General features: G+C 41.2%; 49 protein-coding genes (2 of these 49 cut by a window edge). 18 read left to right on the top strand and 31 right to left on the bottom strand.

What is annotated here, in order from left to right:
• The 4 genes from PJ15_RS14855 to catM form a co-directional block, all read right to left on the bottom strand.
• On the bottom strand, positions 1 to 323 hold the beginning of the coding sequence (locus PJ15_RS14855; RefSeq protein ID WP_047432094.1) for a LysR family transcriptional regulator. 565 nt of this gene lie to the left of the window's left edge; only the first 323 of its 888 coding nucleotides appear in the window; it begins with the start codon at positions 321 to 323; its stop codon lies off the left edge, out of view.
• Between the two features lie 567 nt (positions 324 to 890).
• Positions 891 to 2,156 (bottom strand): OprD family outer membrane porin, encoded by a 1,266-nt coding sequence (locus PJ15_RS14850; RefSeq protein WP_047432091.1) that lies wholly within the window; start codon positions 2,154 to 2,156, stop codon positions 891 to 893.
• A 321-nt stretch (positions 2,157 to 2,477) separates the two neighbouring features.
• Positions 2,478 to 3,773 carry a serine hydrolase domain-containing protein gene (locus tag PJ15_RS14845; RefSeq protein ID WP_047432088.1) on the bottom strand — a complete coding sequence of 432 codons (1,296 nt, stop codon included), beginning with the start codon at positions 3,771 to 3,773 and terminating at the stop codon, positions 2,478 to 2,480.
• A 541-nt stretch (positions 3,774 to 4,314) separates the two neighbouring features.
• The gene (gene catM / locus PJ15_RS14840; RefSeq protein ID WP_047432085.1) at positions 4,315 to 5,232 is read right to left on the bottom strand and encodes a cis,cis-muconate-binding transcription regulator CatM; all 918 of its coding nucleotides are present in this window, start codon (positions 5,230 to 5,232) and stop codon (positions 4,315 to 4,317) included.
• 104 nt (positions 5,233 to 5,336) lie between these two features.
• Between catM and PJ15_RS14835 the strand changes: the two genes are divergently transcribed.
• The 9 genes from PJ15_RS14835 to PJ15_RS14795 all read left to right on the top strand — a co-directional run bounded on the left by PJ15_RS14835 (position 5,337) and on the right by PJ15_RS14795 (position 15,989).
• Positions 5,337 to 6,446: a muconate/chloromuconate family cycloisomerase gene (locus PJ15_RS14835; protein ID WP_047432083.1), complete on the top strand. Its 1,110-nt coding sequence runs from the start codon at positions 5,337 to 5,339 to the stop codon at positions 6,444 to 6,446.
• A 14-nt stretch (positions 6,447 to 6,460) separates the two neighbouring features.
• Positions 6,461 to 6,751, top strand: a complete 291-nt coding sequence (gene catC, locus PJ15_RS14830) for a muconolactone Delta-isomerase (protein WP_047432080.1) — start codon at positions 6,461 to 6,463, stop codon at positions 6,749 to 6,751.
• A 120-nt stretch (positions 6,752 to 6,871) separates the two neighbouring features.
• Positions 6,872 to 7,792, top strand: a complete 921-nt coding sequence (catA, locus tag PJ15_RS14825) for a catechol 1,2-dioxygenase (RefSeq protein ID WP_004771120.1) — start codon at positions 6,872 to 6,874, stop codon at positions 7,790 to 7,792.
• 130 nt (positions 7,793 to 7,922) lie between these two features.
• Complete coding sequence (locus PJ15_RS14820; protein ID WP_047432077.1) at positions 7,923 to 8,606, top strand: 3-oxoacid CoA-transferase subunit A; 684 nt, start codon at positions 7,923 to 7,925, stop codon at positions 8,604 to 8,606.
• 2 nt (positions 8,607 to 8,608) lie between these two features.
• Positions 8,609 to 9,259, top strand: coding sequence for a 3-oxoacid CoA-transferase subunit B (locus tag PJ15_RS14815; RefSeq protein ID WP_047432073.1), 651 nt, complete (start codon positions 8,609 to 8,611; stop codon positions 9,257 to 9,259).
• A gap of 413 nt (positions 9,260 to 9,672) precedes the next feature.
• Entirely contained in the window at positions 9,673 to 10,881 is a 1,209-nt protein-coding gene (pcaF, locus tag PJ15_RS14810; RefSeq protein WP_047432069.1) for a 3-oxoadipyl-CoA thiolase, read from the top strand.
• Positions 10,882 to 10,896: 15 nt separating this feature from the next.
• Complete coding sequence (gene pcaD, locus PJ15_RS14805) at positions 10,897 to 11,679, top strand: 3-oxoadipate enol-lactonase (RefSeq protein WP_047432066.1); 783 nt, start codon at positions 10,897 to 10,899, stop codon at positions 11,677 to 11,679.
• Between the two features lie 156 nt (positions 11,680 to 11,835).
• On the top strand, positions 11,836 to 13,245 hold the full coding sequence (locus PJ15_RS14800; protein WP_047432063.1) for an MFS transporter: 1,410 nt from the start codon (positions 11,836 to 11,838) through the stop codon (positions 13,243 to 13,245).
• Between the two features lie 326 nt (positions 13,246 to 13,571).
• A complete protein-coding gene (locus PJ15_RS14795) occupies positions 13,572 to 15,989 on the top strand; it encodes a penicillin acylase family protein (protein WP_155766465.1) in 2,418 nt (805 codons plus the stop codon).
• A gap of 70 nt (positions 15,990 to 16,059) precedes the next feature.
• Here the strand turns inward: PJ15_RS14795 and PJ15_RS14790 are convergent, their stop codons facing one another.
• From PJ15_RS14790 to PJ15_RS14730, 13 genes are all read right to left on the bottom strand, one after another.
• Entirely contained in the window at positions 16,060 to 17,547 is a 1,488-nt protein-coding gene (locus PJ15_RS14790; protein WP_047432058.1) for an NAD-dependent phenylacetaldehyde dehydrogenase, read from the bottom strand.
• Between the two features lie 44 nt (positions 17,548 to 17,591).
• A complete protein-coding gene (locus tag PJ15_RS14785; protein ID WP_047432055.1) occupies positions 17,592 to 19,199 on the bottom strand; it encodes a GMC family oxidoreductase in 1,608 nt (535 codons plus the stop codon).
• Between the two features lie 66 nt (positions 19,200 to 19,265).
• The gene (locus PJ15_RS14780) at positions 19,266 to 20,483 is read right to left on the bottom strand and encodes a hypothetical protein (RefSeq protein WP_155766464.1); all 1,218 of its coding nucleotides are present in this window, start codon (positions 20,481 to 20,483) and stop codon (positions 19,266 to 19,268) included.
• A 143-nt stretch (positions 20,484 to 20,626) separates the two neighbouring features.
• The gene (gene tynA / locus PJ15_RS14775; protein ID WP_171248606.1) at positions 20,627 to 22,942 is read right to left on the bottom strand and encodes a primary-amine oxidase; all 2,316 of its coding nucleotides are present in this window, start codon (positions 22,940 to 22,942) and stop codon (positions 20,627 to 20,629) included.
• Between the two features lie 203 nt (positions 22,943 to 23,145).
• Positions 23,146 to 24,060, bottom strand: a complete 915-nt coding sequence (gene feaR / locus PJ15_RS14770; RefSeq protein WP_004771104.1) for a transcriptional regulator FeaR — start codon at positions 24,058 to 24,060, stop codon at positions 23,146 to 23,148.
• 143 nt (positions 24,061 to 24,203) lie between these two features.
• Positions 24,204 to 25,163, bottom strand: coding sequence for a p-hydroxyphenylacetate 3-hydroxylase reductase component (locus PJ15_RS14765; RefSeq protein WP_171067002.1), 960 nt, complete (start codon positions 25,161 to 25,163; stop codon positions 24,204 to 24,206).
• A gap of 66 nt (positions 25,164 to 25,229) precedes the next feature.
• Positions 25,230 to 26,183, bottom strand: coding sequence for a PDR/VanB family oxidoreductase (locus tag PJ15_RS14760; RefSeq protein WP_047432046.1), 954 nt, complete (start codon positions 26,181 to 26,183; stop codon positions 25,230 to 25,232).
• Positions 26,184 to 26,217: 34 nt separating this feature from the next.
• A complete protein-coding gene (locus tag PJ15_RS14755; protein WP_047432043.1) occupies positions 26,218 to 26,955 on the bottom strand; it encodes an SDR family NAD(P)-dependent oxidoreductase in 738 nt (245 codons plus the stop codon).
• A 9-nt stretch (positions 26,956 to 26,964) separates the two neighbouring features.
• Positions 26,965 to 27,450: an aromatic-ring-hydroxylating dioxygenase subunit beta gene (locus PJ15_RS14750; RefSeq protein ID WP_047432040.1), complete on the bottom strand. Its 486-nt coding sequence runs from the start codon at positions 27,448 to 27,450 to the stop codon at positions 26,965 to 26,967.
• A gap of 10 nt (positions 27,451 to 27,460) precedes the next feature.
• Positions 27,461 to 28,738 carry an aromatic ring-hydroxylating oxygenase subunit alpha gene (locus tag PJ15_RS14745; RefSeq protein ID WP_004771099.1) on the bottom strand — a complete coding sequence of 426 codons (1,278 nt, stop codon included), beginning with the start codon at positions 28,736 to 28,738 and terminating at the stop codon, positions 27,461 to 27,463.
• A gap of 31 nt (positions 28,739 to 28,769) precedes the next feature.
• Entirely contained in the window at positions 28,770 to 29,297 is a 528-nt protein-coding gene (locus PJ15_RS14740) for a nuclear transport factor 2 family protein (RefSeq protein WP_047432037.1), read from the bottom strand.
• A gap of 41 nt (positions 29,298 to 29,338) precedes the next feature.
• Entirely contained in the window at positions 29,339 to 30,505 is a 1,167-nt protein-coding gene (locus PJ15_RS14735; RefSeq protein WP_047432034.1) for an acyl-CoA dehydrogenase family protein, read from the bottom strand.
• An 18-nt stretch (positions 30,506 to 30,523) separates the two neighbouring features.
• A complete protein-coding gene (locus tag PJ15_RS14730) occupies positions 30,524 to 31,636 on the bottom strand; it encodes an amidase (protein WP_047432031.1) in 1,113 nt (370 codons plus the stop codon).
• A gap of 147 nt (positions 31,637 to 31,783) precedes the next feature.
• Here PJ15_RS14730 and PJ15_RS14725 point away from each other — a divergent pair, with 147 nt between their 5' ends.
• The gene (locus tag PJ15_RS14725; protein WP_004771095.1) at positions 31,784 to 32,251 is read left to right on the top strand and encodes a MarR family winged helix-turn-helix transcriptional regulator; all 468 of its coding nucleotides are present in this window, start codon (positions 31,784 to 31,786) and stop codon (positions 32,249 to 32,251) included.
• Positions 32,252 to 32,303: 52 nt separating this feature from the next.
• On the opposite strand, the gene PJ15_RS14720 is transcribed toward PJ15_RS14725, so the two are convergent.
• The 4 genes from PJ15_RS14720 to PJ15_RS14705 all read right to left on the bottom strand — a co-directional run bounded on the left by PJ15_RS14720 (position 32,304) and on the right by PJ15_RS14705 (position 36,931).
• Entirely contained in the window at positions 32,304 to 33,296 is a 993-nt protein-coding gene (locus PJ15_RS14720) for a 3-hydroxybutyryl-CoA dehydrogenase (protein ID WP_047432029.1), read from the bottom strand.
• Between the two features lies 1 nt (position 33,297).
• Positions 33,298 to 34,404: an NAD/NADP-dependent octopine/nopaline dehydrogenase family protein gene (locus tag PJ15_RS14715; protein WP_047432867.1), complete on the bottom strand. Its 1,107-nt coding sequence runs from the start codon at positions 34,402 to 34,404 to the stop codon at positions 33,298 to 33,300.
• A gap of 84 nt (positions 34,405 to 34,488) precedes the next feature.
• On the bottom strand, positions 34,489 to 35,499 hold the full coding sequence (locus PJ15_RS14710) for a helix-turn-helix domain-containing protein (protein WP_047432026.1): 1,011 nt from the start codon (positions 35,497 to 35,499) through the stop codon (positions 34,489 to 34,491).
• Between the two features lie 88 nt (positions 35,500 to 35,587).
• Complete coding sequence (locus PJ15_RS14705) at positions 35,588 to 36,931, bottom strand: spinster family MFS transporter (protein WP_004771091.1); 1,344 nt, start codon at positions 36,929 to 36,931, stop codon at positions 35,588 to 35,590.
• A gap of 399 nt (positions 36,932 to 37,330) precedes the next feature.
• On the opposite strand from PJ15_RS14705, the gene PJ15_RS14700 reads away from it, so the two are divergent.
• Complete coding sequence (locus tag PJ15_RS14700; RefSeq protein ID WP_005256493.1) at positions 37,331 to 37,723, top strand: hypothetical protein; 393 nt, start codon at positions 37,331 to 37,333, stop codon at positions 37,721 to 37,723.
• 69 nt (positions 37,724 to 37,792) lie between these two features.
• Here the strand turns inward: PJ15_RS14700 and PJ15_RS14695 are convergent, their stop codons facing one another.
• Positions 37,793 to 38,644: a LysR family transcriptional regulator gene (locus PJ15_RS14695; protein WP_047432023.1), complete on the bottom strand. Its 852-nt coding sequence runs from the start codon at positions 38,642 to 38,644 to the stop codon at positions 37,793 to 37,795.
• A gap of 122 nt (positions 38,645 to 38,766) precedes the next feature.
• On the opposite strand from PJ15_RS14695, the gene PJ15_RS14690 reads away from it, so the two are divergent.
• Both PJ15_RS14690 and PJ15_RS14685 read left to right on the top strand, forming a co-directional pair.
• A complete protein-coding gene (locus PJ15_RS14690; RefSeq protein ID WP_047432020.1) occupies positions 38,767 to 39,471 on the top strand; it encodes an FMN-dependent NADH-azoreductase in 705 nt (234 codons plus the stop codon).
• Between the two features lie 321 nt (positions 39,472 to 39,792).
• Positions 39,793 to 40,152: a hypothetical protein gene (locus PJ15_RS14685; protein ID WP_005256487.1), complete on the top strand. Its 360-nt coding sequence runs from the start codon at positions 39,793 to 39,795 to the stop codon at positions 40,150 to 40,152.
• Positions 40,153 to 40,682: 530 nt separating this feature from the next.
• Here the strand turns inward: PJ15_RS14685 and PJ15_RS14680 are convergent.
• Complete coding sequence (locus PJ15_RS14680) at positions 40,683 to 41,123, bottom strand: hypothetical protein (protein WP_004771085.1); 441 nt, start codon at positions 41,121 to 41,123, stop codon at positions 40,683 to 40,685.
• Between the two features lie 143 nt (positions 41,124 to 41,266).
• A complete protein-coding gene (locus PJ15_RS14675) occupies positions 41,267 to 42,628 on the bottom strand; it encodes a PQQ-dependent sugar dehydrogenase (protein ID WP_047432018.1) in 1,362 nt (453 codons plus the stop codon).
• A gap of 168 nt (positions 42,629 to 42,796) precedes the next feature.
• On the opposite strand from PJ15_RS14675, the gene PJ15_RS14670 reads away from it, so the two are divergent.
• Together PJ15_RS14670 and PJ15_RS14665 are read left to right on the top strand one after the other, a co-directional pair.
• Positions 42,797 to 43,324 (top strand): GNAT family N-acetyltransferase, encoded by a 528-nt coding sequence (locus tag PJ15_RS14670; RefSeq protein ID WP_081401123.1) that lies wholly within the window; start codon positions 42,797 to 42,799, stop codon positions 43,322 to 43,324.
• A gap of 288 nt (positions 43,325 to 43,612) precedes the next feature.
• Positions 43,613 to 44,539, top strand: a complete 927-nt coding sequence (locus PJ15_RS14665) for a LysR family transcriptional regulator (protein ID WP_047432864.1) — start codon at positions 43,613 to 43,615, stop codon at positions 44,537 to 44,539.
• 71 nt (positions 44,540 to 44,610) lie between these two features.
• On the opposite strand, the gene PJ15_RS14660 is transcribed toward PJ15_RS14665, so the two are convergent.
• From PJ15_RS14660 to PJ15_RS14650, 3 genes are all read right to left on the bottom strand, one after another.
• A complete protein-coding gene (locus PJ15_RS14660; protein ID WP_047432014.1) occupies positions 44,611 to 45,771 on the bottom strand; it encodes a M24 family metallopeptidase in 1,161 nt (386 codons plus the stop codon).
• A gap of 79 nt (positions 45,772 to 45,850) precedes the next feature.
• Complete coding sequence (locus PJ15_RS14655; protein WP_047432011.1) at positions 45,851 to 46,924, bottom strand: porin; 1,074 nt, start codon at positions 46,922 to 46,924, stop codon at positions 45,851 to 45,853.
• 271 nt (positions 46,925 to 47,195) lie between these two features.
• Positions 47,196 to 48,473: an MFS transporter gene (locus PJ15_RS14650; RefSeq protein WP_047432010.1), complete on the bottom strand. Its 1,278-nt coding sequence runs from the start codon at positions 48,471 to 48,473 to the stop codon at positions 47,196 to 47,198.
• A 523-nt stretch (positions 48,474 to 48,996) separates the two neighbouring features.
• Here PJ15_RS14650 and PJ15_RS14645 point away from each other — a divergent pair.
• The gene (locus tag PJ15_RS14645; RefSeq protein WP_047432007.1) at positions 48,997 to 50,508 is read left to right on the top strand and encodes a hypothetical protein; all 1,512 of its coding nucleotides are present in this window, start codon (positions 48,997 to 48,999) and stop codon (positions 50,506 to 50,508) included.
• Positions 50,509 to 50,604: 96 nt separating this feature from the next.
• Here PJ15_RS14645 and PJ15_RS14640 read toward each other — a convergent pair whose 3' ends face one another.
• The 4 genes from PJ15_RS14640 to gudD all read right to left on the bottom strand — a co-directional run bounded on the left by PJ15_RS14640 (position 50,605) and on the right by gudD (position 55,685).
• On the bottom strand, positions 50,605 to 51,318 hold the full coding sequence (locus PJ15_RS14640) for a FadR/GntR family transcriptional regulator (protein ID WP_047432004.1): 714 nt from the start codon (positions 51,316 to 51,318) through the stop codon (positions 50,605 to 50,607).
• Between the two features lie 241 nt (positions 51,319 to 51,559).
• A complete protein-coding gene (locus PJ15_RS14635; RefSeq protein WP_047432001.1) occupies positions 51,560 to 53,146 on the bottom strand; it encodes an aldehyde dehydrogenase (NADP(+)) in 1,587 nt (528 codons plus the stop codon).
• 30 nt (positions 53,147 to 53,176) lie between these two features.
• Positions 53,177 to 54,088, bottom strand: coding sequence for a 5-dehydro-4-deoxyglucarate dehydratase (kdgD, locus tag PJ15_RS14630; RefSeq protein ID WP_005256467.1), 912 nt, complete (start codon positions 54,086 to 54,088; stop codon positions 53,177 to 53,179).
• Between the two features lie 262 nt (positions 54,089 to 54,350).
• Entirely contained in the window at positions 54,351 to 55,685 is a 1,335-nt protein-coding gene (gene gudD, locus PJ15_RS14625; protein WP_047431996.1) for a glucarate dehydratase, read from the bottom strand.
• A 279-nt stretch (positions 55,686 to 55,964) separates the two neighbouring features.
• On the opposite strand from gudD, the gene PJ15_RS14620 reads away from it, so the two are divergent.
• Both PJ15_RS14620 and garD read left to right on the top strand, forming a co-directional pair.
• Positions 55,965 to 57,329, top strand: coding sequence for an MFS transporter (locus PJ15_RS14620; RefSeq protein ID WP_047431994.1), 1,365 nt, complete (start codon positions 55,965 to 55,967; stop codon positions 57,327 to 57,329).
• Between the two features lie 71 nt (positions 57,330 to 57,400).
• A protein-coding gene (gene garD / locus PJ15_RS14615) for a galactarate dehydratase (protein ID WP_047431991.1) crosses the window boundary here: on the top strand, positions 57,401 to 57,671 show its start. The gene runs 1,277 nt beyond the window's last position; 271 of the gene's 1,548 nt are visible here — the first part of the coding sequence; it begins with the start codon at positions 57,401 to 57,403; its stop codon lies beyond the right edge, outside the window.

The raw sequence follows: 57,671 nt of genomic DNA, 5'->3' as shown, positions 1-57,671 counted from the left end.
CTATTTAATGTATGAGGAATGCCCACTCTTAAGTCAAAATCTGTTTTTACTTCCTGTATATTTTCATTTAAAAACTGAAAATTACTGAGCTGTTTCAATTCAGCCAATACATGAAATGCTTTGAAATAAAATTTATGTCCTAATGGTGTCAGCTGTAAAGGTCTTGCTTTTCTATCAAATAGGATAAATCCAATTTTTTCCTCGAGTCTGCTAATATTTTTAGAAATGACCGACTGACTTACGCCAAGATTCTCAGCAACGATTTTAAGGTTTAAATTTTCAGCGGAATAAACAAAAATTTCCAACTCTCTAGCACTGATCATAAAAAAACCACAAATTAAATTTTTTGAATTATATTGAACAACAGTTAAAAAAATAGGGTTTTATTATTAACTCATGATTGGTTGAATTTTTTAATCAAAAATTTAAAGTGATGAAAAAACTAAACTTTAATGTTTAACAAGCTCATCCAGATAAATAGAAACCACCTTATGTTTACATTTACTCAACAAACAGTCTTAAAAACACTACAAAATAAGATAAATCCTCATTATTGATTCCATAAAGGAAACAATTAAGTGAATTTATTTCAAAAATACCCCTGTTTTTTTAATGTTATATTGAGCTTCGTTTTTTAACTAGAAATTAAAAAGGAGAGACCAATAACGCTTGAGAATTCCTTAGATAATATAGTGAAAAAATGATTCACTATTCAAATTTCTAGTTGAAGATTAATTGTTAAACTTTCTCAGATCAGCGCAAATGAAAAGAGATTCTTCAACTAGAAATTAATTTAACAGTTATACGACTAAAATATTAGCTCTCTATTTAACCATTAGAATAATAGTGAATAAAATGATATCCTCCAATAAAACAGAATATCATTTCAATTAAAACTTAAAGGTATAAGTCGACAAAATTCGATTTTCTACAAAATCAGTTCCCGGATTATTTCCTGCACCATATTTAATATCAGCACGAATATGTCGCCATTCAAAACCAAGACCCTTGAATTTTCCTTCAGGTACGGTGTAATTGATAATGACATTTTTCTCGGTTTCTTTATTGTCCTCAAAACCCTCCCGATAAATTTCACTACCATTCAGATAACGTAAGGTCAGTTTTAGCCCAGGTACGCCATGATCCTTAAAGTCATAACTATATAAGATATGCCACGTCAATTCTTTTGCTTTGTAAAAAGCAACAGCAGACCAACTCTGTAAATAGGCTTGAGGAACGTAACCATTTAACAGTGGAATATTATCCTCTCCCATATGCTTTTGCAGACCAGTCACAATGGTATGTGGCCCATTCTGGACACTGGCTTGCAAGCCAATTGATTGAGTATCAATATCACCAAAGTAAGCGTCCCCATCCTCTTTATAATGAAAATAGCGCGCATCAACTTTTAACTTGCTGTTTTTAACCTGCTCTGTATAGGCAGTATTGACATAATGTTGTTGGTAAATATCTTCAAGCTGGCCAAACCAGTACGCCCCAGATAAATTCGGCGTGAAATTATAATCTAGACCTAGAAAATTGAGTCCATCACTTCTTTTCGCTGGATCTGTCGAGTTACCTAATGTGAATTTTCTATACTCATCATCATCGCGTGCATTGACATGAGTAAAACGTCCCGCAGATATTTTTAGATTCTTCACATCTTTATTTTCTAACATTGCCCCCGCATAGGTCGTAACCAGTTGTCGTGAGTCATCAATAAATAAAACAGGGGTTTTAGGAAAAAGCTCCCCCACTTTCAGCTCTGTATTCTGATATTTTAGTTTTAAGGTCGCGCCGAGCTTTAAGTAATCACGTTCTTGGCGTCGCTCATGCTGATCATATTTAAACACTGTATCGAGCCGTTCATCATAGCGGTCATTTAAACGCAGCGCATATTGAAAGCCTAAATCCAAACCGACTTGTATTGGTGTGTCGGTATAACCTGATACGAAACGTCCTGACACACCTTGTGACCAGCTGCCCAAGTCTTGATTGGTACCTTCAAAATCACGCTCGACATAGAAATTACGTAAATAAATACTCTTTTCACTATCTTCCAAGAAATCAGCATAAGCGGCATTGACATTGAGACAGCCAAAAAGAGTATATAAAGCAACGCGCTGTGCTTTATACAGCGTATTCAGTTTTAACATGGGAAATCCTTTCCTGAGTATTTAAAATTCTTGTTACTGCAAGTAAAGTCTTGCTACTTGCCTTGTTATTTAGACCAAACTTCCATTTCCTTTAAATATCCGAAATCCAATAAAATATATTTAAAGAAAAGTCTAAGCTGCATTTATTATTTGAATAATTAATGTAATTTTCCATAGATAATGAAGTATATAGTTATACCTTTTAAGTCATATCGACTCCACGTCATGCATACAAGGTATTTAAATACTGCAACAATGCTTAGTCTTTGAAACAATAGAAATTAAAAGACTATTCCAATAAAGAATAGCCTTTATTCTCTGTTATTTTTTCTCTGTCAGATGCTTGCTTACGGCATTGAAGAATAAACTTTTTTCATTATCTAATTGGGCTGATGGTAGTGCTGTTTCCCATGTGCTCCATTGCATCATGACAATCTTGTCTTTCGGGTTAATTCCTAACATTTGTCCGAAGATTCCAAGGCCCCAGAATGTTGAGTCAGCATGCGGAGTCGTCAAAGGTGAACCTCGCTTGGCTTGTGAATTCCACCACTGAAAACCATACGTTCCCTTTGGATAATTTTTAGTGACTGAACCTTTGGCCTGATTCCATTGAGTCGCTTGTGCTGTCCAATTTTCAGGCAGCATTTTATCTCCATTAGAAACACGACCTTCATTTAAGATAAATTGTCCAAAACGTGCATAATCACGCAAAGTTGCATTAAAACCATGCCCGCCCATATCAATCTTATTACGTTCATAAGATTGCCATACCCCTTCTCGCTCCATGCCGACACGCTTCCAGACATTAGTTTCTAGATATTTAGCAATATTTTCATGGGTTGCAGCTTCTAATACTTTACCGACAAGATATGCGCCACCCGTATTATATGACCAAACCGTTCCCGGCTTATATTTAGCCTTCAGATGTTTCACATTTTTATATACGCATGCTTCAGGATCTTTTACAGCCTCACAATAGGTCATCTTTGCAAAATCTGAATTTGGATCTTTATAGTTTTCATTCCATTCAACGCCGGAGGTATGTTGCATCAATTGTTTCAGTGTCACTTTTTCCCATGCCGTTCCTTTTAAATCAGGTAAATATTGAATGATTGGATCATTTACTGATTTGATTTTTCCTTGTTGAATGGCAACGCCAATCAATGTTGCGACTATAGATTTCGCGACTGAACGTGAAGTCCATAGCGTTGTCTCATCATTGCCATGTGCATAATATTCATAGGCAATCTTGCCATCTTTTAAAATAATTAAACCTGCAACATTTTGATTTTTTAGATAATCATTTAAACGGTAATTTTTACCGTCTACAGAATAATGGATATCGTTATTTGTTATTCCACTCTTTAACTTTGGTAACGCCAGTACATTTTTCTGATCTGGATGAAAAACACTGCCATCATAAATGCGGAAGGTATTTCGGAAACCAATCACCCGCTGTTTTTGTGTCCATGTGAGCATTTCATGCGGGTTAGGTAATTCCTGATCAACTGTCGTAGGACAATCTTTTAGTCCAAGCTGCTGACAACTATATTCCGCACATGTGATACTGCTGGCGATCATACCGCCTAACAGTAAACTAATTTTTGCGATTTTCATCTCTATTTTCCCTTAGTAGATTTTTAGTTAATTGACTCAACCATTCGCCACAACATTGTCGTCCGTGATCTTCCTATAAAACGGTTATCATTGGCTGGTTTGCAGACACATTAAAAAAATGTTTTTAAAATTAGTTACTTGAAATTTAAATATGGATTAAAGAATAGAAAATATTTCATTCTTATTTCTATTCAATTGATCTATTCAAAAACATCGTCATCATTTAATTGTGGCTGGTTAAACTTCACAACTCATTCATTTTTATGATTAATATAAGAGCAACATCATTTTCTAAGTTAAATAGAGCGCTACCAACCCAAAGCTATTGTTCTGTATATCAAATACAAATGACTTGTTTGAAATATTAAAATACGAGTAGTTGACTTAATTTTATTATTTGAATAATTAATGTGATTTTTCTATGCATAGTGAAGTATATAGTTATACCTTTTAAGTCTGGTTTTATTGTGCTCATCATCATATTTCATCAAAAAAGCGGTCCTTATGACCGCTCCTGAATAATTGTTTTTTTGAGATTGCATCAATCACCATCAAGTTGTATCGGAATCCCTTCTTCTTCAAATACCTGTTTAATACATTCCAGAATCTGAGGAAGATACGGACTTTGATCCATATTGCGTACCGCCAATGAAATTGGAGTGTAAGCCTCCAAATCCAGAATAGGAATATAGACCAGATTCTTCATGCCAATGTCACTAGCACTCTCGGGAATAATGCAAATACCCTCACCTGAGGAAACCAGACCTAAAGCCATATGAATTTCACGAACCTCAACCATATCTTTAGGTACCAGTCCCAAATCCGTGAAAATCGACTGAATCAGAGTTGAAAAGTTTGGCTTTTGCGTAGCTGGATAAGAAAAAATAGGTTCATCAATAATCTGGGACAGATAAATGCCCTGATCGATGAAACGGGTTAAATGATGATTTTTATGAATGGCCAATTTGAGTTTTTCTTTGCGCAATAAAATCCGTTTAATCGCAGGATCACTAATTCGTAATCGCCCAAATCCCAAATCGATTTTGCCCAGTTTTAATGCTTCAATCTGGTCTTTAGTACCATGTTCAATCAACTCGACCTGAATCTCGGGATGATTTTGGCGAAATAAATAAATCACCTGTGGCAACAATGCATATAGCAATGAACTGACATAGCCAATACGGACAATCTTATTGACCGTACTAATGCGTTTTGCCATAGAAGCTGCTTGGGCAGTATGCGTCAAAATCTGTACCGCATGCTGATAAAAGAACTGACCTGCTTCTGTCGTTTTCACAGGTCGCGAACCACGTTCAAATAACAAAATACCCAGTTCTTCTTCCAGTTTTTGAATCTGCCGACTTAAAGGTGGCTGCGCAATACATAACTTTTCCGCCGCTTTGGTAATGCTCTGTTCCTCTACCACCGTCACGAAATAACGAAGATGTCTTAATTCCATTTAATATACCTTTTAAGTATCTAAAAATACCAAATTCAGCCTAGTTCTAAATATTACATTAATTTAGGGTATGTAAATAGGCAAAGATTGAAGAAATACCAAAGATGTATAAATCCATAGAAACCTTACTCGTCGAGATTCCAACCATCCGTCCACATAAGATGGCGGTTGCAACCATGCAAACCCAAACCTTAGTACTGATTAAAATCACGACAGCAGATGGTTTTATTGGTTGGGGTGAAGCGACGACCATTGGTGGTTTGGGTTATGGGGAAGAAAGTCCTGAAAGTGTCAAAACCAATATTGAGCAGTACTTTTCGCCATTGTTAAAAACGCTGGATGGTTTTAATGTGGCTCAAACCCTAAAAATTATTCAGCAAAATATCAATGGTAACCGTTTTGCCAAATGCGCCATCCAGACAGCCTTGCTGGATATTCAGGCACAACGTTTAGGTCTGCCACTCAGTGAAGTGCTCGGTGGACGCTTACGCGATAGCGTGCCTGTACTTTGGGTGCTTGCTTCTGGCAATACCGAAAAAGATATTGCTGAAGCACAAAAAATGGTTGAGCTAAAACGCCATAATATTTTCAAATTAAAAATTGGTTCACGTCTGGTGGAGCAAGATGTAGAACATGTTCTGGCCATTAAAAAGGCATTAGGTAAGGATGTTTCAATCCGTGTTGATGTCAATCGTGCCTGGTCTGAACTGAATGCGATTAAAGGGATTCAAATGCTTCAGGATGGCGGTGTTGATCTAATTGAGCAACCGTGTGCGATTCATAATATTGATGCCATGCAACGTCTGACCCGTAAGTTCGATATTGCCATTATGGCCGATGAATCGTTAACAGGGCCGCAAAGTGCTTATTGTCTGGCAAAGACGAATGCAGCCTCCGTTTTTGCAGTAAAAATTGCCCAATCTGGCGGTCTAATCGAAGCCTGCGACGTTGCAAAAGTCGCCAATCTGGCGGGGATCGACCTCTATGGCGGCACCATGCTTGAAGGACCTGTTGGCACCATTGCATCTGCACATGCCTTCTCTACCTTTAGCAATTTAGCCGCTGGCACGGAACTGTTTGGCCCACTGCTACTCACGGAAGAAATTTTAAAAACACCACTTCAATATGGCAATTTTGAACTCAAGATTCCAACCGGTCCTGGCCTCGGCATTGAACTGGATCAAGACAAAATCGACAACCTGCGTCGTCAATAATTCAAGGAGTTGACATGCTTTTCCAAGTACGAATGGATGTAAAGATCCCCCTCGATATGCCAGCTGAAAAAGCCAATGAAATTAAAGCCGTGGAAAAGGCTTATTCACAAGACTTACAGCGTCAAGGTAAATGGCGTCATATCTGGCGCATCACGGGACAATACTCAAACATCAGTATTTTTGATGTGGAAAGTAATGAGGAATTACACAATATTTTGCAGGGTCTGCCTTTATATCCCTACATGAATATTGAAGTGATGGCTTTAAATCGCCATCCTTCTGCCATTCGTGAAGATGACAGCTAAACGCGCATAGCAGGCAAAGTTAAAAACAGAATTTGAACAAGGAATGTGGCGAGCCAAGGAACCAGCAAAAATAGCCAGTTCGCTAGCCACCAAAAATTATCATACTTCAGGAGAATATGTATGAACCGTCAAGAAATCGATGCACTGGTTAAAAAAATGAATGTGGATACCGCGACAGGTGAAGTCAATCCACGTGTACAACAAATTGTAGTTCGTCTGCTCGGTGATCTTTTTCAGGCGATTGAAGATCTGGACATCTCGCAAAGTGAACTATGGAAAGGTCTTGAGTATTTTACCGATGCAGGTCAGGCCAATGAACTTGGTTTACTGGCTGCTGGCTTAGGTTTAGAGCATTATCTTGATTTACGTGCCGATGAAGCAGATGCCAAAGCAGGCATTACGGGTGGCACACCACGTACCATTGAAGGCCCTCTTTATGTCGCAGGTGCACCTGAATCCGTTGGTTTTGCCCGTATGGATGATGGCTCTGAATCAGACAAAGTGGATACCTTATTTATTGAAGGCACAGTGACAGATCCTGAAGGCAATATTATCGAAGGCGCTAAAGTCGAAGTGTGGCATGCCAATAGCTTAGGTAACTATTCATTCTTTGATAAATCGCAGTCAGACTTCAATTTACGCCGCACTATTCTTTCTGATGCCAATGGTCACTATGTCGCACAAACCACCATGCCTGTAGGCTATGGTTGCCCACCAGAAGGTACTACGCAAGCGGTACTGAACCTATTAGGTCGTCATGGTAACCGCCCTTCTCACGTCCATTATTTTGTCTCTGCGCCGGGCTATCGCAAATTAACCACGCAATTCAATATTGAAGGCGATCAATACCTTTGGGATGACTTCGCATTTGCAACACGTGAAGGTCTTATCGCAACTGCTGTGGATGTAACAGACGAAGCAGAAATTGCTCGTCGTGGTCTCAACAAACCATTCAAGCACATTACTTTTAATGTCGAATTGGTTAAAGAACATGCAGGTGCGCCGAGTTCAGAAGTTGAACGTCGTCGCGTTGGTGCCTAATCCCCTAAAAATGACTGTGAGCTATTCATTAGCTCACGGTTTTTAAATTTCTATGCATCGCGTGTAATGAAAGTTTTGATGAAAACAGGCATGTATAGAAATTTAAAAACATGTATCAAAGGTTGGCCTTATGATTGATAAAAGTAAGCTCTCATTGACCGAGGCACTGTCACAGATCAAGGATGGAGCAACCATTATGATTGGTGGCTTCGGCACCGCAGGACAACCCGCTGAACTGATTGATGGACTGATCGAACTCGGGATCAAGGATCTGGTCATCGTCAATAACAATGCTGGTAACGGTGATTATGGTTTGGCCAAACTGCTTAAAACAGGCGCAGTACGTAAAATCATTTGTTCTTTCCCACGTCAGTCTGATTCATGGGTATTCGATGAACTGTATCGTGCAGGCAAGATAGAGCTGGAACTGGTGCCGCAAGGCAATCTGGCTTGTCGTATTCAGGCTGCTGGCATGGGCTTAGGTGCGGTATTTACCCCAACAGGTTTCGGTACGCTTTTGGCTGAAGGCAAGGAAACCCGTCATATCGATGGTAAAGACTACGTGCTTGAATACCCAATCAAAGCAGACTTCGCACTGATCAAGGCACACAAAGGCGATCGCTGGGGCAATCTGGTTTATAACAAATCAGCCCGTAACTTTGGCCCGATCATGGCGATGGCAGCGGATGTCACCATTGCGCAGGTTTCTGAACTGGCTGAACTCGGTCAGCTTGATCCTGAACACATTATTACCCCTGGGATTTTTGTACAGCATGTGGTTGCAGTTGATGCGACGACTGGCGCAGGAGCATAAACATGAGCTATCAAAAACTAAGCCGTGACCAGATTGCTGAACGTGTCGCACAAGATATTCCAGATGGTGCTTATGTCAATCTCGGTATCGGCCTTCCAACCAAGATTTCAAACTATCTTCCAGCAGACAAAGATGTATTCCTGCATTCGGAAAATGGCTTACTCGCATTCGGGCCGCCACCTGCCAAAGGTAAAGAAGATCCTGAACTGATCAATGCGGGTAAGGAATACGTCACCATGCTGACGGGCGGCAGTTTTTTCCATCATGGGGATTCCTTTGCCATGATGCGTGGCGGACATTTAGATATTGCAGTGCTTGGTGCTTTCCAAGTGGCAGCCAATGGTGATCTAGCCAACTGGCATACCGGAGCAGCGGATGCCATTCCTGCGGTGGGTGGTGCGATGGATCTGGCGGTAGGAGCCAAGAAAGTATTTATCACCACCGATCACAATACCAAGCAAGGTGAACCGAAGATTGTTGAAGCACTTTCATATCCAGCAACAGGGTTGAAATGTGTCGATCGAATTTATACCGATCTGTGTGTGATTGATGTGACTCAAGATGGTTTAAAAGTGATTGAGAAAGTGGATGGTCTGAGCTTTGAGGAGTTACAGGCGTTGACGGGTGCTCAGTTGATTGATGCGACGATTTAGCACAGTAAGATTTTATCATCAGGTACTACCGTGACAGGCGACATGGATGTCGCCCGTTGGACAGGGAGGCAAGGAAGCCTCCTCTGTTCAACAAAGGTTTTTGGTTACTTTTTTAAAAAAGTGACGAAAACGAGCTGTTGGTATGGGATTAAACACCTTAAGACTCCGTCGTGCCTAGCTCTTATTAATTAATGACCAATGCTACTACCGTCACTGCCCGTAAATGAAAGTGATTTTCGAAAATCATTTGTATAGGCATTGCCTTACTTTTTAGGGATAAAAAGTAACAAAAATCCTTTGTTGGACTGATGGTAGATCCATATACCACAGTCCAACAGGCGGCATCCATGCCGCCATCGCGAAATAACTACGGAGAATGGCTGAAAGGCCCTAAGTAAAGGACAAGATTTAAAATGAAAAACGCTTATATCATTGATGCCATCCGTACCCCATTTGGTCGTTATGCAGGTGGTCTTGCACCAGTCCGTGCAGATGATTTGGGAGCTATTCCACTTCAGGCCTTGATGCAACGCAACCCAAGTGTCGATTGGCAACAAGTGGATGATGTGATCTATGGCTGTGCCAATCAGGCGGGTGAAGATAATCGGAATGTGGGACGTATGTCAGCATTATTAGCAGGCTTACCTTATCAAGTGCCTGCAACCACCGTTAACCGTTTATGTGGTTCATCACTGGATGCCATTGCGATGGCTGCGCGTGCCATTAAAGCCAACGAAGCCGACCTGATTATTGCAGGTGGTGTGGAAAGCATGAGCCGTGCCCCTTATGTGATGGGAAAATCAGACAGTGCATTTGGTCGTAGCCAAAAGATTGAAGACACCACCATGGGATGGCGTTTTATCAATCCAAAGCTCAAAGAAATGTATGGTGTGGACACCATGCCACAAACCGCAGAAAACGTGGCAGAGCAGTTCAATATCAACCGTGCTGATCAAGATCAGTTTGCTTTAAACAGCCAGCAACGTACTGCAACTGCGCAAGCCAAAGGCTTCTTTGCTCGTGAAATTATTCCTGTGACCATTCCACAGCGTAAAGGTGATGCCATTGTGGTAGATACTGATGAGCATCCACGTGCATCAACGACTCTAGAAGGCTTAACCAAACTTAAAGGTGTGGTGAAAGCAGAAGGCACAGTGACAGCAGGTAATGCCTCTGGAATTAATGATGGTGCTGCTGCGGTGTTGATTGCTTCGGATGAAGCGGTGGAAAAATATCAACTCAAACCACGTGCAAAAATTATTGCAGCCACCACAGTGGGTGTTGAACCTCGCATTATGGGTTTTGCACCTACACCTGCGATCAAGAAATTACTTAAACAAGCCAATCTTTCTTTAGCGCAAATGGATGTGATTGAGCTAAACGAAGCTTTTGCTGCACAAGCTTTGGCAGTCACCCGTGATTTAGGTTTGGCAGATGATGATGCCCGCGTCAATCCGAATGGTGGTGCAATTGCCCTAGGTCATCCATTGGGTGCTTCAGGTGCGCGCCTAGTCACCACTGCCTTGAATCAGCTTGAACAGATCAAGGGTGAATATGCCTTGTGTTCAATGTGTATCGGTGTCGGTCAAGGCATTGCATTGATTATTCAACGTGTTGATTAAAATAAAGGAAGAGTAATGTCAGTTTTTCAGTCTGCCGATGCACAGATCAATTATCAAACTTTTGGAGATCCCAACTCCCCTGCACTGGTATTTTCCAATTCTTTGGGGACCAACTACGGAATGTGGCAACAGCAGTTCAATTATTTTAAAGAACGCTTTTATGTGATTTGTTATGACACACGCGGTCATGGTGCATCTTCAACACCACAAGCTCCTTATACCCTGCAACAACTGGGTGAAGATGTCATCCGTTTACTGGATCATTTGAAGGTTGAAAAAGCCAGTTTTTGTGGAATTTCCATGGGTGGCTTAACGGGTCAATGGCTTGCGATTCATTATCCACATCGATTTAGTCATGTGATCATTGCCAATACTGCGGCAAAAATTGGTCAGGAACAAGCATGGCTGGATCGTGCAAAATTAGTTAGAGAACAAGGTTTACAACCCATCGCAGCGACTGCCGCATCTCGATGGTTTACAGATCCCTTTATCCAAAGCCAAACGGCGATTGTCAATAACTTGTGTAACGACTTAAGTGCTGGCAGCGCAATCGGTTATGCCAATTGTTGTGAGGCTTTGGCTAAGGCGGATGTTCGTGATCAACTCAAAGCGATCCCTATTCCTGTTTTAATTATTGCTGGAACACAAGACCCTGTCACTACAGTTGCTGATGGGCAATTTATGCAACAGCAGATTCCAAATGCCCAGTTAGTAGAAATCAATGCCTCGCATATTTCGAATATTGAACAGGTCGATGCCTTCAATCAGGCAGTGTTCGACTTTATTACTACAACTTAATTAAAACAAAGCGCTGCTTCATAAGCAGCGCAAGATCGTAGCACTAAAAACACGCTCCATCTAAATAAGCTTTGCCATAGAAATATATTTATTTAAATCAATAGTAAGCCATTATTTTTGACCGATGTGCCTTGGTCGCTGCATAAGGATCATGCAATGCATAACAACAACTCACAACATCATACAGTTTCAGCATCTTCAGTTTTCTTTTCAGACCTGAAACGAGCTTGGCTAATTACGGCACTTTTAGTACTGTTTCAGATGATTAACTTTGCAGATAAAGCTGTTTTGGGTCTTGTTGCCGAACCCGTCATGGCTGAATTAGGACTCACAGCGACCCAGTTTGGTTTTATTGGCAGTGCCTTTTTCTTTTTATTCGCAATCTCAGGTATCGCCGTTGGCTTTATTGCAGAAAAAGTTCAAACCCGCTGGTTACTTTTAATCATGGGTATAAGTTGGGCACTGTTACAGTTCCCTATGCTATTCGGTGGTGGTTTAACAACCTTATTGATCACACGAATAGTACTCGGTGCAGCAGAAGGCCCTGCTTCATCCATTTCATTAACCCATGTACAGGGTTGGTTTGAACCCAGTGCCCGTGGTTTTCCAAGTAGCCTTGTCGCTTCAGGAACCATGCTCGGGCCAATTATTGCAGCACCTATTTTGGCCTATATCATTGCGCATCCAGATTGGGGCTGGCGTTGGGCCTTTGGCTTTCTAGGTATTATTGGCATCATCTGGAGTCTTTTATGGCGTTGTATCTGTAAAGAAGGCCCTTATAGTCATTTTCATCAAGCCCAAAATTCAGCGACTTCTTCTATGAAAGAAATCAAAGAAGCTGAGACCAGTCGCCAAAGCATCATAGATTTTGTAGATCAATTAAAACCCGTCCCAATTTTCAAAGTCTTTTTTTCTCAAATGTTTATTGCGGCCTTCCTCGCTGGCTTGGGCTGCTTCTGGTCTTTAGGATTTTTAACCACTTGGGCAGTTAAATATATTGCATCCACTCATCAATTCTCGCCTGAAATGATTGCCTTTATTTCCAGCTTTCCTTGGGTTTTAGGCGCCCTCACCTTGGCACTTGCTGGCTATATTTCAAAAGTACTTCTACAAAAAGGACAAAGCGTTCATATTGCTTTTGGTGTTGTTTTTGGCTTACTACTTCTATGTTCGGGTGCTGCCTTTTATTTGCTCCCCTTTTCAACGGGAAGTCTCAATCTGATCCTGATCACGGTTGCAGCAGGATTTTCCATGTGTTTTCCGCTGGCAACCATGACCGTCAGTTATAGTGTTTGCCCACAGCAACGTGCCGCAGTCATGGCAACACTGGTGGCAACCGCCTCTATAGGCGGAATCATTTCCCCAACCATGATTGGATATTTAATGGACCATGCAGGTTATATCAACCCAGGCAAAGGCGTTCCACTCAGTCCACAGATGTTAGAAAATTTAACGATAGGCATGAATCAGGGATTTAGCTCTATTGGCTTGTATCTGGTTGTGGTGGGGATTCTCAATATCGTATTACTGAATCCAGATCGGTTAGCTAAAAAATTGATGCGCTAATGTTCTGCTCATTCGTCAAACAATCATCTTAATGCCCCGAGCAAAAAGCAGATGATTGTTTGATCTATTATTTTTCTTAAATGAATTTCTCGAAACCGATAAAACCTTGTCTCATAAAGTATAAAGATATACCCACAAGGTAATGGAAAATTACATAGATAAATCATCATAATTTTATTCAATGAACAAGGTATGTTCAGCGGTGTATTTCACTCCCTTCAACAGAAGATTTTCAAGTCATGTCTTTGAAACGATAACGACAATAAGGATATTTAAAATTGATCAATCATAGCCCCCTCTATAGCGCTACTTTGCTTAAAAATGGAATGTTAGCGTTAGGTTGTACTTTGCTCATAGGATGTAATTCACCTTCAAATTTAGAAACAACGCCTCATCCACAACAAATCACAATTAAGCGAGATCACTTTGGTACGCCCCATGTCTATGCAAAAGATAGTTATGGGCTTTTTTACGGTTATGGCTATGCCGTCGCAACTGATCGTTTATTTCAGATGGAAATGTCAAAACGTACAGGTTTAGGCACGGTCGCTGAAGTATTGGGTCCCGATTATGTGCAATATGATATTGCAACCCATAGTCGCTTTAACCCTGAAAATATCAGACAACAAATTGCGCGACTCCCCCCCGAAGACCGTGCAATTTTTGAGGGTTATGCGGCAGGTTTCAATAAACGCGTCAAAGAAGTTTTAGCCAATCCAGCACTCATGCCAAAAGAATTTGTTGATTATGGCTTTAAACCCTCAAGCTGGGAAACAGAAGACATAGCAATGGTTTGGGTCGGTCTCATTCTCAATCGCTTCTTTTCAGCAAGTTCAGAGGTTTCAAACTTAGACTTGCTCACCCAGCTACAAAAAGAAAAAGGTCAAGCTGAGGGTCTTAAAGTCTATCAACAATTACGCTGGCTAGATGATCCAAAAGCACCAACAATTATTCAGTCTGAACAAGCCCCACAATTTTCAGCACGACAGCAAACTATCCCGAAAAAGGTTTTGCCTATCTCCAATCAGGCAGCAGAAAAATATTTAGCACAAGTACGTATTGCGCTGGGTAAAAGCGTGATTGATGGTGTTCCAACAGCTAGCAATGCTTGGGTAGTAAAGGGAGATAAGACCATTGAGGGTCAGACTGTTTTATATAATGGCCCCCAACAAGGCTGGTATACCCCTGCGATTACCTATGCAATTGGCCTACACGGCGCTGGCTATGACCTAACAGGAATTACCCCTGTCGGTTTACCTGCAATTTTATTTGGCACCAATGGCAAAATCGCATGGGGTTCTACGGTAGGCTCACTCGATACTAACGATGTTTACCAACTCACTCTAAATCCAAGCAATTCAAAAGAATATTTATACAAAGGCGCTTATATTCCATTTGAGCACAAGCAAGTAAAAATAAAAGTTAAGAATCAGGCCGACCACATTTTAGATGTTTATAAGAGCAAACAAGGCTTTGTGAGCACATGGGATGAAAAAAATCACACCGCCTATGCTCAAAAACGTAGCTGGGAAGGTGCAGAAATTGAAACCTTATTAGGCTGGGCCAATGCAGCCAAGGCCACCAACTGGGACGAGTTTCTTGCTCAAGCCAAACGTGTCGCAGCCTCTATTACTTGGTTCTATGCCGATACCAAGAATAATATCGGGGTCGCTGCGTTGGGACGTTTACCGATTCGCCCTGAAAACCAGCATATTCAACTTCCTGCACTTGGCGATGGTTCAATGGAATGGCAGGGTTTCTACGATTTCTCGCATAATCCTAAACAATATAATCCTGAAAAAGGTTATATCAGTAGTTGGAATAATAAAGCATATGCAGGTTTACGTTCTGATTCATCGAATTTCTCTTATGTTGATCGTGTCAATGAACTGATCGAACCTTTGGAAAGCAAACCAAAGTTAAGCCAGCAAGAGATTTGGGACATTAATAAAATAGGTGCTTGGTCGGATCTAAATGCGCGCTATTTTATTCCCTCTATGATCAAAGCCGCACAAAGCGACAAAGCATCGACACAGACTAAAAAAGTCGCACCGCTATTGGCAGAATGGGATCTAAAATTACGCCCAGATCGTGAAGGGAAGTATTATCAAGGTGCAGCACCAGCGATTATGCGTGCATGGCTGAATCAGATGATTGTCTTGGTGTTAAAACCAAACTTATCAGAAAGTATTTATCAGCGTTATACCGATACGCTTTATCCGGTCAATAATGATCCACGAAGTGCACAGCCTGCCAGCGCATCAAAATTAATCTGGAATGCCCTGCAAGGAAAACAGGCAAGCGTTCCCCAGAATGTTGATTTCTTAAAAGGACAAACAGCAGATGAGGTTGTCTTAAAAGCTTTAGAAAATGCACTAGTTGAACTTTCAAAACAATATCACTCTACTGACCCGAATGACTGGAAAATTCCAGTAGCAACGATGGGCTTTTCCAGCAAAAATTCGGTCGGTATTCCATGGGCTGATCCATCACATGAACAACAGCTCAGTACTTATGGAAATACAGGAAGTGCTACTTTTAGAGTGGTGTTAAATCCAAATCAAGTCACCATGTGTTCGATTTTAGCGCCTGGTCAAAGTGGCTTTATCAATCAAAATGGAAAAACTGATGCCCATTTTGCAGATCAGCTGCCTTTATTTGAAAGTTACAAGTGTAAAGAGGATGCAGTGAGTCTAAAGGAAATTGACCAAGCAACTCAACAAAGCATCACTTTAAACTACTAACTTTTTAGTCCAATTTTAATTTTAAAGACTGAGGTTTGTTATTTCTAAGATGACAAACCTCTTTATTGACTTAATAGCGAATCATGACCGATTTTAATTCGGTGTAATCTTCAATAAATGCATCCGAAAACTCTCTACCAATTCCTGAAGCTTTCACCCCGCCAAATGGAACGGATGGATCTAAGAATGTGTGCATATTGACCCATAAGGTTCCTGCTTCAATTTTAGGAATTAAACGTAAAGCTTTAGATAAGTCATTTGTCCAGATACTTGCAGTTAAACCAAAGCGCGACTGATTCATCAGTTGAATGAGTTCTTCATCAGTGTCGAATGGCATTACCCCAACCACTGGACCAAAAGTTTCCTCTGAAAATAAAGGATCATCCGTATTTTTAAAGGAAATTAAAGTCGGCTGTACAAAATATCCTGTTTGATCTAAAGCCTCACCTCCAGCAATAATCTGCTTGTTGGCTTTAGCCATATCTAAATAGTGTTTTACTTTGTGAAAATGAGGCTGATTAGAGAGCGGACCAAATATACTTCCTTCATCCATAGCCGATCCAATTTTGAAACTCGAGAGTGCGTTAGAAAGTTTCTCGACTAATTCATCGTATTTTGTATGGTGTACAAAAAACCGTTCTGGGGATGCGCAAACTTGACCTTGATGTACAAAAGTTGCTTGCAGCAAAGTCGGTAAAATCTCATCGATATTTGCATCGGCCAAAACCGCTATGGCATTTTTACCACCCAGCTCCAGACTTACACGGGTTAAATCACTGCTCATTGCGAGTTTACCAATGGCAATGCCAGTTGGAACTGAACCTGTAAATGAGACTTTCTTAACCAGCGGCGATTCAATTAAATATTGTCCCGTCTCCCCCTTACCCGTAACCACATTAATTACACCCGCTGGAATACCTGCCTCAATGGCAAGTTCAGCTAAACGTAATAAAGATAAGCTGGCAAACTCACTTGGTTTAAGCACAATGGTACAGCCAGTTGTTAAAGCTGAACCAATTTTCCAAACACCGATCATCAGTGAAAAATTCCAAGGCACAATCCCTGCAACCACACCAATCGGTTGTCTTAAAGTAAAAGCTGTATATTTTTCACCTTGCATAGAAGGAATAGAGGGTTGCATGGTTTGACCATTAATTTTGGTTGCCCAACCCGCAAAATATCTTAAGAAAATAACAGATTGTGCGACTTCAAGATGTCTTGAAATATTGATAAGTTTTCCAGTAGATAACGACTCGAGCTGTGCAAGTTCTTCACCATATTGCTCAATTAAATCGGCTAATTTGTTCAGTTTAACGCCACGCTCATACGGCGTCGTTTCAGCCCAAGCATTTTGAAAAGCATGTTCCGCACTTTTCACCGCATTTTCGACATCTTGTTGACTACCTATGCTAATTTGAGCAACCACTTGTTCAGTCGATGGATTTACAATATCCACTTTATCTAAAAGCTCGGCGGCCACTAATTTTCCATCAATAAAATGTCCATGTTGACGTGCCATAAATTGCTGTACGCTTTCTAAAACCTGAACTTCACTCATTTTCTTTTCCTCTTTTCATTTCTAAAATTTTGTTATGACAGCAACTAAGCGACCTGATTCAAAATAAAGTCAGCACCGCGTTCACCAATCATGATGGCAATTGCGTTGGTATTACCGCTTGGAACTTGTGGGCAAATAGAACAGTCAACGACACGTAAGTTTTTAAAACCATGTACTTTAAGAGTCTGATCTGTGACCGAATCTTGCGGAGCATTGCCCATTTTGCAGCTACCTGCGGGGTGATAAACCGTTTTAATGTTCTGGCGCATCCATTGATCAATCGCTTCAATATCATCAGGATCGATATTCGCAGGCTCAATTACTTCTTTGACAATTGCTTTCAATGCGGGTTGTTGTAATAGGCGAAGTCCGGCCTGTACCGCACGGATATTTGCGTCAATATCTTCTTGATGACCTAGGTAATTAGGGTCAATGACAGGTAAATCTTTGGGATCTTTACTACTTAAACGTAAAGTCCCTCGTGCTTTTGGCTGTACATGTCCGACTTTAATGGTAAGGCCATGTGCCTGAGCAACTGCTTTTTCACCTGGGGTATTATCGAAATTATCCAGCACAGGTAAAAAGTGAAATTGGACATCAGGTCGACCATTGTTATTGGTGTCAATAAAACCACCACCTTCTAGAATGTTGGTGGTTAACAATCCTGAACGTGTAAAACACCACTGTAAAAAGTGCCGTACCGCAGTTAAACCTTGGTCTTCACCGAGCAGACTATTATTGGTTGTTACTGTTGCATTGACCGACATATGCAAATGGTCGTGAAAATTTTCACCTACAGGTAAGTCACGTATACATTCAATGCCGAGCTCATCTAAATGCTGTTTTGGACCAATTCCCGAAAGTAATAAAACCTTAGGACTGCCAATTGCACCAGCACTCAGAATGACTTCTTTTTGAGCCTGTACCGTAATTGGTGATTTTTCGCCAACACTATAAGTCACCCCAGTAACCTGATCACCTTGAGTTTCAATTTTATGGACTAAGGCATCAGTAATCACTGTGAGGTCTGGGTGGTTTTCGACTGACTTTAAATAGGTTTTTGAGGTACTCGCCCGAGAACCATTTTGAGTAGTAGTTTGATAAAACCCTACGCCCGCCTGATCCCAACCATTAATATCGTTAACATAGTTCATCCCCATTTGTTGACCTGCCTTAATACAAGCAAGCGTTAAAGGATGGCGATAGCGGTTTTCACTGACAGGTAAAATGCCATCTTGTCCATGATATTCATCAGCAAGACTTTCATTTTTTTCTGCTTTCTTAAAAAAAGGCAGCACATGTTGATAAGACCATTGATTGCATCCCCATTCCGAGGCCCATAAATCATAATCTTGTCGTTGGCCTCGGCAATAGATCATGCCATTAACCGAGCTTCCACCTCCCAACACTTTTCCTTGTGCAAGGATCATTTCACGATGATTACAATATTTCTGCGGCACGGTCATGTATTGCCATGATTTCTGCTGGAATACTTTAACCACTGTCGCAGGTATAGTATGAAACATACTGCTATCTCGGCTTCCTGCCTCTAGAACAAGAACACGCCCAGCCTTGGCTTCTAATAGTCGTGCTGCGACCACACAGCCTGCTGAGCCAGCACCAATCACGATATAGTCATATTGTGTATTCATCTGATTTCATCCTCATTTTATTTCTATAAATGCACCGCCAATAAACACGGTCTCCTTCACCCTGATTTAATAGATGTATTGCAGAATCAACTGCGCATAGACATTGGTCTTATCATCGTAATTTTGAGTACCACCACTATGGATATCGTGCTTCGGTTTATAGAGCCCGACTAAAGGAATAACGTTGAATTTTTTATTAACCGACCAAACCGAAAACACATCCAGTTCATGTCCATCCACATTGGTTAAAGACTTATTGACTGTTTTGAACTTATAGGCCAAAGCACCCAACATAAAGTTTTCTTTTAGATTCATGCTGTAAGAGACTTGATGAATATCTGCATTTTTATTGAATGGACCAGCATAGTTTCCAGCAACTTCACCTTGAAACCATGTACCAAAGCCGACGGTATTTCCATAAAACATTGGATCGTATTGGTCTGAAAAGTGACTAAAACGGTAGCCTAATGAGGGCGTATATTTTGAAGATAAAAAGTTATAGTTCAGTGCTAAATAGCCAGCATTTTCTTGACCCTCTTTTTTATCTTGTACAACAAACTCAGTTTTAACTTGCAGCTCTGGTAAAGGTTGATAATTCAAACGTAAAGCATAGTTTTTAAGGTCTTCGCGCCCCGAAACCTGTTCAGCATCTTCAAGATCTAATACATCTAAATAAGTAAACCCAACACCTTTATCTTGAAGCTGATACATCAGATCAGTTACAAAGAGTTCTGGGGAAAATTGTGCTTTATTGTCCGACTTTAAATAAGCCAGCTTTAGCGTCGTATTTTCTTGAGGTTTGTATTGAAGCAAACTGGTAAAATCAAAGCTTCGACGTGCCGCCAGATAATAGGCGCCGCCCCGATCGAGTATGCCATCCGCAGGTGTTTTACCGAGGTTTAATGCATCCCCCGCAATGAAAAAACCGTCACCAATCATGATATTTTGCCGACCAATACTTAAATCATAGGTCGTTAACTCATCTTTATTAGTGCCGTCTTTAAAACCAATGATCCATTCATTCACATCTGTTTTACGTTCTTTGCCATTACTATTTTGGCCTGCGTCACCATCACCAAATGTTGCCGAACTAATCCCGCTCAAACTTGCATAGAGCTGGTTGTTGTTAAATGTATATTGTCCTTTGACGCCATATTTAAGGTGGCCTTCTTGCCAATTGATTCTTTCATCCTCTAGGTTTTCGCCGTTATAGCTTTTACCACTACTAAAAGCCCCGAAAGTTGCTTCAAAAGTCGATTTAATTTCTAGCTCACTTGCATGCACAGTTGAAAAAAATGAGACAAAGAGAGTCCCTCTCATAACTTGAGAAAGTAGCGTTTTCATACAAAATTCCTTTTTTGTCAGCGGACTGCTGGACGCTCAGCTTAGGGTAAGCTCACGTTACCCTTTCTGGCTCATCTGCACTTTTAGTGATGGTCGTGCTGCGTATTTTGCTCTTCTTCACCCAAATTCAACGTCGGGGTACTATCAAAGAAATTCCACGGTTTGATCAAGGTATAAACCCACTCTGTTGGCATGATCGGCCATTCTTCAGCACGCGCCACATGGGTGGTGCCTGTGGTCATCCAGACCACGAGGTCTTTATTTTCAATATTGTCATTGTTGCTAATGAATTGACCTAAGCCTGTGTCATGAGTCGAACGGTTGGAATATTTGCCTTCAGGATAGCGTTCATCTGGATTGTACTGCGTCACCCAAATTTGCTTATCCATAAAGTTCAAACGTTTAAATAACCATTCATCTTTGGAAAAATTGGCTCCTTTCGCCACAGGGTGTGTTCCACCTGCAAATGGAATCAATTGGTAAGAAACAGGATTACCCAATTTATTTTCCTTATTGAAATTCGTCAGTAAACGAATGGTAGATGGATCAAATTTTTCAGCCGCATTTTGCTCATTGCTAATCACTTTACTGTCAATTTGCATCGTGCTTGTACGCACACCAGCTCTGTCATTGGCCTTCACCACAGGATCCATATGCATAAAGCTGTTGTTTTCCCCATCTACATCCATATCTAAGCGAAAGTTATAGATGTGTTGATGGGTTGTACCCACAATATTATGGTCAATCAGAGTGCCATATTTAGTGTCTTCTTTGGCGGTACTGTCATGCATAGTGCGTGATTTAACACCTTTCACCGCTTCAATACCCGTTGCACCTGCATTAATGCCAATTACACCATTTTGGGCAAATACCCAGTCAAACATGTAATCGTAATTACCCACTGTGCTAATCCAGCGCACGACAAGTTCACGGCGTGCTTCACTTGCGTCTTGATCACCAAAAATTTCTTGGTGTTTGTATTCAGGCCCTGCATAGCGCTCAAAAATGGCGATTGCATTTGGAATCACTTGTGGCTGGCCTTTATAGTCAGCAATGACCGCATCCAGTAAAACTGCATTTTCTGGTGCGTCAGTCCCCAGTTGAATGGCTGATGTGAGTGTTCCCATCCCATACTCACCTGAGTCCAGATAAGATTTAAAATACCAGCCCATATCTGGATCACCATATGGAACCACCATTCCACCAAGGTTACCTTCATACATGACTTTACGTTTTACGCCTTTATCTTTATATGTCACGGTTGAAAGCTGTAAGCCCACGCGTGAATCTAATGCAACATGGAAGCACCAATTGCCCCAATGTACCGTTTGTCCTGTAATAGAAAAGTTCTTACCTTCGGGTTCACTAATATTCAACGGTTTAATTTTTGGTGGTTTGGTATTTTTAGTGGCATAAGGTCGATCCGTCATCGGAACAGGAATCATTGCCCCTTCTTCGATTTTAATAATTTTTTCTTTATCCAGATCCACCACAGCAACCAGATTTTCAATCGGGTGTGCCCAATAATTGCCATCCCCCGTATCGAGATAAGACACAACTTTTAAAACGTTAAGCTGTTTATCCAAGCCATCTTTACCGCCAAAATAGCCGACTGTTAATGGATTGGTAATCACTTTCTTGACATCTGTGATGCCACGTTTACGTAAAGCGTCCTGATATTCTTTGCTTGCTTCAATCACACGTTGTACAGTCTCGAAGTTATCCAGTAACACCATACCGTGTGTATCTTTAAGGACATTCCACTTCGTGACTTGCTGTGTATTCAGATTTACTTCACCTTCAATCGCTTGGTTGCCTTTTAATAAAATAAAAGAGGCCATGCGATCATCTTTATATTCTTTATGATTGATAAAGAAATCCCAAACTTTGGCTTTTTCAGGTTCTTTCAGTTTTAACTCGGCAAAACGCATATTTTTATAGGCATATTTTGAGCGATTAATCACATCAAAAGTCTTTTTGATTTCATCTGTATTTAGACTATTGAGAGGATGAAAGGTATTTTCAACTTTAAAAGTCTGATCTAAACCCGACTGAAACACTTCATTGAAAAAGTCTTTACCAATAACGGGTTTACCATCTTTAATTAATAAAGGTACGCTCAGTTTTAAGGGTTTTCCATTGACCAAAACCTGATCTGAATTAGGTTTGGCTCTGACCTGCATGGAACCTTTGGTGATGGTGTAGCTATTGGTAAAATCATCTTTAACAACTTTGGCGCCCTGCTCACTCATGTTTTGATAAAGCGGTACCATTTCGGCATGTCCACCATGCGCATAAGCCTGCGTAGTCAAGCCCCAACAGCTCACAGCGATGGATAGGTTAAGCGCTAATATTTTTTGTATATCTTTGAATAATTGTTGTTTAAGCATCATCTTCATCCTTTTCTGTCTATCCCTGAACGATCTTTTATGGACCGTTAAAATGCACTTTCCACTGTGTGAAACAGGTAAGATCAACCTAAGATTTTGGTTTTCTTTGGTCGTTCAAACCTTTCCTTATTGATTTAATTTCAACACAGTTGCATCGGTCTAGCTTGTTCAGGAATGACCTCGAACTTGTCTAAAAATGACATCAAAAATGCTTAAGCCAACATCGTTTCTCTAAATTCTTTCGGAGAGATGCCATAGGTTTTTTTAAAGATTTTTGAAAAATGAGCGCCATCCCAAAAGCCCCATTTCAAGGCAAGCTGGGTAATCGAACTTTGTTTATTTCTTTTATCCAGTAGATCTGTTTTGACTCTTTCCAAACGTTTGAGCTGTATATATTTGTTAATCGATAGGTTTTCTTGGACAAATAATCGATAAAGATGCCGTAGCGATACACCAATATGTGCGGCAATGAGCTTGGGAGAAAGATCAGGTTTGGCTAAATTCTCAATAATATAGCGCTCGGCTTTTTCTAAAAGATTATCGGCATGATTCATATTTTTATAATTAATAGTCGGCTTGATTAGGGCAATCAGTGCATCTTCAAATGCATTGCCATCTTCAGTCGCATACCAAAGTTTAATATTTTCAGGTGACATATTTTTCAGAATATTCTTGAGTAAAAAACCGCTCATATTTTGGGTAATGAGTTTGCCAAAATACTCTGAACTAATATGCTCTTTCAGTAACTTTTCGCGCGACAGATGCACCGAAATTTGACTGACCAAACCTTGTGGAAACATCGAAATGGTTTCAACGGGATCAAGTAAAACGATATCCCCCTCATTCAAGGTTAAGGTTTCATCTTTATAATTCAGCAGCATTTTTCCTGAATATTGCAAAATCAAAAAACAAAACCGATTATTGACTCGATCGACCTCATCCGCTTTCCGGACAATTTTATTGGCATTATTTTTGATAAAAGCAATCTCGGTATCACCCAATAAAAAACACTGCACCTCACCAATGAATAAATTACGGGTACCATCAAAATCCGTTTCAAAATTGCCGCATACATTTTTAATATGATGCGTCCAGCTTAACAGTGCATCACTTACATATTGGTTCATCCGCTCACGTCCTTGTTGCTACGGTATTCACACGTTAAATTTTTCTGTCAAATATACGTCCTTGCACATTCTTTTTATTGATTGCTTAGAGAGTTGATATAAGAAAGCTGATAAATCGTTTCAACTTATCAGCCTCATCCTGCTTATGCTACACCAGCAAAGTCTCTTAACATGGTAATAAAAATATCTTTTTGCTCATCTGAATATTTTTCAAACACCTCATTTTGATGGCTATCTGCAATATCAAATAGATAGTGTGCCGTTTTTTTGCCTTTTTCGGTCAGTTTAAAAAATCCGTCGCTCTCAATCAGCAAACCGTCCTTTTGCAAAATCGATGCAGCCTGCTCCACTTCTCGCATCGGCATGGCAATATCACGTGGCAAATCTGCCTTATTCGACGCAGTCCCGCTACCGAGCACCAATAATAAACGCGCTTCACTAGTACGGAAACCAGTTACCAGTTGCTTGGGAATATAATCGGTCTGATAAAACTTGAATGCACGGCTCATCAGATAACAAACATTGCTATATAAATGGCCTTGATGCATTTCACCAATATCTTCAGCTTCTACCGTCTCTTTTAACTGAAGTAAGGGATGAGGAATCACACCAGAGTAAGCGCCTTGATGATAAACCAGTGGACTACGTCCTTCATCACGGAAACGTACCACTTTGCCAATAATAATCCAGTGATCACCACCTTCAATAATGTCATGACGCTCACATTCAAACACCGCAGAACAGTGATCCAGAATGGGGGCCTGCCCCGCCCCAGTCTGATAACTGGTGCCTTCGTATTTATCGATATTACGGCGTGAAAACTTATTGGATAACTCGATCTGCGAGCCCGATAGAATATTCACGGCAAAATGTGAAGCCTGTTCAAATACCGGGAAACTCGATGAGTTTTTATCAATACTCCATAAAATTAGCGGTGGATCTAAAGACACTGAATTAAAACTATTAGCAGTCACGCCCACCTTTTCACCTTGTTCATTTTGCGCGGTCATGATGGTGACACCTGTCGCAAAATTTCCCAAAGCACGTCTGAATCGCATTGGATCTATTGTTATTTCATCCATTGATTTTAGTGAATTCATTATTCTCTCCTGAATCTTTTATCCTGTTTCTGGCCGATATTTGATACCAATTTATCCTGATTAAATCGCTTAAATATCCAGTACCAACCGTGCTGACTTAGAACGTGAACAGCACACCAATATCTGCTCGTTACTGGCTTTTTCTTCATCGGTAAAATACACGTCGCGATGATCAGGTTCACCTTCGATCACATCGCACATACAGGTACCGCAAACGCCTTGTTCACATGACATTTCAATCTCGATGCCTTCACGCGCCAACGCCTGCAAAATGGTTTCTTCAGCATTGACCAAAATGATCTTGCCACTTTGCTGTGCCACGACTTCAAATGCATCACCACCTGTTTCAACTTCAACCTGAAAATATTCCTTATGGATTTGCTGTTCAGGGAAATTCTGTGTCAGGGCTAAATTAATCACCCAATCCATAAATCCATTCGGGCCACAGGTATAAATATGACTATCTTTATCGATGTCTTGAATGGCGGATTGGAAAAACTCACGGTGGCTCGCCTCTTCCGATTTAAAATGAAAGGTCGTGAAAGGCGCCAAGATGCCATTTTTAATTTCATCGACAAAAGCACAGCGTTCTGGGCTTGCGCCGCAGTAATGCAATTCAAAAGAAGTACCTTCCTGTGCCAACTGATAAGCCATCGTAATCAGTGGGGTAATCCCGATACCGCCACCCACCAACACAGCATGTTTAGATTTCACTAAAGGAAACAGGTTTTTCGGTTCACTGACCTGAATCTGCATGCCATCCTTTAAATCATCAAAGGCCGACACTGAACCACCACGTGATTCTGGATCGCGTAAAATCCCAAGTCTAAACTTACCCACATCATTCGGGTTTTGACATAATGAGTACTGACGTACCATGCCATTCGGGAGGTGCACATCAATATGCGCACCCGCTTCAATTTTGGGTAATACGGTCGAATTTGCAGATTCAAATTCCATGACTGCAACATTCCCACCTTCGACATGACGGTTTTTTACCACCACGTTATACAGTATCGTCATGATTTCTCTCCCTGATATGCATCTTGCCTAAGGCTTAACGCATAAATAATCCACCGTTAATATCCCATGTTGCCCCTGTCACAAAAGCTGCACTTGGACTTGCCAATAGCGCACAGGTCTCGGCAATAAATTCCATGCTGCCTAATGCCTTGACGGGAATATTTTGAATAAATTGCGCCATTTTTTCGTCAGACACGACGCTATGCACAATCGGTGATTCCATTGGCCCAGGCGCAATCGCATTTACCGTCACACCTTTAGCTGCAAACTCTTTGGCAAAGATTTTGGTCAGGGTAATAATGGCGCCTTTAGTCGCTGCATAATGCGCACCAGTTGCAGTACCGCCATTTTGTCCAGCCAGAGATGCCATATTGACGATACGACCATAACCTTGCGCTGCCATATATTTGCCAATAATCTGGCAAGACTGGAACGTACCACGCTGATTCACTTGCGTGATCATGTCAAAATCCGCCGCGCTAATCTCTAAAACAGGCGTTGCTTTGGTCATGGTGGCATTGTTGATTAACACATCCAGTTTTGAGAATGTCTGCTGAATCCACTGCACAGCTGCATGAAAATCAGCCTCAACGGAAATATCCAGTTTCAGTGGAAATAGATTCTCTGCATGTGGACTACGCGCTTTGGCTTGCTCTGCTTTCTCTAAAGTACTGGCAGACAGGATCACCTGATGCCCTTGCGCTGCAAAATATTCGGCAATGACATTCCCTAAACCAGAAGCGGCACCTGTGACTAAAACAACCTGTTTCATTTTTTGCTCCTAGAGAATGTAACTGATACCCGCCAAGGTATCGGTCGAGTTAACTAAATTGATAATTTTGCGGTTGATCTTAAACCCTTGTTCTGCATCACGAACCAAATGGAAAGTCACGTCAGCGGTATAATGTTTAAGATTTTCTTTGCGGAACTCACGTAAGTTTTGTGCGCAACGTAAGATAATTTCACCATCTTCATCTTTGAGAATACGAACGCGTGACACACTACGTACTGTATTTGCTTTTGGCGAAGCTGAAATCGCCTCACCATTTTCCAGACGCGCAACGCGTAATTTACGCATGTGATGATCGTCATAGGCATAGTTCAGATTATTTTCATAATCCGTCAGTTTTGGATCGATCGGGATGATGTATACGCCTTTTTCATTCCAGAGATCCAGCCAGCTATCATGCTCAGAATGATCCAGCATATCCGCTTCTGCCCAGACAAATGCAGTCACTTCATTTAGTAAATTTAAATCGGTTTTCATGGCACTCTCCTTAAGCCGTCATCAACTTTTTCCACTGCTGATAAGCAGCACGCATCCCTGTTTCAGCACTCACATCACTCTTTAAGCCATCTTCAGTTTTGACTTCACCTGGCAGACCGCGATTCAACATAATCCATAAATCATTACCGGCATTGGCACCATGTTGTACCCGCTCCCATGCTTCTGAATCATCTGGTGTACCGAAGCCAAACGGCCCTTGGAAATGTTCGTGCAGACGTAAACGATACTGGTTGGCAATTTGTGGGCCACCATCCATGGTAATGACGGAATGATGAATTTCAGTTTCATTGACAGAAATCGGTTGCATGACACGGAAGAACGCCATTGAGCAGGCAATATTCGGGAAGATGTTCAAGTTAAATCCAGAACCACCCACCGCACGTACAATACGGCGTACTTCCAGTTCTTCATGTCCTTCATCACGCAAGGCTTGAGCCAAGTCTTCAAAACGTTCCTGAATCGGACGTTCCATCAACTCTTCATCCAGATCAACCAGTTCAGGAATCATCACCATCACACTGTGACCATTGCCTAAGTCTTCGACATAGCCCGGTTGATTTTCAAAGTTAAACAGTTCTTCGGTTTTTTCATCGACTGAACTTAAGAATGACTTGTGTACCAATGGGAAGTGGTAAGCATCAGTAGTATTTTCCAATTGGATTTTCCAGTTACCCGGAAAACGGAAACGGTGTTCACCCAAGACCTTAATTGGATAACCTGCGCCTTGTTTCATGAATAAGTCGATCCATTTTTTCGCAGCGCCGAGGAAATCTTCTAAAGGTTCAATATCCTGTTTAAAGGTCGCGAAAATCATGCCGTTGTATTCTTCAACACGCAGGCTGATTAATGGAAATTCAGATTTATCCAGACATTCGCCATAGCTTTCAGGTGAAGGCACGCCGCGTAATGAACCATCCAGTGCATAGCTCCAGCCATGATATGGACAAACAAAACTGTTGGTTTTACCTTTTTTATGTTCGCACACGGTTGCAGCACGATGACGACAACGGTTCAGCAGAACATGCACTTTTTTCTTACGGTCACGCACCACCACAACAGGTTGCTTGCCAATATTGATGGTCTTATAACTGCCTGCATCAGGAATCTCGCTGGCATGTGCCACCCATACCCAAGTGCTGTAATAAATCTTTTCCATCTCTTCTTCAAAGATGCGTTCATCTTTATATAAAGATGTGTGGGCACGATCACTCTGAACTAACTCGTTGTAATCCATTTCAATGTTATGCATTGGAATAATACTGTTCATATCAACTATCCTTTTCGATCTATCCATCAGTTTATTGCTGAGACGGTACTGGCAATGTGGCTGTACTATCCCAGTGAGATACAGGGCGACTAAAAATGTTTTCAGTCTGAAAATGTTTGATCTTCCAGCGACCATCGCTTTGCTGTTTAAATTGCACGGTGAGTTTGGCGGCATTTAAATGGCTACGACCATCACGGAAGGTTGAGGTTTGCAACATCAACCAACTGGCATTGGCCTGATCTGCTTCGATATACATTTGCTCTGAGCTAACAAAATGCGCATTCATGACAAAATGCGACTGCTTTTGGGTGTAGCTTTTGAACATGTCATAAATGGCTTGCCATGAAGCGTAACGACCAAAAGACTGAGCATATTTTTCGCCTATGCCTTCCCAAATGCTGTCCTGATCAAATAAATCCATCAATTCATTCAGGTTGGTATCAGCATTCAAGGCATCACAAATTTCCATATAACGGTTAATGCAGTTACGGATCGCATTTTGGGCTTCAAGCTGTTGTAGACGTTGTAATACCGCCGTTAAATCCACTTGCGCATTCATGTCATTCATCCTTGCCATTCCAATCTTTAATCTAATCAGGCTTATAAATAACCGGGTGCTGGTTTCATGCCAAAGCTGACCAAACCTGCATTTTGTAAAGTGGCATCGCCCATAAAGGCATGCTGGGTCACCACATTGGTATCATTCACAAAGCGGCTAAATGGGTTATGGGTATAAATGGCTGTCATCCCTGCCAGCATCTGGATTTTGCGCGTTACACGGGCACAAACACGAGCCACATGGGTGCAGGACAAACGCATATCACTGATCTGTTCTGCACTTGGGGTGCGTCCTGCCAGCACTTCATTCCAGACGATTTGCATGGTGTCGTAGAACCAGACGCGTGCAGCCTTAAACTCAGCTTCAGCTTGGGCAAATTCATATTGAGTCACTGGACGATTGGCAATTTCAGCCCCACCAGTAATCGAAGATTTACTGGGTGCCAGTTTTTGAAATTCTTCGAGCGCTGCGGCAGCAACGCCGATTCCCACCACGGTTAAGACCTGAGTGGCTAAAGATAAAGATGGATATTTAAAAAATGGCTCAGGGAGTTTTGAAGGTTCACCACGGACAAAAGTCCATTCTTTTGCCACCAAAACATCTTTCACCACCAAATCATGGCTGCCTGTACCTTTCAGACCGACCGTGTCCCACGTCATATCGATTTGAGCTTTATGGGCTGGCATCACCGCCATACGCGGTAGACCTTGGGCTTCATTGTCCTTTTGTGGAGATATGCCAACACCGACAATATCCGCGCCCATACAGCCACTGGAAAATTTCCAGCGCCCACTCACCACCACACCTGCATCGGTAATTTCAGCGGGTTGTGGAGGGAAAATGCCACCTGCAAACACAATGTCAGGGCTATCTTTATACAACTGCTCAAGCGTTGCTTCTGGCAAACTGCCCAAATAGGCAGGACTCATACCAAAACTTGCGACCCAACCGACTGAACCATCGGCCTTAGACAATTGTTCGATCAATTCACAAAACTGTTTTGGAGACCATTCATTGCCGCCAAAACGTTTTGGAACCAAAGCACGGTAAACGCCAATCTGTTTTAGTTTGTCGATGATGTCCTGACTGACATAGGCCTGATTATCGAACTCCCCTGTGCAGGCACGTTCACGAATTTCCTGACATAAGGCATCTAATTGCGTTGTATTGCTGTCCATTACAAATTCCTTTGTCGCTAAATGATTCATTCCCTAATTCCTTGTCATTTATTGCGCAGCTTTCACGATATATTTCGCAATCGCACACAAATATTCATCCGCATTCCGTTTCGCCACAATTTGCAAACCCACTGGCAGACCTTGTTCAGTTTCCAGTGGTACTGAAATCGCAGGATGCCCAGAAAGATTAAATGGTCGAACCAGACCAGTAAGATTTAAAAAAGCCACGGTATTTTCAGCATCAGCAACCTTAGGCGGCAGCTGCGGTAAAGTCGGTAAAATCAAGGCATCGTATTGGGTCAGCAAAGCATCAATCTCAGCGGTAAAATCTGCTTTAACCTGTTCTGCCTGTTTGACTTGGGCCAATGTGGTGTCGGCTGCTTTCAGCAAACGTCCATTGACGTCTGCACCGAGCAAACCTGTTTGGGTCAACTCACCGTAAGCCTGCCAATTTTCATAATTAATGATCTGCATGCCCGCATCGAAGGCGGCTTCAAAGCCTTCCATAGTCACAGCTGATGCTGTCAGATTGGCTTGGTTCAGATAATGCTGGATCGTCTCAATGACGACTGAATCAGCATCAACATTGAGCCACGCCAGTTTCGGTGCCTGTGCTAATTCAGCCTGTGCATGGAATGTTGGATCAATGATTTGCATGGCGCTTTCAATCATTTCGACTGAATTTGCAAAAGGGCCAACACAATCCAGTGAACTGCTTGCTGGATGGACACCTTGACGACTGACTCGCCCAAAGGTTGGTTTTAACCCATACACTCCACAACATGCCGCAGGCATACGAATCGAACCACCTGTATCCGTGCCTAATGTGAAATCTGCCAGACCAGCTGCAACTGCCGCCGCAGAACCGCTAGATGATCCACCTGGAATCAGTTCAGGATATTTCGGGTTAATCGCTGTACCAAAGGTATGGTTAATCCCTGTGATCCCGAAAGCCAGTTCATGCAAATTGGTTTTCGCCGTAATTTGACAATCTGCTGCCAAAATACGCTCGACGACTTCGGCATTGGCAGTTGCGGCTTGACTCTGCATCAAGGCTTTACTGCCCGCCATGGTTTTCATGCCTTGAATATCAATGGAATCTTTCACCATGACCTTCAGTGCACCTGTACCTTTGTGTACCTCTTGTACAACAATATTCATTCACTTTTCCATGTATTTTTATAATTAATACAAATATCGGAAAAAGTAATGTAATTGTCAAGTATTTTTCATGATGAAGAACAAAGAAAATGTTTCTAATTTTTGTATAATGATCATCGTCCATTTTTATAAAGTTACGACTTGGCTATGCTTACTCATTTAGAACAATTTCTACCTAACAATGAACCGAGCAGCTTACAAAGCTATCCTTTTTTCTGGATCTCGCAGGTGAATGGTAAATACACACAGCTTATTGAAAAATCAATAAAAAAATTAGGAATCGATAATACACGTCGTAAAATTATTTTAAGTACCAATGCCCTGCAACAAGCGAGCATTACCGAGATTGCCAACCTTTCTACGCTCAAACTAACGACGGCAACCAAAGCCATTTATCGACTGGTTGAAGATGATATTGTGCAAGTTTTTTCATCAGAAGCAGATGAACGCATCTCAATGGTCAAACTAACCGACAAAGGCAAAGAGCTGGTCGAACAAATTAATCAGATCAGTCAGGTCACTTTATCTGGGATTCTGAATGCTTTTGATGATGCTGAATTGCATCAGTTGAATGGTCAATTGAAAAAACTGTTTGATTTGATGCCATCGAGTTAAGACAGCAAAAAGCCCATGTCTATTCAGAGATGGGCTTAGGTTTCAATCAAATCTATTGCTGATTGAAAATATTAAACGGCGGTTTGAGCTGATTTGTGGCGATTCGGTCTGAAAAAGTATGCAGCACTTGCTGTTTATAAGCTGCAATATCAACTTGCTGATAATTATAAAACCCCTGCTTTTCTCTCAAGCCATTACGTTGCTGTCGCATATTCTCGGCAATAATCTCAGGCGTTTGATAACGCTCCCCAAGTTCCTGCTGTAAATATTGCGAAGCATAATACAGAATATCGCCACCTCCCCAGTCAATAAACTCCAGCAAGCCCAATACAGAAAAGCGCAAGCCAAAACCAGTTCGAATGGCAATATCAATATCTTCTGCCGAAGCCACACCTTCCTCCACCATTCGCGCCGCTTCATTCATTGCCAGCGCCTGAATCCGCGGCACGATATAACCTGCTCGAGCATTACAGACCACAGGCACTTTGCCAATTGCCTGCAAGAAGCTTCTCAAGGTATTTACCGCCTCATCTGAAGTTTGCTCAGAACGACTTAACTCAACCAGCGGAATCAGATAGGCAGGATTGAGCCAATGCGCATTCACCACCCGTTCTGGATGAGAAATCATGTGCGCAATATCAGTGACCAGAAAGGTTGACGTCGTCGATGCAACAATACAAGTCGGCGTAATATATTGATCCAGCCAAGTAAAAATATCTTCTTTGGCTTGCCTGACCTCGGGTACACCTTCCATCACCAGATCACAGTGCGCTAAGAGCGATATTGAAGCCTCGCGACTTAAAATCTTAATCTGATCCAGAATAAATACGGTTTGTTCAGATTGAATAAACTGGGTACTTTCCAGCAACTGCAATTCTTGTTTTAAGTCGGTTTGGATTTGAGTCTGATATTGCTCAAACTCAGCCTCCGTGCGTTGTCGAGCATCGATTAAAGCCACGTTTAACCCCGCATAGGCAAAAGCAATTGCAATGGCTTTGCCCATTCGCCCAGCGCCGAGTACGGCAACCTGTTGAATTGGGTTCATCCTAGACTCCTTGCTGCAAAGTCGCTTGCAACTCAGCTTGGCTTTTATCTGCCAGCCCCAGATTCTCAAACGTCCGTCCGTCCTGATACAAATCCTTGCCTGTCACCGCAGAAGCAATGTTCAGTAGTCCTTCTGCCACTGGGGTAGCGACACCCGCCCAACGTCCCACTGATACCAGAAAGGATAGCCCCAGACGCGTATCTTCCAGCATGTAACGATGTGTCTGTAAGTTGATGTCCTCACGCCAGTCACCACTATCGGTTAATTTGCCATGCGCCCCACGGCCATACATCCATTCATCGCCTTCACCATCTTTATTGTAGTGATCTGCCAGTGGAAAATGCGGTGCAGAATAACCCAAAGCTTCCCGTACACGCATACGCTCTGCGTCAAGCTGATTGGTGACACGGCGAATCGACGGTTGTGTCCCTTCATTATGAATATCCCAAGCCTCAAAATGTTCCAGTGGCCCCGCGTTCATCAAAATCAACGGTGGATGAATAATCGGTCCAGCATTCATTAATGCACCACTCAAGCTGTCTTCAATTGGCTCAACACTTGGATACGCCTGTTTTAAAATTTGGAATGCATGCTCGGACAAGCTGCTTGGGAATACCCCCGTTGGTAGACGGGTCGCATAACCACTCACCACGATCTGATTGACCCCGTGCTTACGCACCAAATACGGTAAGGTTCCTGTTTCGGCAAAAGCCACTTGGGCTGTGTTACCTGCTTCACGCATGGCTTTGGCAAAAATAAAAGTACCGAAAGTTGCAGGCGGTAAATACACCACTTGACCTGCTTGAAAGAAAGGTGCAGCCTGCTGAGCCAAATCCAGATGTGTGGTTGCGGGTAAAGGAATAATAATCAGTTCGGCATGTTGAATGGCATGCTGTAAATCATCAGTCAAATTAATCTGACTCTGTTCAAAACCGACCGTGACGCTACGATCGCCCTGATAATCTTTAATCTTGAGTTCACCTGTTGCCGCCAGCTGTTGCAATGCATCGCGGTCACGGCGCCATAATTTCACTTGATGACCTTTTTCTGCCATTTCCGCCGCTGCTGCATAACATCCGTGTCCACCGCCGAGTACTGTAATTTTCATGTGCGTTCCTGCTGCTTGATTTGTCATTCAGCATAGAACGGTCAGCGTAAACGGGCTTATCCAAATGCGCAGTGATTATTCCATTTACGACAGTGTTTCACCCAGTTGTACAGGATTCGTTTTTAAGGTGTGTGATGGCAGGCAGCCGAAGCGCTTTTTATACAAGGTAGAGAAATGCCCAAAACTTTGAATGCCATGATCCAGTAAAATATCGGTCACAGTTTGATGTTCCACTGCTTGCTGTAAAGCGGAATGTACCCGTTCCAGACGTTGCTCACGGATATATTCGACGGGTGTCTGCTGTAGATATTGGCTAAAGCCCTTTTGTAGGCTGCGGATCGATACTTCACAATATTGACTCAACGTCGCTAGTGAAATCGCTTGATGCAGATTGTCATGAATATACTGCTGCGCTTTTTTGATATAGCCTGGCACAAGCTGCTGGCGCTGTGCATTCAATTGCTCACTATAATTATTGGGGATTTTAAGCAAAATCAGCTCAATCAGATATTGAGTAAAACTGGCTGAGATAAAGCTCCAGTTCTGAATATTGTAATAGGCATGACAGAGATAATTCAGCGTTTCTACAATTGAGCTGATCCCTTCCGCGGTACAGGACAAGCCGCTATCAAACCAGACAGGCGTCTGACTGGTATGACCCAGCATTTTAAACAGCTGGGTTTCGATCTCTTGTTTGGACAATTTCAAAATAATATTACGGCAATGCTGATTGGTGACAATCTGCTGTCGGGTATGCGGATGCGTGACCGACATAATGCCTACGGATTGTAGCAGTTGCTGGTTTGCTGCCCCGACCTGACATTGCCCTTCCAGCGTAATCCTGAACAGGTAAAAACTCGAACTGTCATCAATACAGATCACCACAGGTGCACTATATTTCAGATCATACAGCGCCCCATTGCCAAAACTAAAACCATTCAAGCGCGTGTTAAGCGGCTCTTGGGCTTCAACATCAAAACGATGCGGACAGAGGTAATGACTGATTTGATCTTTAATGGTCTGGTAATCATTGGACTGAAATAATAAAAATTCATCCAGATAATGCAAATGATCCAGTTTAAACGTCGCTTGCATCACTTCACTCCCTTGTTATGAATGTCACAGACAAAGCACAAAGCCCATTGCAAAAGAATGGGCTCTTAACACTTGCACTTTGATCAGATCAAGAAGCATGTTCCTGTTGCATACTGTCACTAAATGCCTGACAGCCTTTTTTCAATAGAATGAAAGCTAGTACACAAGAGATCGTCCCGACAATCGACAGTGACATCCCGACCATCAATGGATTTTCAAAGATTTTATCGGTAATCAATGCCACCAATGTGGTGCCTATCCCGACCGCAACCAGATTACTAATCAACAAGAAGACTGCTGAAATTTGTGCACGTAACTGATTCGGCGCCAGCATTTGCATAGCGGTGGTTGAGATCGGCATCGGGAAGGAAGCAAAGAACATCGCAGGCACCAGAAACACCACCGACAACCACAACTCATTCACTTGCGTAAACACCATCATCGGGATAATTAAACCAACAATACCAATCACGCCCGTAATCATTGGGGCATCCTTACGGCCCTTCTGAATAAACCAGTCATTCAACCAACCCGCACAGAATACGCCTAGAATATTGGCTACCAATAGCACACTACCGAGCATATAACCCGCTTCAGTCGGCGTTAAACCAAACTTACGCATATAAAATGCGGGCGACCAACTGATCAGGCAATACAGCGCCATCGCGTAGAAGGTAAAGCCTAAATAATGACATTTAAAAGTACGGCCATGCTTTTTGATAAACTTAAATGCATCTTTCATGCTGGTCTTTTCAACCTGCCCCTGTGCATTTAAACGTTGGCCTTTACGCTGCGGCTCTCTTACCGTCAATAAAACCAGTAAACCGATAAATACCCCAGGTAGACCGACAATAATAAATGCAGCTTGCCATGCCTTGAGTGCACCAAAAACTGGAACCATGATGGTATCCATATTTTTCAGTAAACCAATCACATAACCACCCACCAAAAAGGCAATACCACCACCAACGAAGGAACCTATCGAATACACCGCCACAGCACGGCCCAGCTTGTCTTTACTAAACATATCGCTAAACATCGAATAAGCGGCAGGTGACAAAGCAGCTTCGCCCACACCAACACCCATACGACTCAAAAACAGTTGAATAAAGTTTTTACTTAGACCACAAAATGCCGTTGCAATACTCCAGAACACCACCCCGATAGCAATAATTTTTGGACGTGAAAAACGGTCTGCCAGATAGGCCAGCGGCAAGCCCATAAAGGCATAAAACAATGAAAAGGCCAAACCATGTAATAAGCTGAACTGTGTATCGGAAAGACCAAGATCGGCTTTGATTGGCTCAATCATCAGCGCCAGTATTTGCCGGTCGATAAATGAAAATATGTAGGCCAACATGCAGAGTAATACCACATACCATGCATATATATTTGAGTGAGCACGTGTTGGCTCAGTTGAATGCGTATCCATCTTGCTTCCTTGTCAATGTATTTTTCTAATGCGTCTTCTTATTGAAGGCTCCGTTGACCAGAACTCATCTCCTTTTCTGGCAGACCTTCAATAAGGTAAATTTCCTCCTTCTATAATTATTATTTTTACATGGAATTTTCCATAATATTTTGGGTATAAAGTTATACCTTTTTTACCAATTCAGCACGCAATATTTATCATTTTACGGTAGAGTAAAGATTAAAAAATGGTTTTATAGCGCTAAGCAATTGATAAATTAACTCTTATTTCAGAAATAAGGTTAAACTTGGAGTCGACCTCAACAAAGGAAATTCAAATTTATTTTAAAATGATATTAAATTTTACATTTATTTTTGTTTTAAAATAAAGCGAGATAATCAATTTTCAATGGAAATGAACATGGCTCTTATCAAAGAACAGGCAATCGAAAGCATTCATAGCATGCACGTCCTGATCGAGAAGATTTTTAGCGGAAAACACTCAGAACAAGACCTTCCCCTACTGATTGACTATTTTGCCGATCACTTTGAAATGGTCGGTGCAGCAGGCAAACGTATTTCATTAGAAGAAGTTAAAGGTTTGTTTGCGAATAATCAGGGAAAAATGCCTGATATTCAGATTGAAATCTATGATGAGCAGATTTTAATGCAAAAACCAGATGCCATTGTGCTCACTTATACTGAAAAACATACCAAAGCGTCTGGCATTCTGATCCGCCGTTCTTGTGCCTTAATTGAAGAAATTGATGGCAAAATGTTGTGGAGCTATTTGCAAGAAACGTTCTTGCCTTAAATCAATACTGTGACTGGTTCAAACACAGTCATTCATGAGCAATCATGAAATATTGGGTTTGAACCGAAATCATTCATTTAATTTTCGCTCCAGCCATTCAATTAAATCGTGTGTCTTACGATTGCTGACCTTCTCTTTATTTGCAATGTAATAACACAGTTCAGACTGAATCGACTGAGTCTGACATTGCTGGATCTGCTGCATTTTTAGCAACCGACTCATTAAAGTGGTAGAGGCAAATACAAATCCATTGCCAGCCAGTGCTTCCTGAATGCCAAACAGTTCCTGATCAAAAGTTTTCACGATAATATTTGACGACGCTATGCCATTTAGTGCACACCATTTTTCCAAAGGGGGTGCAGCCAATGTCTTGTTTTTCCACATTGTAGTAAAGATCACAATAGGTTCATCGCCAGCAGCAAGCGGATCAATCTGTTGTCGGCCAAACATATTAAATGTTTCGTAGCGAATAACCTCTGAGGCAGGCACCATCGCAATATTGCCCAAACGTACAGGCAAATTATAGAGTTGCTGGTCTAAGGCCTCTCCTGTTGAAACCTCTACAGAAATATCGGGATGGATCAAAGAAAACTCATGCAATGCTGGGATTAAAATCAAAGCCGCTAAAGATGAAGTCGTCGTTACTTTCACCACATTGCTCGCTAGCCTAACTTCTTCTACAGCATTCTCAATTGTTCTAAATCCTTCCGAAATCTGCTTCGCTAATTTTTCCCCGATCTCGGTGAGGACAATTTTTCTAACTTCGCGATGGAATAAATCAACACTTAACCGATGCTCAAGCTTGGCAACATGATGCGAAATCGCAGTAGGTGTCAGCGAAAGTTCCTCAGCGGCCAGTTTAAAGCTACCTAAGCGCGCGGCTGACTCGAATGCTTTTAATGCCTGTAAAGAAACGTGCATGCCACGCTCCTATAAAAATAATAGATGACTTAAAATCATCTATAGCTGTGATTTACTCGTTTGTCTAGTGCTCTGCTTCATTCCAAAATGGCTGTATATTCAATCAATCAGAGACGGATCAAATGAGTACGATCTTACATATCGATGCCAGTATTCGCGCTGCCAACAATCCTAACCCAAACCATAATTCTATCTCCAAAAACATTGCCCATCACTTTATACAAAGCTGGAAAAAACAGTTCGCTATAGATGAATATATTTATCGTGATGTAGGCATGAATCCACCGCCTTTTATTACTCAGGAATGGATGGGTGCAGCATTTACACCAGAGCAAAAAAGAAGCGCAGAACAACAACAAATACTTGGTCTTTCAGATCAATTGATTGCAGAGATTGTGGCGGCTGAACTCATCATCATTTCATCGCCCATGTACAACTATGGCATGCCAGCTCAGCTCAAAGCCTGGTTTGATCAAATCGCTCGCGTGAACAAGACTTTTGATTTTGATCTTTCACGCGGTGACTTTCCTTTGCAACCGACATTGTCTGGCAAAACGTTGGTGATTATTAGCTCAAGCGGTGAATTTGGTTTTGAAAAAGGTGGGATCAGAGAACAGATGAGTCATCTGATACCTCACCTGCATACGGTGAGCAAATATTTAGGAGTAGATAAAATCTATGAAATTGCTTCTGAATATCAGGAATTTGCGGATGATCGTCATCGACAATCCGTAGAACATGCCTATGCTAAAGCAGAACAGCTTGCGATCGCGCTCAGTCATGAATTAAATCATCTGACCGAACCCAAAGCTGTAGCGATGACTTAGTTTTGCTTAGGCCATACAACATATTATTTTTAATGAAGAATAAGGCGACCATTCCCAGCCTTATTCTTGCAGAAGAGATACTCATTTTTCTGGGTCAACAATACGCTAAAAGTTCCAGCTCTTAGAGCGCTGAGTGAGAGTAAAAGTATTTACATGAACTATAAATACTTATTTCAAGTATCCGATAGAATCAACCATAATGCGTTATGTATACAACTGATCGCGTAAGATAGACATATACTTTTTCCAAAGTGAGCAAGTTATTTCCCCCTTCTGATTTGGCAACGTCAAAGTCATCAATAGAGAAAACAGGATAGTTTTATGGATAAACCTATACTATGCCCCAAATGTGGTTCTACAGAAATTGAAACACGCAATCATGACAAGTTATTGAGAACTACAGGCGGCGTATTACTCACGGCCGCAGGAACCACGGCGGGTACAGTTGGTGGTGCTGCAAGTGGAGCATCAATAGGCGCGGCAATTGGTACAGTTGCAGGCCCTTTAGGTGTGATTGTCGGCGGTACAGTAGGAACCTTTGTCGGTGCAATTGGTGCAGGTATCACAGGTGGAGTAATTGGAAATATTTTCGGCAAAAAAGCAGGTGTTCTGGTCGACAAGAATATTTTTCAGGACTATCGCTGTCTGAAATGCAAATATCGTTTTAAGCAAAAAAAGTAATACATCGTTCATTTTCTTGAGTTTGGAGAATGCGTTGTTAGACCAATTCTCCAGATGCTTTCCTTCACATTGAAAACTGTCTCTCATTATTTCAATTCTACTTTCATCTGCCCTGCTATCTTGTATTTCTTATTTTTTAAAAAAGCTAAGGTTCAAATAAAAAAAAATCCCAAGCTCTTGGGGAAGAGAATGGGATTACGATATACACATTCATCAAGAAGTTCATCGTTAGTGCGCTATTTATATCACGCTTTATTTTATAAATACATAATGTGTCACACAAACTATACATAACCGTCTATCTATTCCCACTTTATATCATTAAAGGTCATTAAATTAATCTTTCAGAACAATTAAATAATAAAAAATCTAAAAATGAATGACAGTCCTCTCGCCGTCGACACTGAAAGTTTGTCTTCGAAGATTTTCTTAAATGAAAGACACAATAAAAAAGGCTTCTATAAAAAAGCCTTTTTTAAAAAATAATTCAATGGAATGGAAAAGCGTTGTAGCGCAATGATTTTTTTATTTTAATTATTCTTATATTCATCACTTTCAAAATACGATTGGATCTGCTCAGCAGAACTGGTCTTCAACTTAGCCAGAATAATGCTCAGATCACGTTCAAATGTAAACTCTGCTGGTATTTCCTCATGAATCGGCGGAAGCCTCTTCACGCCCCCTTCAGTAATCCGTTCAATAAAGCCAGCTAACCACAATACAAATTCATCTTTATTTTTATAGTTGGGGACTAAACTAACATCAATACTAATATGGTCTTTGGTCGGCCTATCCTGAAAGCCTTCCACGAAATCGATGTAGTTATACAATAATTTTAAGTCGGTATCTTTAAGTTCTTCACGTAACTGTTTAACAATGAAATTGAGACAATCTTGAAGTGGAACGTTAAACTTTTTTTCCTCTTCAAAATGCCTGTAAATATTATCAGCGATACGCAAATACTGTGGCATGACGCTATCCTTATGTTGTTATGTCCCACTGAGTATGGAACCAAAAGTTTAGTAGATTTGTAATGTTTTACAATGAAGATGTATTTTATATAAACTTTATATGAATAACGACATTTTGGATAGCGCAAAATTAGATGATATATCTAATTTTTCTGCTGATACTTTTGCGTTGGGCTTTCATAGGTCGTTTGTGCCACAGGTGAGACACGCCAGACTGTATTACCAACATCGTCAGCCACTAAGAGCGCACCTGAAAAATCAATTGCAACGCCAACTGGACGTCCCAAAGCTTGACCTTTCTCATTTAAGAAACCTGTGAGCACATCTTGCGGTTGCCCATAAGGCTGTCCATTTCGAAAAGGCACGAAAATCACTTTATAACCACTATGTGGTTTGCGGTTCCATGAACCATGCTGTCCAATGAATGCGCCTCCACGATACTGCGGCATAAGCTCTGTCGCATAGAAGGCCAAGCCTAAAGAAGCAGTATGGTTACCCAAGGCATAATCAGGTTTTAGTGCACGTGCAACCAGCTCAGGATTTTGTGGTTTTATCCGTTTATCGACATGTTGACCATAATAACTGTACGGCCAACCATAAAAGGCACCGTCTTTAACAGAGGTCATATAATCGGGAACCAGATCACTGCCAAGCTCATCGCGCTCATTAACGACCGTCCAGAGTTGTCCACCCTGTGGTTGCCAGCCCAAGCCATTTGGATTACGTAGTCCCGTTGCATACGGTCTGACCTTGGCAGTGGCAATATCATATTCCAGAATCTGTGCCCGACCTTGTTCCTGATCCAGCCCATTTTCCCCGACATTACTATTTGAACCTACCGTGATATAAAGTTTGGTTCCTTCTGGATTGGTAATCACATTTTTAGTCCAATGATGATTGAGCGGCCCCGCAGGTAAATCCAGCACCTTAGTCCCTTTCGCCGTAATTTGGGTTGCATCCTCCTGATAGGGATAACGCATCAGCGAATCCGTATTGGCGACATAAAGCATGTTACCCACCAAGGCCATACCAAACGGAGAATTTAAATTTTGTAGAAAAACCGTATTCTGATCTGCGATGCCATCGCCATTGCTATCTCGTAATAAACGAATTCGATTAGCACTTGGCAATGAGGAGCCTGCACGATTCATTACCATTTTCATGATCTTGCCGCGAATGCCCTTACTATCCTCTGGTTTTGGCGGTGCATCCGTTTCAGCAACCAACACATCCCCATTTGGCAATACATACAACCATCTCGGATGATCTAATCCACTGGCAAATGCCTGAACTTTCAGACCATCAACAGTAGTAGGCATCTTGCCCTTTGGCCAGCCTTTAGCGGGTGCAATATTAACAGTCGGAATCAATCTCGACTGCGGTTCTGGTAAAACAGGTTGTGGACCAAAACTATCGCTAATCGAATATTGAGAAGATGGTGTACAACCTGTAAATATCAAAATAAGACTGCTTCCAGTCAGGGAGAATAACAACCGTAAAGACATCAGGAATTTTCCTTGTTATTTTAATGACTACAAACAGCATAATTCGATCTATACATGAGGTATAGCTGATTTGATTAACAGATTGTCTCTAATGTAAATAAACTGTTTAAAACCTGCCTTAGTCGTTAAAATATAAACAAATACAAAGAGAAGGAAAACAGCATCAATATTATTTTAAGACCGCTTCAATATTCAGAAATTGACTTGATCTGGCAACACATTCATCGACGTGAACTGATTACTCAAAATTATGTCAAACAACAGTGTTTGCAACTCGTTGACTGTTTTTATGATGTTCAGCATTGGGATGCTTATCATCTGCAAAATGATCCGCCTAAATTAAAACAGCTCTACCACCAACAGGCAGAATTCATCGGTGCCTTTAACGGGCAAGGAAAAATGGTCGGCATTTCCGTGGTCTCCAATCAGATCATTCAAGATTATCCAGATGCCAAACTTTTGCACTATTTTTATGTCGATGCCGATCAGCAAGGTCAAGGCATTGGTGCACAACTCATGCAGGCAGCGAAAATATCTGCAATAAAGCTAGGTGCAAAATATCTTTATATTTCTGCCACACCTAGCAAGCGAACTGTTGATTTTTATATGAAACATGGCGCTCAAGTATTGGACAAACCCGATCAGCAGTTATGGCAACTCGAGCCAGAAGATATTCATTTGCTGTGTGAAATTTAAGTTTGTTGGGAAAAATGAGACGTACTTACGACTCATTTTTTCCTCAGCTTACTAGAGCTTTTCCAGCAGCTGCTTAAAACATTAACAGCTCGATTTTTGGCTGAATATTAAGGGTTATTCTCTTGATGAATCAAATAGAGATCGTGCACGCTTGCCAAGAAATCTTAAAAATAACCCTAGCGGATTGACAGCGTAAAAGTGAATGCATCATCACATGAAAATAAGATTAGTATTCACTCACTGAAAGATTATAGAATCGAGTTAGAAATATTTTTAAAACAGCATATCATGGATGATTTAGATTCGTTTTTTAGTTCTCGGGTGAAGTTTAAGAACCTAAAAATTCTTTCTTTGTTAGAGCAGCATAAATCTCTGACCAAAGTCGCGCAGATGATGCATATGACCACATCTGCCGTTTCCAAAGCTCTTGCAGAAATTGAAGCCAACTATGGTGAACAACTCTTTAGAAGAGAAGTTGGGCAACTGGTTGCCCTGCCCGAATGTTTAATCCTGATCGACTCCTATTTAAAAATAGAAGCACAACTTCGCGAAGGTCACGACAGAATTGCCTCACTCAGAGGTGCACGTGCCAGTAAAATCTCAATCGGTATTCATGCACCTTCATTGGAAAATGCACTTGCCAATGCAATTGTACGTTTTAAACAGATTTCTCCTGAAACAGAAATCAGTATTAAAGCTGGCGATAAAACGTCTTTACTCTCTTATTTACGGGCAGGTGAAATTGATTTGGCGATTTGTCGGGCTGAAGTCGATGACCTCGAACATGATTTACGTGCAATTTTATTACATGAACATCAGTTGATATTGATTGCCAGTCATCATCTAAACATTCCTGCCGAACATAAAGATTTAAAAGATTTGTTAGATTACCCGTGGTGTCTGACCGCTCCAAGCTGCCCTGTACGTCAATGTTTTGACGCGAACCTGGTGGCCAGAGGATTAAAACAGCCTAAAAATCTAATTGAAGTAGATAACCCACCGCATCTGATTCTAAATATCATGGAGAAATATCCTTCAATCACCGTCACGTCCAGCAATCTAGCGAGGCTGCTCCATAAAAATAATAATCTTCAGATTTTAAATCGTGAATTAAGTTTCACCATCAAGCCTCAAATCATCATCTGGAATAGTCGAATTCCGCTCAACAGCAATGTTAGAAAATTACGTGATCTGATTTGTTATGAATCCAGATAAAGTCATTTAAACAGACTCACAATTAAAGGCCTAGCTAAAATCAAGATAGGCCTTTATTGACTTATTTAAACTTAGATCGAAAAGGTCAACTCGGCCATTTCAATTGGCCCATCGGTCAACATCACAGGACCCTCAGAGCCGATCAAGACCGTATCGGAATGGCGAAAACCGCCCACACCTTCGATATAAAGTCCTGGTTCAATGGTAAAACACATTCCTTCCTGAATCGGGCGATCATAACCTTCGGCAAAGAACGGCGCTTCATGCCCAGTAACCCCCATACCATGTCCAGTACGATGTAGCAGATAATCCCCCATTCCAGCTTTTCGGAAATAGTCATTCACAGTTCGATCAACCTCACTCATTAATTGACCAGGTTTTGCCATTTCGAAAGCAATACGGCGACCTTCCAGCATAATCTCAAACGGTTTTTTCGCATTTTCAGGCACTTTACCAAGAAAAAAGGTTCTTTCAACTTCAGCGCCGTAACCGTTCATCACTGCATTTACAATCGATACATGCGGGCCGCCCGGCTCCATTCTCATATCAATATTGGTAAAGTTATGCGGATCATGAGACACACTTGGCGGCTGAAATACTGCCGAAATTCTGGTAGCGAATGGATTAAGTTCTCTACTATCGGTCAGTAAACGAGTAAAAATAAGCTCTCTCACCTGACCAATCATTTCCATCAAGTTCATACCCGGATACGCAGATGACAGTAATAGATTATGTCCTTCTGTTGCTAACTGACATGCATAAGCCAGACGTCCTTTTTCATAATCTGATTTGATCATACGTAGATCATCAATGATATCGGTACGGATACGCTCGCCAGGAATTTCAGAATAAATCTGTAAGGGACAAATTGATTCAACACCAATACGCGGATTGCTCTCAAATAGTTCTTTAAATCGATCACTCCATGCCCGACCTGCTGGCGCTGGAAATTCAAAATATGGAATAAGTTCAATCTCATTCACAGCACGAGATTGAACATGCGGAATTTCCAGTTGAGGGACAATAAATTTTGGTACACCCTTTTGAGGAATCACCAAGACAAAAGGCCGCTCATGTACTGCATTTGCAAAATTGGTTAAATAAAAAATATTATCTGGACAAAAGGATACATAATGATCAAGACCTTCCTTCTGCATCTGTTCCTGAACGCGTATTAATCTATTCTGGATTTCACTTTTAGATGGTGGATAAAATATTGGTTCAATATTCATTTTTTGCTCCTTAAAAAAATGGATTTGTGAAATAGAGTTAATTTAAGAAATTAAATTGATTTCACGATATATTTAAAAACTAGAAGGAAAACTTTAAACCCACCCCATAAGTTGAAGGATCATCTCCAGCACCACTTAATGCAATATCATTGATTGTATAAAATGAATTTTCATTATTATCGACATAGGCTGCACGAATATAAGCATCCAAGTGTTTATTAATATGATAATTGGCACCTGCCGAGTAAACCATCGCAGTCCGATCCTGCTGCTCAACATCACGTCGATAAACAGAAGCTTTTAAACTATACTTCGGCTGTTCAAAATTAATCGCTGCACCATAAACCTGAGCAGAAGCAGCATGTGGACTATCAGGTTTAAAATATCCTGCCGTAGCAATTAAAGTTAAATTTTTATTCATTCTTCTTAGAACAAGCGCACGATAATCCTTGGTTTTAACATCGCTTAAAATCTCTCCTTTATAATTTACTGAAAAGTTGCTAATCAGTTCATTATAGGATCCACTTACTCGATTTACCCCATCATCATAAATCGCCAAAATGCCATAGTTTTTCGCATCCGTTACATAAGAACCCTCTCCAACCATCTGGTTTGGAGAATAGAGCATGGTCAACGAAGTATTTTTAAATGTTGGGGTGGTATAACTGACTGCCCGACTGGTTCTGAAATCATAATTAGGGGCACCAGCGCCAAGGTCGTAAGCCTGAATCGCAATCGCTGTCGGGGTAAAAGGAGCGGCAAATAACTCTTCTAATGCACCAGCAACAGCAGGCATAACTCGTCCATACACCAGCGTTCCATACTGTTTGGACTGCAAACCTAAGTACTCTGCACGAGCAAAAGTCGTCTTCCGCACAAATTCCATTTTGCGTAAATCGATCATTGACTCTGCATTTCCAATAATAGACAGGTCGTCATTTAATTTAAGATTCAGTTTTAATCCTAAGCGGCTTGCATAATCCATCCCACTTTGAAACTCATGTGAGTCCTGTACATCTGAATGAGAATAATTTATCCCGTAATCCAGTACCCCATATACTTTAAAGGGAGAGTTTTCATCACCAACGCTAATATCTGCAAAAGCTGCTACTGGTAATGTGCATATACTTAAACATAAAATAGATCTAAACATTATATTTCACTCCATGAACCAACATTTTTCTATTCCTTTAAATTACACAAACTCTTTATTTTTTTAAATTGATATCTTTTCCATCGCAGTTGAATATTTTTCTACTCAAATATTTTTAGGAAAACTTATACAAATAAAAAACCTACTTTTAAAAAGTAGGTTTGAATAAAATATTCACAACAATTTAAGCCAAATTATTAAGCAACACTCAATTAAAATTTAATCCTTTATTTTAACTTCGCCTAATAAGCTTAATATTCATATCAACAACTCAAATAACCAGTTGTGATGCACGTAATTTGATACCTCGATGACAGAGTAAAAGCGAGGTAATTGAAATTATCGCTGCAACCGAGAGATAAATCACAGGCGCCTGTAAATTGCCTTTACTCAATGCATAGGTTGATACAATCGGGGATAAAGCACCAAATAAAGTAACACCCACGTTATAACCAAGTCCTATTCCCAAAGCACGTTGTCTGGCTGGGAAATAATCTGAAATAAATGGGAAATAGCCACCGATCATCAGGCCTAAGCCGCTGGCACACACAAGCTGGAACAAGAACAAGCGACTTGCAGAAGGTACTGCCAATAAATATTCATAAAGCGGAATACCGATAAACGCACAGAGAATGACACCGGTATACATCACTACCATTCTGTTTGATTTATCTGACCAAATGCCGCCGATGATTGAAAATATAATGATGAACAATGTCGCCAATGTTGAACTTGCGGTACCAATAACAGGTTCAATCCCCATCCCTTGCTTAGCAAAAGATGGCATAAAGATAATCACCAGATAAACCACAGCGGAACCAAAACCAGAAAGAGAAGCGACCAGCATCACTCTTTGAAAAATCTGTCCGAATGTTAATTTAGGCGCGACTTTATTGGCTTGATCTTGAACCAGTACCTCACTTTCCTCCATATAGCGACGCAAATATAACCCTAGAGGTATAACTGCAAGGCCAATGAAAAAGCCAATTCTCCATCCCCAGTCTAAAGTGGCTGCTTGCCCCAAAATCCCATAAATCGATAATGCGATACCAGAACCTGTTGCAAGCGCAAGATAAGTTGAACTATTAAATAACGCGCCATAATATCCTCTACGCTGTTTAGGACAACTTTCCATTACTAAAGAAACAGCAGCACCAAATTCTCCAGATGCAGCAAGTCCAGCAACCAATCTTCCCAACACCACCATGGCTGTGCCGAGATATCCACTTTGCGAATAAGGCGGAGCCACTGCAATCAAAAGAGTACCTACCCCCATCAACATGACGGTTAAAATCATTGCTGATTTACGACCTTTACGATCTGCATAACGTCCAATGAAATAAGCACCGAGTGGTCTGACCAAAAAGCCCACTGCAAAAGTGGTAATCGCAGCTAAAGTCGATAAAATTTCATTTTCAGCAGGGAAAAAATTATGTGCGATCGCGAGAGCGAAATATCCATATAACGTAAAATCAAGCCATTCCAGAAAGTTACCCGCAGATAATCCGAGAAATGAGCGTCTATTAATCGTGTGCTTTTCTGTACGCATGATGGTCTCTCCTGACCTAGCATCTATTTGTTAAATTAAAGCTACACAAAAGTAAGAAACTATAAAATTGACAAATTTTCCATCGTGGTTGAGTTTTTTTCTATTCACGTTTTCTCTAAATTACAAAGCGCTATATTCAAATGATGAACTGTATTTTTATTTATTAAACATATGAACAGTCTTTGCAAGCAGATGATATAAGATCAACTGATTTCCCCCTCATATCTTCATTGCTAATCAATGCTTACAAGTTACGGTAACACCTCCAAAGTAATATTTTACCTATCCGAACCAAAGAGAATAAAAACCACATTCTCTCCTAAACCACTGTAATTAATATTTTTTAGCTAACAAGCTGGTCTTTTTGATCTGATTTTCCCTATCCCAAAATCGTGATGAATTGCCCTATTTCCGCTATTTTTAATTTCATCATTTAGACTTATGCTGGAAACATAAATATGGATGAGACAAAGAGTCCCTCTACTTTTTTGAATTTTAGCATTCAGTAGATTGGAGCAGCGCATTGAGTAATAGATCACAGTCAAATATGGATGGAATACAGTTTCCAATTCAGCCCGGCAGAAACAAGCCCAGTACGACAGATACCGCAAAGAAAATCTTATACGCAGCACTAAAAAGTGTCGATTCTCCCTACGCCACTCAATTAACTGCTGAAAAAAACTGGAGAAAGAAATATCCAGTTTATTTTCAAGAGCTGGTGAAAACAGGTATTCGTTCTGTACAGAATCCTCTCCTCATTGCTCAGCAAGGCTTAGATATAGCTAAAAAGTCATTTCACTTTCATCGTGCTGGACAGCAAACGTCTTTAGAACAGGCCATGGCTGATGTTAAAGAACAGCCTTTTGAAAACTTTGTGCTGAAAGGTACAGGCAGCCCGACGATTGAGCCGTGGTATATTCCGTTTAAAGGACAAAAACTGCAAGGTGAAGCCTTACTCAAGCAGATTGACCGCTGGGAACAGCAACAAATCATAGAACCCAGTCATGCCAAAGCGTTACGTCTGTTGCAGGCTCATCCAGAATGGTTTGATTTGTCCTCTCGTACTATGGTGCTCTTCGGGGCAGCGTCTGAAGCGGGGCCTTTAAGCTGGTTAGCCAAATGGCGTGCCAATATTGTTGCGATTGACTTACCGAATCCAAAAATCTGGCAAAAAATTACCAACACCATTCAACAAGGCAATGCCACACTGATTGCACCGCAAATCACTTTGCAAAATGGTGAAAAACAGCTGGGCGCAAATCTTCTGACTCAAACACCAGAAATTGCAAACTGGTTAAATACATTTGAGCAACGTTTAGATCTGGCTGGGATTGCGTATCTGGATGGTGAAAAACATGTTCGTGTTTCTATTGCCATGATCAGCATTATGGAACAGGTCAGCCGTCAAAAAGCCGATAGCAGCATCATGTTTATGCTAACGCCAACCGACATTTATGCCATTCCAGAATCGGTTGTAGCGTCGATCCAGCAGAAAATTAAACAGCGTCCACTTGTCGAGAAATTACTGACTAAATCGATTCATAACATCTCGTTAAGTCATTTTTTTAAATCGAATATCGAACAGTTGATTGAATCAGATAACGGCCAAAAATATGGTATCTCGGATTGTATGGTGATTGAACAAGGCCCTAACTATGCCCTTGCGAAGCGCCTGCAACAGTGGTTTGCCATTTGTACCCGCGCACGTGGTCAAAAAACGGTTATCAATATTGCACCATCAACCACCACACATTCGGTTGTTAAGAATCCAATTCTTAAGGCGGCTTTTTCAGGGGCTGATTTGTTTAAAGTCGAAACCTTTAGTCCTGAAACCACAAATGCCATTATGGCTGCGCTGTGGGTGCATGATTTAAATAATCCTGAGAGTGCAACCAATCCAGAAAGACCACTCGAACATCCTTTCGAGCTGATTATGGAAAATGCGAATCATGGGGGGTTATGGCATGTTCCTTATTTGGCGAGAACCGCGCTGCCATTTGCTGCAGCTTATGGCTGGGTGAGAGAGAAGTTTTAGTTTTAGAACCTAAAAACTCAAATGAGAAATATTAAAAAAGAGAGCGGATAGGCGCTCTCTTTTTTTATCACACGAGATTCAAGATTAAATCGATGCTTATTGCTTAAACTTTTTAATACTTTTAGAAAGATGAGCTCGCATCATTTGTCGAGCTAACAAACCATCTTGATCGACAATTGCGTTATAAATATTGACATGATCATGGTGAACCGCTTTTAAATATTCTTCACGATTTTCAGGACTTTGCTCAATTGATTTTAAGCGTGCACGCGGAATAATTTTTTCACCCAGATACTTTAAAAAATCGACGAAATATTGATTTTCCGAAGCTTCAGCAATCGCAATATGGAAATCATAATCCGCTTTTACTGTGCCATCATTTACATCTGAAGAAATATGATGCTCAAAGTCCTCAAGCGCAGCTTTCATTTTATCAATGTGAATTTGCTTACGGCGCTCTGAGGCTAAAAACACAGCTTCAGATTCAAGACTAATCCGAAGCTCAAGTAAAGAAACAATATCGTTAATGGTTTCTAAGCTAGCATTCGACAGCAAAAAATTCTGTTCAATGGTTTGTTCTTTAACAAAAGTCCCAATTCCGTGACGAGTCTCGACAAAACCTAAAGAGCGCAACTCGGTAATTGCTTCACGAATGACAGAACGGCTGACTTCAAATGTTTCAATCAATTCCAGTTCCGTTGGAATCTTCTCTCCAACTTTAAATTCTCCAGACTGAATTTTTTCGATTAGTTGTTCTACAATAATCTGGCTTAGTTTTTTTGTTGATCTAGGTTTAATTGCGCTAGACATAATCTGAAGAACTCATGAAATATTTAAAAAAATTAGAAAATTCATTCTACTATAATCTTAACCGATAGTCATATTTGCTTTTTTATTCCCCTAAATACCTAAAATTTAATTCATTTATGTTACTCATGCATTTTCATTCAAAGAGAAAGATGTGATCACTTGCACTTGGTAAAATAGTGATGATTAGCTGATTTAATGAGAGATATGCAGCTCAATACTTTAGCTTGAGCTGCACAATCCTTTAAATTTGAGCCTGACTTAACTGCCCATTCACCAGACGATTAATCTGTAGCGGATTACTATCTTTTAACGCATCGGGTAACAATACTTGTGGCGTATTCTGGAAACAGACTGGACGTAAGAAACGTTCAATTGCGCCCGTACCGACCGACGTTCCACGCGCATCACTGGTTGCAGGGAAAGGGCCACCATGCACCATCGCATCAGATACCTCAACTCCTGTCGGGAAACCATTAAACAATACACGACCCGCTTTACCAGTTAACAAGTGAAGAAGCTCACCTGCTTTAGATAATTCATTTTCATCGCCAATAATCGTTGCTGTAAGCTGCCCGCCTAAAGCCTCAATCCCTTTTAACAAAGTCGCTTCATCGTCCACGCCAATCACAATGGACATTGGCCCGAAAACTTCATGCTGTAGTTTTGGGTTGCCTGACAATAAAACCGATTGATCCGCTTTAAATAGATGGGCTTTTGCTTGAGAAATGAGCTCAGCATCTTGTCCTGTCGCAATCACTTCAAAACCAGCTTCACTGTTTAAAGCATCAATGCCTTGACGGTAGCTTTTTAAAGTTCCTTCATTCAGCATGACCTGTGGCACAGCTTTTTGCGTACTTTCAGCTAAAGCTGCTACGAAACTGTCAAATTCAGGACCTTGTACGCCTAAAATTAACCCTGGTTTTGTACAGAACTGACCACATCCCATATTAAACGAGGCAACCGTGTCCTGAGCGATTTGTTCACCACGAGAACTCAGCGCTTGAGATAAAACCACGACTGGGTTCACACTCGACATTTCAGCAAAGAATGGAATTGGCTGAGGACGGCTCTGCGCAAGGTTATAAAGTGCCATTCCGCCTTCAAGAGATCCTGTAAAACCAGCAGCTTGAATCAGTGGATGTTCTACCAAGTTTGCACCAACACGAGATCCAAAAATCATATTGAATGTGCCTTTAGGCATATCACAAACTTCAATTGCTTTTTCAATGGCTTCTGCAACAAGCTCGGCAGTCGCCATATGTCCAGAATGTGCTTTAAACACAACTGGACATCCTGCAGCTAAAGCAGCCACGGTATCTCCGCCTGCGGTTGAAAATGCGAGAGGGAAATTACTCGCACCAAACACAGCAACTGGTCCTACTCCAACTTTGTATTGACGCAAATCAACACGTGCTAAAGGTTTACGATCTGGCAATGCCACATCGATACGAGCACCGTAAAAATCGCCGCGGCCTAAAAGTTCAGCAAATAGTCGAAGCTGACCAGTAACACGGCCGGTTTCCCCTTGAAGACGAGCAAGCGGCAAGCCTGTTTCAAGTGAAGCGACTTCTTGCAAATTCGCACCTAACGCCTCAATTTGACGAGCAATTTCTTCAAGGAAAGAGGCACGTTGCGCTTGAGATGTTTGGCTATAAACTGAAAAAGCGTTATGCGCAGCTTGAGCAGCTTGATCCACCTCTTCAAGTGTTGCCTGACTAAAAACATAACCAGTTGGTTGATAGTCTTTTGCACCCACACTTTCTAGAGCGGGTGTATTTGCAGCAACGCGTTGACCATTAATAAACTGTTGACCATTATTTTTACTCATTTTAAAGCTCCAATGCCTAAACAGATAGAATTATTGCGGACCAAGTGTCGCAATGAGAGCAGCCAAATCTTCATAGTCTGCAGGAGTTAAATCACTTAATGGTGGACGTACTGGACCAGCATCATGTCCAACAATTTTGGCGCCTGCCTTAATCATGCTGACGGCATAACCTGATTTACGGTCGCGAATTTTAATCAGCGGCAAGAAGAAATCTTTAATTAAGCGATTAGTTGTTTCAAAGTCATCACTGCGAAGTGCGTTATAAAACTCCATTGCAGTCTTTGGAATAAAGTTAAATACAGCTGATGAATAAACTGGGCAACCTAAGGCTTTATATGGCGCTGCAAAAACCTCTGCTGTTGGCAAGCCACCTAAATATGACAAACGGTCACCCATCGTTTGAGTCACTGCCGTCATCATATCGATTTGACCAGAGCTGTCTTTAAAGCCAATTAAGTTCGGGCACATCTCAGCTAACTTTTGGATTGAATCGAGATTTAATCTTGAAACGCTACGGTTATAAAAAATTACGCCAAAGTCGACTGAATTACAGACTTGCTTAACGTGTTCGATCAAACCTTCTTGGCTTGCTTCAGTTAAGTAATGCGGCATTAACAAAATACCGTGTGCACCTAAACGCTCTGCTTCTTTTGCCTGTTCAATCGCTTGACGTGTCGGACCACCCGCCCCAGCAATAATCGGTACACTGCCTTTACAAGTATCAACCGCTGTTTTAATTACGTCAGCGTATTCATTGCCAGTTAACGAGAAAAACTCACCTGTACCACCCGCAGCAAATAATGCACTTGCGCCATAAGGCGCTAACCATTCAAGACGTTTTGCATAAGAAGATTTATTAAAGTCCCCATTTTGGTCAAAGTCGGTCACTGGAAAAGAAAGAAGACCATCAGAAACAATGTTTTTTAACTCAAGAGCATCCATTATAAAATATCCATCTGCGTTTATGTTGTCAGACATCTTACATCATAAGTTTTCTTCTGATCAATATCTTTTTCCCCTGAAAGTTTAAAATTTTAAAAAAGATTAATTTTTTCCAAAATATGACAACACAACTACTTGTTTTATAAAATATTTAAAAAACTTTTACTGAAAAAGCGAATAAATAGACATAAAAAAGCTGCTCGTATGAGCAGCAAAGTTTGCAAACAATCAAAAAAGCAAATTATCTAGACATCGCTAAAAATTAACGAACCAGACAGGGCTTTTTATTATTAAACGACCAGTTAGGAATTAAATATTGCATTGCATCGGCATCATTACGAGCTCCTAAACCTTTTAATTTATACAGCTCATGGGCTTGATTAATTCGATCCCAGTCCAGCTCAACCCCAAGTCCTGGAGCTGTTGGCACCTGAATTTTACCGTCTTTAATTTCAAGCGGCTCTTTCGTTAGCTGATCTGTACCTTCTTGCCAAATCCAGTGCGTATCAATTGCCGTTACCTTGCCTACCGCCGCGGCTGCAACATGGGTAAACATCGCAAGTGAAATATCGAAGTGATTATTAGAATGCGAACCCCACGTTAAATTGTACATATTGCAGAGCTGTGAAACTCGAACCGAGCCTTCCAATGTCCAGAAATGTGGATCAGCCAAAGGAATATCAACGGCTTGCAATTGTATACTATGCGACATTTCGCGCCAGTCGGTCGCAATCATATTGGTCGCTGTGGGTAAACCTGTGGCACGTTTAAACTCGGCCATAATTTCACGACTTGAATAACCTTGTTCTGCTCCGCACGGGTCTTCTGCATAGGCCAACACACCTTTAAGGTGTTTACCTAAAGCAATGGCTTCGTCTAAAAACCATGCGCCGTTTGGATCAAGCGTCACACGCGCTTCTGGAAAACGGCGCGCGATAGCTGTAACAGCTTCAGCTTCTTGTTCGCCCTGTAATACACCACCTTTTAATTTAAAGTCTTTAAAACCATAACGGTCATAAGATGCTTCTGCTAAACGCTGTACAGCCTCAGGCGTTAACGCTTTTTCATGACGGACTTGGTACCAGTCATGCTTTAGATGTGGTGAGGTCGCATAGTCTAATGAAGTCTGTTTTCGGTCACCGATAAAGAATAAATATCCGAGAACTTCAACTTCACTACGTTGCTGACCTTCACCTAATAAGCTCGCAACGTTCACATTTAAATGCTTACCCAGTAAATCAAGTAGTGCCGACTCATAAGCCGTTACAACATGAATCGTAGTTCGTAAATCAAAGGTCTGATTGCCACGTCCACCGCTGTCACGGTCTGCGAAGGTCTGCTGAATTTTTTTAAGTAGATTTTTATATTCGCCAATCGGCTGCCCTTCTACCAAGGCTTTAGCATCATTTAATGTCGCTAAAATTTTTTCTCCGCCCGGAATTTCGCCTACCCCAATATTTCCAGAATTATCCTCAATAATAAGTATGTTACGAGTGAAATACGGTCCATGAGCGCCACTCAAATTGAGCAGCATACTGTCATGTCCAGCAACGGGAATTGCTCGAATTGATCTAACGATAGGTGTAGAGGTCGCCATTAAAATACTCCTTGGCATATTGAAATTATTTTCATTTGTAAAACTTATAAGACATCATATGACTTGTCAATATAATGCATCGAAAAATTATTTTTATCAGCCTACTTGCCAAAATAATATTTTTAATCATATGATGTCATACATCTAAGGCGCGGTTTAGAATAGGACTTTAGGATAGAGACAGAAATTTCATTTCTCCTTTATCCTATCGATGAATTTGACATGACGTCACCTATTTCACGGATATGCAAATAGGTCGATTATTAAAAGAGTTTGTATATGGATAATTTGCAAACAAATCTTGCTGCTGTGAGTCAGCCAAGAGCAAAACATAATAAAACGCGCTATTACATTTTAGCGATGATTTTTTTAGTTACTTCATTAAATTACGGTGATCGGGCGACGCTTTCGATGGCTGCCGCCCCGATGTCGCAAGAGCTTGGTTTAAGCACTGTGACCATGGGATATATCTTCTCTGCATTTGGCTGGGCATATGTCATTGGTCAAATTCCAGGTGGATGGTTACTCGACAAATTCGGTGCACGGAGAGTTTATTTCTGGAGCATTCTGCTCTGGTCATTTTTCACGATTCTCTTAGGCTTTGTCGATATTTTAGGTTCTATCCCTCTTATTATTGCTTCATTATTTATCTTACGTTTCTTGGTTGGATTATCTGAAAGTCCTGCATTTCCGGGCAATAGTCAGATTGTCGCAGCGTGGTTTCCAACCAAAGAACGCGGAACTGCCGCAGCGATATTTAACTCGGCTCAATATTTTGCCACTGTCATATTTGCACCATTCATGGGATGGCTGGTTGCCCATATTCATTGGCAATCTGTGTTTTGGATTATGGGTGGACTAGGCATTGTGATTGCTTTTATCTGGTTAAAAGTCATTTATAGCCCAGAAAAGCATCCTACGATTAACTCAGATGAATTCAAATATTTACAAGCAGGCGGCGCCATTACCAGCATGGGTGAAAATCAGCTTAAAGTTGCTGATGAAAACAACAAGATGAATTTTAAAAATATTAAGAAACTGCTCTCTTCTCGTATGCTTCTCGGTATTTTTATTGCTCAATATTGTATTACCTGCTTAACCTATTTCTTTATTACTTGGTTCCCTGTTTACCTTGTAAAAGAACGCCACATGTCGATTTTAGAAGCTGGTTTTGCGGCTGTATTACCGGCGCTTTGTGGATTTATTGGTGGTGTATTAGGAGGAGTAATTTCCGACAAACTCATCAAGATGAATAAATCTCTGACCTTCTCTCGCAAATTCCCCATTATTTTTGGCATGCTGCTCTCAACCAGTATCGTGGTTTGTAACTATGTCGATTCGCAAACAGCCATATTGTTCTTCATGTCACTGGCCTTTTTTGGCAAAGGTTTTGGAGCCTTAGGTTGGGCGGTTATGTCGGATGTCGCACCAAAAGAAATGGTTGGTTTATCGGGTGGGTTATTCAATACCTTCGGCAATACAGCGGGCATTGTGATCCCTATTGCGATTGGCTATATCATCAATTCGACAGGCTCTTTCAATGGTGCACTTGTTTTTGTAGGTATACATGCGGTCATCGCAATTATTTGCTACCTGTTTATGGTCGGCAAAATCCAGCGCTTCGAGTTAAAACCTACCTCTTAAAATTTTAGGTCATAACGTTTAAAGAAACTAAGCGTTATGACTCCCTCTTCAAATGTATACAAGGAACGATCATGCTGAAGCCTCTCCTCATAAAAATTAGTCCTCTTGATAATGTAGCCATTGTAGTAAATGACGGAGGGTTACCAACCTCTACACCTATTGAAGAATACCAACTCACCTTGGTTGATCATGTACCACAGGGACATAAAGTTTTATTAGAGTCATTAAAGCAAGGTGAAGCAATTGTTCGTTATGGCGAAGTTATTGGCTATGCCAATAAAGATTTACCCGCGGGTTCTTGGGTAAATGAAGCTGTTACCGAAATGCCTGAGGCACCTGAGC

The organism is Acinetobacter sp. neg1, from assembly GCF_000788125.1.
In the GTDB taxonomy this organism is placed as follows: domain Bacteria; phylum Pseudomonadota; class Gammaproteobacteria; order Pseudomonadales; family Moraxellaceae; genus Acinetobacter; species Acinetobacter vivianii.
This window is presented reverse-complemented; position numbering and strand designations above follow the sequence as displayed.

Bases quoted from the DNA above. Each gene is read 5' to 3' on its own strand.
- PJ15_RS14850 (WP_047432091.1), bottom strand. From the start codon at position 2,156: ATGTTAAAACTGAATACGCTGTATAAAGCACAGCGCGTTGCTTTATAT.
- PJ15_RS14845 (WP_047432088.1), bottom strand. From the start codon at position 3,773: ATGAAAATCGCAAAAATTAGTTTACTGTTAGGCGGTATGATCGCCAGC.
- catM (WP_047432085.1), bottom strand. From the start codon at position 5,232: ATGGAATTAAGACATCTTCGTTATTTCGTGACGGTGGTAGAGGAACAG.
- PJ15_RS14835 (WP_047432083.1), top strand. From the start codon at position 5,337: ATGTATAAATCCATAGAAACCTTACTCGTCGAGATTCCAACCATCCGT.
- catC (WP_047432080.1), top strand. From the start codon at position 6,461: ATGCTTTTCCAAGTACGAATGGATGTAAAGATCCCCCTCGATATGCCA.
- catA (WP_004771120.1), top strand. From the start codon at position 6,872: ATGAACCGTCAAGAAATCGATGCACTGGTTAAAAAAATGAATGTGGAT.
- PJ15_RS14820 (WP_047432077.1), top strand. From the start codon at position 7,923: ATGATTGATAAAAGTAAGCTCTCATTGACCGAGGCACTGTCACAGATC.
- PJ15_RS14815 (WP_047432073.1), top strand. From the start codon at position 8,609: ATGAGCTATCAAAAACTAAGCCGTGACCAGATTGCTGAACGTGTCGCA.
- pcaF (WP_047432069.1), top strand. From the start codon at position 9,673: ATGAAAAACGCTTATATCATTGATGCCATCCGTACCCCATTTGGTCGT.
- pcaD (WP_047432066.1), top strand. From the start codon at position 10,897: ATGTCAGTTTTTCAGTCTGCCGATGCACAGATCAATTATCAAACTTTT.
- PJ15_RS14800 (WP_047432063.1), top strand. From the start codon at position 11,836: ATGCATAACAACAACTCACAACATCATACAGTTTCAGCATCTTCAGTT.
- PJ15_RS14795 (WP_155766465.1), top strand. From the start codon at position 13,572: ATGTTAGCGTTAGGTTGTACTTTGCTCATAGGATGTAATTCACCTTCA.
- PJ15_RS14790 (WP_047432058.1), bottom strand. From the start codon at position 17,547: ATGAGTGAAGTTCAGGTTTTAGAAAGCGTACAGCAATTTATGGCACGT.
- PJ15_RS14785 (WP_047432055.1), bottom strand. From the start codon at position 19,199: ATGAATACACAATATGACTATATCGTGATTGGTGCTGGCTCAGCAGGC.
- tynA (WP_171248606.1), bottom strand. From the start codon at position 22,942: ATGAAGATGATGCTTAAACAACAATTATTCAAAGATATACAAAAAATA.
- feaR (WP_004771104.1), bottom strand. From the start codon at position 24,060: ATGAACCAATATGTAAGTGATGCACTGTTAAGCTGGACGCATCATATT.
- PJ15_RS14760 (WP_047432046.1), bottom strand. From the start codon at position 26,183: ATGACGATACTGTATAACGTGGTGGTAAAAAACCGTCATGTCGAAGGT.
- PJ15_RS14755 (WP_047432043.1), bottom strand. From the start codon at position 26,955: ATGAAACAGGTTGTTTTAGTCACAGGTGCCGCTTCTGGTTTAGGGAAT.
- PJ15_RS14750 (WP_047432040.1), bottom strand. From the start codon at position 27,450: ATGAAAACCGATTTAAATTTACTAAATGAAGTGACTGCATTTGTCTGG.
- PJ15_RS14745 (WP_004771099.1), bottom strand. From the start codon at position 28,738: ATGAACAGTATTATTCCAATGCATAACATTGAAATGGATTACAACGAG.
- PJ15_RS14740 (WP_047432037.1), bottom strand. From the start codon at position 29,297: ATGAATGCGCAAGTGGATTTAACGGCGGTATTACAACGTCTACAACAG.
- PJ15_RS14735 (WP_047432034.1), bottom strand. From the start codon at position 30,505: ATGAATCATTTAGCGACAAAGGAATTTGTAATGGACAGCAATACAACG.
- PJ15_RS14730 (WP_047432031.1), bottom strand. From the start codon at position 31,636: ATGAATATTGTTGTACAAGAGGTACACAAAGGTACAGGTGCACTGAAG.
- PJ15_RS14725 (WP_004771095.1), top strand. From the start codon at position 31,784: ATGCTTACTCATTTAGAACAATTTCTACCTAACAATGAACCGAGCAGC.
- PJ15_RS14720 (WP_047432029.1), bottom strand. From the start codon at position 33,296: ATGAACCCAATTCAACAGGTTGCCGTACTCGGCGCTGGGCGAATGGGC.
- PJ15_RS14715 (WP_047432867.1), bottom strand. From the start codon at position 34,404: ATGAAAATTACAGTACTCGGCGGTGGACACGGATGTTATGCAGCAGCG.
- PJ15_RS14710 (WP_047432026.1), bottom strand. From the start codon at position 35,499: ATGCAAGCGACGTTTAAACTGGATCATTTGCATTATCTGGATGAATTT.
- PJ15_RS14705 (WP_004771091.1), bottom strand. From the start codon at position 36,931: ATGGATACGCATTCAACTGAGCCAACACGTGCTCACTCAAATATATAT.
- PJ15_RS14700 (WP_005256493.1), top strand. From the start codon at position 37,331: ATGGCTCTTATCAAAGAACAGGCAATCGAAAGCATTCATAGCATGCAC.
- PJ15_RS14695 (WP_047432023.1), bottom strand. From the start codon at position 38,644: ATGCACGTTTCTTTACAGGCATTAAAAGCATTCGAGTCAGCCGCGCGC.
- PJ15_RS14690 (WP_047432020.1), top strand. From the start codon at position 38,767: ATGAGTACGATCTTACATATCGATGCCAGTATTCGCGCTGCCAACAAT.
- PJ15_RS14685 (WP_005256487.1), top strand. From the start codon at position 39,793: ATGGATAAACCTATACTATGCCCCAAATGTGGTTCTACAGAAATTGAA.
- PJ15_RS14680 (WP_004771085.1), bottom strand. From the start codon at position 41,123: ATGCCACAGTATTTGCGTATCGCTGATAATATTTACAGGCATTTTGAA.
- PJ15_RS14675 (WP_047432018.1), bottom strand. From the start codon at position 42,628: ATGTCTTTACGGTTGTTATTCTCCCTGACTGGAAGCAGTCTTATTTTG.
- PJ15_RS14665 (WP_047432864.1), top strand. From the start codon at position 43,613: ATGGATGATTTAGATTCGTTTTTTAGTTCTCGGGTGAAGTTTAAGAAC.
- PJ15_RS14660 (WP_047432014.1), bottom strand. From the start codon at position 45,771: ATGAATATTGAACCAATATTTTATCCACCATCTAAAAGTGAAATCCAG.
- PJ15_RS14655 (WP_047432011.1), bottom strand. From the start codon at position 46,924: ATGTTTAGATCTATTTTATGTTTAAGTATATGCACATTACCAGTAGCA.
- PJ15_RS14650 (WP_047432010.1), bottom strand. From the start codon at position 48,473: ATGCGTACAGAAAAGCACACGATTAATAGACGCTCATTTCTCGGATTA.
- PJ15_RS14640 (WP_047432004.1), bottom strand. From the start codon at position 51,318: ATGTCTAGCGCAATTAAACCTAGATCAACAAAAAAACTAAGCCAGATT.
- PJ15_RS14635 (WP_047432001.1), bottom strand. From the start codon at position 53,146: ATGAGTAAAAATAATGGTCAACAGTTTATTAATGGTCAACGCGTTGCT.
- kdgD (WP_005256467.1), bottom strand. From the start codon at position 54,088: ATGGATGCTCTTGAGTTAAAAAACATTGTTTCTGATGGTCTTCTTTCT.
- gudD (WP_047431996.1), bottom strand. From the start codon at position 55,685: ATGGCGACCTCTACACCTATCGTTAGATCAATTCGAGCAATTCCCGTT.
- PJ15_RS14620 (WP_047431994.1), top strand. From the start codon at position 55,965: ATGGATAATTTGCAAACAAATCTTGCTGCTGTGAGTCAGCCAAGAGCA.